Origin of the sequence: Hymenobacter sp. 5317J-9, from assembly GCF_022921075.1 — a bacterium.
Taxonomy (GTDB): Bacteria; Bacteroidota; Bacteroidia; order Cytophagales; family Hymenobacteraceae; genus Hymenobacter.
On the sequence record NZ_CP095050.1, the window covers coordinates 4,232,778 to 4,290,448 of the forward strand.

Sequence of the window (57,671 nt, forward strand, 5' to 3'; positions counted from 1 at the left end):
GAATCAGCAAGGGCAGGCCAATCATCCACACCACTTCCTGCTGGGTCAGCCAGCGCTTAAAGTTGTCGGCCACGTCATCGTAGAGGATGGCCGTATCCAGCTTTTCCAAGTGAATCAGACCGGTATTGCCCGTAAGCACGTCTACCTCCGGATTTGCCAGCATGAACGCCTTGGCTTCCCGAATGGCCGGGTAGGAAAAGGCGTCGTCGTCGGTGATGAGCTTCAGCAGGGTGCCCCGGGCCCGCAGCATGGCTTTGTTGAAGCCGTGGGCCTCGCCCTTGTCCCGCTCGGAGACGTATTGCTGAATCAGCCCCGCGTCGAACAAGCCCTGCAGGTACTCGGGCGTGCCGTCCTTGCTGCCGCCATCCGCAACCACAATTTCCTCGTCGGGCTGCCGGGCCGCCACCAGGCGTTCCACTACCTGTTTCAGGTACGGAAGCTTGTTGTAGGTGGTCAGAACGTAAGAGAGCGAGTAATCGGGCATTGGTTGAAGAAGTAGCAGTAATCGTTGGGGTCGCCGCGCCGCGGCTTAGTAGCCGAGGCGCTTGGCGTATTCCAGCATTTTTTCGCGCGGGCGCACTTTCACGGGGCGGGCAGGCACGCCCACGTACACCGTCCAGGGCTCCGTGTCTTTGGTCACCAGCGAGCAGGCGCCTATCACGCTTCCCTCCCCTATCGTCACGTTGGGCATCACCACCACGTTGGTGCCGAGGCCGGAAAAGCGCGAACACCGGATGGTGCCAAAATCCACGGTATCGCGGAACTCCTCCGGCGCGGTCACGCTGGTGAAGCCGTCGCCCATGAAACGGTCGGAGCCGCAGATAAGCCGGCTGCCGGCGGCAATGGTCACGAAATCTTCCACAATCAGCGTGCTCTGCGCCCCGCCGATGATGGTGAGGTAGGGCGACAGGTGCACGTAATCGCCAATCTCGGCGGCCGTGGTGAGGTACACGCCCGAATCGATGGCCACGTGGCTGCCCACGCGCACCAGGTGCGGCCGGCGGATTTCCACGTTGGCACTGATGAACACGTCGTCGCCGCAGCTCAGGAGCTGAGCGGTGTCGTATTGTGCCGATTGCAGCGGGGCGGAAGAGGCCATGCGGGTTGCGTGCTTGCGGTTAGTAAGGGAAAACGGACTCGTAGTATTTCACCGTTTCGGCAATGCCTTCCTCGAAGGGCGTGAAGCGGAATTCGGGAAATACCTGGCGGAATTTGGCGTCGTCCATCACCTTTTTGGGTGCGCCGTCGGGCCGGGAAGCATCCCAGGCCAAATGCCCGCCGTACTCAAAGCGGCTTTGAATAATGGCCACCAGCTCTTTCACGCTCAAACCGTCGTTTTGGGCAAGGTTGGTGGGCTGCTCCAGGCCCGGGCGGTCGGGGTTTTGCAGCACTTCGCACACCAGGCGGCCGAAGTCGGGGGCATACAGCCACTCACGAATGGCCACCCCGGTTCCCCAGATGGGCAGTTCGGGCTGGTTGGTGCGCACGGCCTTCACAAACTTGGAAATCAGCGCATTCAGCGCATGGGCTTTGTTGGGGTCGGTCGAGTCGAAGGGGCCGTACATGTTGGGCGTGAGCAAATGAATGCTGCGCACGCCGTATTGCAGCTCAAAGCACTCGCCCACCGCCCACAGCAGCCGGCGGCTGGTGCCGTAGCTCAGCACCGAGCGGTGCACCTCCCCGTGCTGCCACTCTTCTTCGCGGAAGATGTCGGCCGTGGCCGGGTAAGCGCAGTTGGCAATCGGGTTGATGACCAACGCCTGGGGGCACTCCTGCGCCACGGCTTCGTAGAGACCCAAAATCATGCGCGAGTTATCGGCTACCACGGTGGCGGCCTTCTCGGTCACGTAATTGAGGCTGCCCACGTGCGCGGCGCAGTTCACGATGTGCGTCGGCTGGTGCTCGCGCATAAACGCCGCCGCTGCGGCCGCATCCCGCAAATCGAGCCCGTGGTGCAACGAGGCCCCAACAAATGGGATGTTGTTCTCGCGCAGCGCATTGGCCACGTTACGGCCCGCGAAGCCACTGGCTCCGAGCAAAATTACTTTCATGGGCATTACCATCCCTGTCGAATTACGTCCACGATGTACGCAGCTTGCTCGCTGGTGAGGGCGTCGTGCAGAGGAATGTGGATTTGGGTGTCATCGAAGCGACGCTGCTGCGTCAGCTCCGGGCGTTTGCCGCCAAAAAGTGTGTTGTTGTCGATGCCGTCGTGCACCACCGAGGCCGCCACGCCTTTGCTTTTTAAAGCGCGAATGAACTCCAGGCGATTCTCGACGTGGAAGCCGAACAGCCAATGGGCGCTTTCGCGGTCGGCGGCGTGCACAAAATGCGTCAGGCCCGGTACGGCCTGCAAGCCGGTGCGGTACTGCTCCACCAGAGCGCGGCGGGCCGCCATGCGCTCGGCAAAGCCGTCGAGGTTGGCCAGCCCCAGGGCCGCGGCGTAATCCGACAGGTGGTATTTGAAGCCGACGTCGGTGAGGTCGTATTCACGCTCCCCCACTTCGTTCACCGGCGAGTTGGCGCGGTCGATACCAAACCAGCGGCGCCGGAAAACCTCGCGGGCTTTTTCCGGGTCGCGGGCGCACAGGGCGCCGCCGTCGCCGGTGGTCAGGTGTTTGATGGCCTGAAACGAGAAGCAGGTATAATCCGAAATGCTGCCAATGGCCTGACCCCGATAGGTAGCGCCGGGCGCGTGGGCCGCGTCTTCAATCACGACCAAGCCGTGCTCTTTGGCAATGGCGTGAATCTCGGCCATGTCGCAGGGGTAGCCGCCCCAGTGCACGGCCATAATGGCTTTGGTGCGCGGCGTGATGCGGTGGGCAATATCGGCCGGGTCGATGTTGCCGTTTTCGTAGTGAATGTCGGCAAAAACCGGCTTGGCGCCCACCTGCACAACCGTAATCGCCGAGGCAATGAACGTTTGCGGAGACAGTATTACCTCGTCGCCGGGGCCCACGCCCGCCACTTCCAGGGCGAGGTGCAGGGCGCTGGTGCCCGAGTTGAGGGCCGCCGGATGCAGCATGCCCAGCTCAGCGCTGAGACGGGCCTCAAACTCTTTCACCAGCTTGCCTTCGCTGAGGAAGGTGCTGGCTAAAACCGCCCCCACCCGCTGCGAAGCCGATGGATGCACAAAGGTGGTAAACAACGGAATGAAGCCGCCAGGAGGAAGTGCTACGCCCGTGCCAACGGGAGCTGCTGAAATATCGGCCATACTGTTAAGCGCAGGGAATACAAAGGCAAAGTTAATCCCTCACGTCCGAATGCTAAGCTTTAGATTGAGGAAGGCCCTCTACGCAGGGAGGGCGGCGCAGGGTTGGGCGCCATTGCCAACGGCACCCCATGTATTTCACCAGCAGCACGTTATTCGAGACACCACCCCGTCGCTGGAGCGTTGGCTCAGGCGGCGTGCAAGCCGGGAAATAGCTGTTCGATGCCCAGGCGCATTCCCTTCAGCAGGGCCAGGGTGATGCCCAGCAGCAGAATGGTGCGCAGCGCAATGCGCACCACGGGCAAGCCCAGCAGGTGCAGAATGTGCATGTCGATGAGAAAGATGCACACCAGGCTGCCTACCCCAAACAGCAGCAGCGCCAGGTCCACGTTGTGTAGGTACACGCCCACGGCCAGGCCGGCGGCGCGCGTGAGCAGCAGCAGCAGGTTGGTCAGCAGCAGGTAGCGCTGCTTGCTCAGCACCGTGTAGAGGTTGCCGGTGGCCTGCGAGGTGAGCTTGAAGATGTAATAGTAGCCCAGGTAGCCGGTGAACACCCCGGCCATTTCCCAGCGGGCGCCAAACGCGAATTTGAAAATCCAGTCCCCAAACACCGTGATGAGGCCCAGCGGCACGATGCCGACGTAGAGCAGCTTGTTGTAAATATTGAGCGTAAGCTCCCGCAAGCGGGGCAGGTCGGTGTGAAACAGCTCGGACGCTTTCTGGTAGAATACCGGGGCAATGGCCGAGCCCGTGAGCCCCACCGGAATTTCGAGCAGCGTCACCGAAAACGAGTACAGCCCCACCACCGTAGCCCCAAACCCACTGGTGAGAAAGAAAATGGGCAGCTGCGCCGACAGCGTGTTGACGTAGGTTCCCGGAAGGGTGTACAGCGGGAACTCCCGGAAATCATAAGCGGCCTTCCGGACGCGCGCCCAGGAAAACGTGCGCCGCAGCTCATCCCACTCGCGGTACACGCCGCTGCGCAACAGCGCCACGAACGTGGTGAGTTTGCTGAACAAGTCGCCCACCACCAGGCCACTGGGGTGGCCATGTGTAAACACGCCAAATCCGATGGTAAAGCCTCTCCCGACTACCGAAGTCACGACATCAACCCCGGCGCGCGTGCGAAACTCCTTCGTGCGTGTGTACCAGGAACTGAGCAGCAGCGACAGATTATAGAACAATAACAGAAACGGCAGCACGTAAAACCACCGCCCCAAAGCCTGCACGTCGAGCCACACCGTAATCAAAGGCCCAAACAGCAGCAGCACCAAGCTAACCAGCACAAACGAACCCACAGCCAACACGCCCGAAAGCTGCATTAGCGACATGGCTTCGTCTTTCGTTTTGGGCAATGGCACCGCGCTTTGGTAGGTGAGCGTGGTGAGCAGCGTCAGGTTGCTGACGGCGGCATTGAGCACCGCCATTTGTCCATACGACGCCGGCGGATAGATGCGCGTCATGATAGGCGTAAGCAAAAAGCCCAACGCCGTGACAGCTGCCGACCCGGAAAGGGCCACAACAAAGTTTTGCGCAAATGAGCCTTTCTGACGCAGCGGCTGCGTCAGTAAAGCAATTTTTTTCAACATTTCAATAGCTTATAATTTACTCTACCACGCAGCCAAGGGCTTGGTATTGAGCTTTGCGGCGTTCGGCCCAGCGCAACCATTCGATATAGGTAGCACGCTCATCGGCCGCGGCGTCCAGCAGGGGCTTGAAGTGAGCGGGTGCGAAATCAGCCGGGAAGTTATTATATGAATCTAAGTCGCCGCGAAGCCACGCTTCGTTCAAAATATAGCTGAGGACCAAAGGGTCCAGATTAATATCCGGATAGGTGTTCGTCGCTGAGCTGGTGTGCGAGTCGCGGGTGTATTCTTCCACCGTCTTCCCTACCCGGCTGCCCCGCGTGCGGTGGTACTTCACAGCGGCCCGCAATGGGTTGGCTTCGTTGAGCTTGGTTTGGTCACGAGTCCAGAGCGCCAGCCAATAGTCGCGACGGAAGAACGCCGACGCCATGGTCTGAAAGGTGTACAGAGGCAGCCACAACTCGAAATCGTTGTAAAACTTAAAAAAGCCCAGCCGATACAATACCGACCGCACCTTGAAATCATTCAGAAAAATAGTACGTGTAGCAAGCGGAATTTTAGGTATAATCTCCTCCACGCCAGCTCCCAAAGGGACGGGGCGGCCCGAGTTCAAGCGGGGGTTGCTGTACCAGAAAAGCTTTACCAATTCGAGTTGATGGGTTACCATCACCTCATCAATAGCCACCATGTCCAGCTCTTTGGTCAACCAGATGTCATCTTCCAACAGGAGAAAACGCTCTGTGGCATCGGCAATGCCGTCCATCCAAAAGCCAATGGGAATAATTTTCTGGTCGAAGGGGCGAGTGCCAGCTACGTGAGCCGCTAAGGCCTTCACCTTTGCCTCGTAGTGGGGAGAGCGAATAATCAGTACTTCCGGATACCGTTCTTTTATGCGGGCCAAGTACTCTGGCGGGGTGCCATCGTCCAGAATCCGTATTTGAAAATCGCCTCGCACGTACTGATAAATGCTGCGTAGGCAACGGTCAAGATAAAATGCCCGATTAAACGACTTAACGACGATATCCATTGGTCAAGGAAATCTGATTAAAGCTAAACAGGCTGTTTCGGTAGGTTTGAGCGCGTGATTTTATTCTCAAAAACTCTATGCAACGAGCTCCACGCATCCAACACCCGCCTTTGCTGAATAACCTACATTATATAACAGCCTACTAAAACGCCCTTTCAATAAGGCGACGCAAACGAAGTATTTGGAAAGACCCCCGACCCTCATTGGTCTGTGATGATTCCTACATTATCGAATGACGGCTGCCTCCGGGCGCGCGGCATACTCTTCATACACCGCCCGCAGGCCTTCGGCCAGCCCAATGTGGTACCGCCAGCCCAGGCCAGCCAACTTGCTCACGTCCATGAGCTTGCGCGGCGTGCCGTCGGGCATGGAAGCGTCGAAGCGCAGGGCGCCAGTGTATCCCACGGTTTGGGCCACCATTTCGGCCAGCTCCCGGATGCTGAGGTCTTCGCCGGTGCCCACATTCACCAGCTCGGCACCGCTGTAGTTGTGCATCAGGTGGAGGCAGGCATCGGCCAGGTCGTCGACGTGCAGAAACTCGCGGCGCGGGTTGCCCGAGCCCCACACCTGCACCTCCGGCGCGTTGGCTTCCTTGGCCTCGTGAAACTTGCGGATGAGCGCCGGCAGCACGTGCGAGTTGTTCAGGTCGTAGTTGTCGTTGGGGCCGTACAGGTTGGTGGGCATCACCGAGATGAAATCGCAGCCGTACTGCGCGCGGTAGGCTTCGCAGAGCTTGATGCCCGTGATTTTAGCCACGGCGTAGGGCTCGTTGGTGTACTCCAGCGGGCCCGTGAGCAGGGCGTCTTCGCGCAGGGGCTGGGGTGCCAGCTTGGGGTACACGCACGACGAGCCCAGCATCAGCAGCTTCTTCACGCCGTGCAGGTGGCTCTGATGCACCACGTTGGCCTCAATCATAAGGTTGTCGTAGATAAATTCGGCGCGGTATAAGTTGTTGGCGTTGATGCCGCCCACCTTGGCCGCGGCCAGCACCACAAAGTCCGGCTTCTCTGCTTCAAAAAAACGCGCCACCTCGGCCTGATTGCGCAGGTCGAGCTCGCTCGAAGCGCGGGTAACGATGTTCTGGTAGCCGGCTTTGGTCAGGCGACGCACCATGGCCGAGCCCACCATGCCGCGGTGGCCAGCCACGTAGATTTTTGCGTTCTTTTCCATTATGGTCATAGCGTTGTCCGCCCGTGTCACAGGCTCGGTCAGGTAAGGGAGGAAGTGGCAGGTCGGGCATCGGCGGCGGGTTCTTTCCACCAGTCCAGGTTCACGGAAGCATTGGGCGACGTGGCCAGGCTGGGCCGCATGGCCTTGAGCAACCCAGTAGGAACCACCTTCCTCACCAACGGGTTCACGCTGGCGCCCAGAATCATGCGGCGGGTGCGCGGGCTGTAGCTCAGCAGGCCGGGCAGCTTGCGGAAGGCAATGGGCCGGGCGGCGCGCATGTCGCGCTTGCCGGTCCAGTTGATTTCCCAGTAGGTGTAGAGGTTGCGGCGCTCCTCGTCGCTGAGGCGGAATTTCTGGCCGTAGCGGGGCTCCTGCTCGCACAGCTCCACCATTTTCACCAGGTTGGGGTACCACTTGTCGCTGGTGGTGGTGCGCTGGTCGGGGTGCAGTTGGTACACGGCCAGCATGTCGGATATGTAGCGGCCCGGCGCCAGGTGGGCCACGCGGTACCACTGGTCAATATCGGCGCACATATCCACTTCGCGCCGCATGCCGCCGGTTTCCTCAAAAAAGGTGCGCTTGACAAAGGTGGCGTGCTGCGGCGGCACGTTTCCGAACAAAATGGAATGCGGCGTGATGTCGCCCACCGGGCTGCTGCTACTCACGATGTTGCCCTGCAGGTCGATGGCGTACTCGCCGCCCGAAATGAAGCTAGCCTCGGGGTAGTGCTGAAACGCGGCGGCCATGGCCCGGAACGCGCCCGGCAGGTAGTAGTCGTCGGAGCTCTGAATGGCCAGAATCTCGCCCGTGGCCCGGGCCACGCCCTTGGTCACGGCGTCGACGAAGCCCTTGTCGCGCGCCGACCACCAGATGAGGCGGTCGCCGTACTTTTTGAGCACGTCCACGGTTTCGTCGGTCGAGCCGCCGTCCGATACAATGACTTCGACCGTGCCGGGGTAGTCCTGCTTGAAAATGCTGAGCAGGGTGCGGTCGATGAACCGGCCCTGGTTCCAGGACGGGATGACGATGGAAATGGAAGGAAACGCCTGCATGAGCGGAATTACTTGGTCAATGCCGCCACGTCGGCCAGCCACAGCTCCAGCAACTTAATCTCCTGAGCCGTCACGATGTTTTCGGTGGCCAGCTCGGCGTAGGCGCGGCGCAGGTTTTCGGCCACGGTGTTGGCCGGGTCGATGGCGCGCTTCACGGCCGCAATCACGCGGTTGGGGTGCAGGTAGCAGGGAATTTCCGACTCGAAATCCTTCACGTAGTCGTGCGGGTTGCGCTCCTGCAGCACCGTGGCCTCGGTGAAGCCCAGGCGGTAGCCGTGCGCCCACATGATGGGCTGGGCCACGAGGCCACGCAGGATGTCGGTGAAGCGGAAAGTGACGTAAGCCGGCAGGTAGAGCAGCGGAAACAGCTCCTGGCGCACGGCCGTGTTCTGCGAGTTGAAAGGGCAGAGCGTGCCTTCGGGCAGCACAATGGGCGCGCGCTTATCGAAGAAAATCTCGGTATTGTCGACCAGGCGGTAAATGGCGTCCACGTCCGGGTCGGAGTCGGCCAGGCCCTGCCAGAAACCGATTTTGGCGGTTTCGGCCGTCAGCTCGCTTTCCTTCAGGTTGTGGTCGGTGTTCAGAATCAGGTCCAGCGGGTAGCCGCGGGGCCAGATGTGGTGGCTGGTGAAGTTCTTGTAGATATTCACGAAGCCCTTGTCGGCCGGGGCCGTGTCGAACTGGCCCTCAAACGCCGGAAACACCCAGCCGTCGTAGGGAATGTTGTCGTCGTCGGTATCCACGATGACCGTGGCGCCCGCCTGGATGGCGTGTAGGTAGCCAATCATTTTGCGGCCGTAGTGGTTGAACGGCAGCTTTTCGCTCATGCGGAAGCCCTGGGCTTCCTGGTCGGCCACGGACAAGTAGTGCACGCCGTCGGCCTGCCAGTCGGCGGGCGATTTCTTGTCGCCGGCCACCACAAGCTGGTATTCGGGCATGGCCGCAATTTTGGTCACGGCCTTGGTGGGCGCGAAAATGGAAGTAATGACTACGTGGGTTTTCGACATAAAAAAGCAGCAAAAAGAGGCACCGAAACGCCCGCCCGCTGGGCCGGATGCGGGGATGCGGGTCCGGCAAAGGTACGTCAACCTGAGCCGTTGGCCGTTGCTCGGTACTATAAAGCCATACGGTCGAGCAGTGCAGCGAAGCTGGCCGCGTAGGCAGGACGGGTGTGGTGAGCAGCTGCAAAAGCCTGGGCCTCAGCCGAACGGCGAGCCAGCTCAGCATCGGGCCATGCCAGCATGGTGCGCACGTGTTCACGGATGGCCTCGATGATGGCATCGGGCTCTTGGCTAGTGATTTCGAAGCCTAGATGGGCCGCCCGCACCGTGGCGGTTTGCGTCGCGATGGGAATCAGGCCGAAGTGCAGCAATTGGGCCACGGCCCCCCCCCACCCTCGGAAGCGCTGGGATATACAGCGCCAATGCAATTGTTGGCTAGTTTGGCAAAAGCCGGTTTGCCCACGTCGACCCACCCCAGGTAATGCAAATTGGGATGCGCGTCGAGCAACGGTTTGAGCCACTGCCACAGGCGCGGCTCTCGCTCGATGCCGCCGGCAATGTAAAGATGCGCCTCGGGTAAGGCGCAAAACGCCTCTACGGCCAAATCTAGGCCCTTAAGCACGGCACCACCGCTGCCCAGCCACAGAAAGTTGGCCCGGGCGGCCGGCACGTCTTTGGGCTCGTGGGCAGGCACGGCGGCCACCGAAATGTCCAGTTGGTGGCGTTCGGGGCGGGTACTGTATAGCAGGCCCTGGAACGGCGTACCCAACAGCGTGATGTAATCGGCGTACTCGTCGGAGAAGCTGACACGCGTTTGGCGCTCGGGTCGCACCCAGATGCCGGTGCGGTCGCGAAAGGCTTTGATACGCGTCATCTCGGCCAGGTTCTGGAAAGCCCAGTGGTTTTCGGTGCAGTAAAACACCTTCTTGACAGGCAATTCCGGCGGGCATTCGGCTAGTCGGTCGCTTTGCACAAACGCGGCCGCATAACGAGACCAGTCGATGGGCTCCGGGCAAAACACGTCGTAGAAATCGACCACATAGCCGCGTTCGTTCAATTGCCGCACCATCTCAGCAATCTCCCAATACATGGAATGCTCGTTGAGCATGGGCGCGCTCTGCAGCTTCCCCGCCACGTAGTAGGGCATGGCATGAATGACGTAGACCACCAGCGCGCGCGGTGCTTCCGGCCCCAGCTGGCCCAAACCAATGTCGCGGATGGAACCGCCGCCGGGGGCACAAAAAGCCGGTCGGCCGTTTGGCGAAGTGCCTGGGCGAGGCGGAAGCGAATTCCCCGAATGGTTGGCATAATCTGAACTAGGAGCTACTTAAAACTTTAGTGGCTTGCGGATGGGCCCTTACCCGCTAGCCGCTTGATGATACCAAAAGTACTTGTCACAGCGCTGGCTGGCACACCTAGCTGCGCGGCCAGCAACAGCGCCAAACCCCGAAGATGACGGTGTTGCTGCCAGCTTCGGCGCAGCCATGTCACGCTGTGGGGGCTGCCCAGCAGGTACAGCTGCTCGGATAGTTCGCGCAGGTGGCGGGCAATAATGGCGTCGCCCTCAACACTTACGCCCACGTGCTTTTGCAGCAGGCGCAGGCTGCTGTCGATGATGACTGCCTTGCGGCGGTGCAGCACCGAATTGCCATGTACGCGGTATTGGCATGTCACCTCCGGCAGGTATTGAAACTCAAATTCGCGGGAGAGACGAAGCCACATGTCCCAGTCTTCGTAGGCCAGGTTTTCATCAAACGGACCGACGCGGTCGATGCACTCGCGGCGGATTAGTACCGTCATAGCGCCCAAAAAATTGGTTTTGAGCATTTCCAGCCACACGTTGCCGGAAAACGGCCGGATTTCGCCCGTGGCATAGACCGACGGCACAATGACTTTGCCCTCCGCATTAATTTTGCACACGTCGCTGAACACCACGCCAACGGAGGCCGGAGCTTCTTCCAGCAAAGCAACTTGGGCAGTCAGCTTGTTGGGAAGAAACAGGTCGTCGGACCCGATGATGGATATATAGGCACCCGATGCTTCAGCCAGAAACCTGTTGAAGGTAAAGCAAATGCCCCGATTGGGATTATTCACTAACAGGCGACCTTTTACTTCGGGATGCGCGCGCAACCAATCGGTAATTAGCGCGGCCGAGTTGTCGGTCGACGCATCGTCTACCACTATCAACTCCCAGTGCGGGTAGGTCTGCTTGCGGATGCTGTCGAGCGTTTCGATTACGTAAGCGGCATTGTTAAATGATGCCACGCCGATGCTAACCAGCGGCAAGCTTTTTTCCTTCATAGGTATCATTGAAAATGGCAGGAAGAACCGCCAAGGCCGCTAAGCTTGCGCTAGCGAAAGGTTAATTTCTTGCGGATGAACTCATTGATGGGTTCTTCCATGAATTTGTAGAGCAGAATGGCTACCCCATTGAGTGCCAGAAACTGCCCGATATAAGAGGGCGGCAATACATGCTCAAGCCACAAACTGATGGCTCCTACGTGAATCAGGTAGAAAACGTAGGAGCTTTTGCCCAACAACTGCATGGGTGCCGATGCCAGCCCACGACGCATGGCACCCTGCTCCGTCAGTAGCCCATAAAAGAACAGCAAGATGGCCACTGCCAAGAACACGTTGTTGATTACAACACGAGGAAAGGTTTCCTGAAAAGACACGAGTAGCGCAACGCCCACAAGAATTAGAATGGCCCCTATGCCAGTAAATACTCCACGTTTGCGGATGGGCAATGGCGCAGCCTTCAGCAGTAGCGCCAGGAATATTCCGCCCAGGAATTCGAAGCACCGTCCGAAAAAGGTGTAAGACCACATGAATTTATAAGTACCCATTACCCCCAGCATGGGCCGGTACTCAAAAACTTTCACAAACAACAAACCCATAATGGCGAAAACGGGCAGCAATAGCCACAGCCGCTTTTTGTCTACCGCGGCCCACCATAAAATGAAAGGAGCCAAGAAATAGAAGGTTTCCTCAACGGTCAGGGACCACCCCTGTGCGACTCCCGAAAACTTAATAACATCGGAGAATCCCCGCAAAAACGTCACGTTGAGCCCCAATATCAGCAACGCCTCTTTTGTGCTGGTGAAAGCATTGAAGGGACCGACGTACGGCGAATGGTGGTCGTAGAACCACAGCCCGAACACCAAAACGGTGAGCAGGAAATACATGGGATAGATACGCGCAAATCGATTACGGAAGTAGGTGAAAAACCACCGACTGCTGAATTCGATGCGGTTGAGGTAACGATAAGCAATGAGAAAGCCGCTGAGGCAAAAGAACACGGTTACGCCAATGTGCAACTCCCGGCATTTCGCAAAAGCGTAATAACCTAACGTGTTTTTTTCGAGGCTAAAACTGGTAAACGGATTAAAATGGTGCAGATACACCATATAGGCCGCAATGGCACGTATCCCAGTTAGTGCCGGAAAATAGCCAGCCGACTGGCCCGTGGCCGCAAGGGACGGCGCCATTTGAACAGAGGATTGAGTAAGAGAATTGGCCACAGAGCCCGATTTATAATTAACTAAGTAAGAGTTTTAAGCAGATATCGTCTCGCTTTTGGCTAGCATGTAAAAGGACATGTCCAACTACTGACCACCATTTGCAGACGCGCTACATATTTGACCCAATAGTGTCTTACGTTCCGTGGCAGGCCAGAACGTGGGTGGTGCTGCCCAGCCGAAAGCCTAGTTTCTCACAAGTGCGGAAAACGGCTTTGTTCGTCGCCTGTGTGGTCATCAGCACATACGGGAACCCCAGCGTGGCAGCACGGCGCACGGTTTCGCTCACCAGCTTTAGGTGCCAGCCTCGGTTGAGCGGCCCCACGGCGGTAAGCAACACCCGTGAGGCGCTACTGCCCGGCAAATCGGCCGGAGCCGGCGCGTCGCCAATGGCCAGAAAGGAATCGACGAGCAGGCCTGGCTCGTCAGGCACCAGCACCGCATCCGCGTAGGTACCGGCTACGGCCGCCGCCGCGTACCGGGCCAGAAAGGCATCGGCCCGCGCGTCGCCAAACCACGGGTCGGCGTGAAATCGGTCGTAGGGGTTGCGGGCCGACGCCGAAATCTGCCCAACAAAATCGGCCTCGTCTGGCCGGGCCAAGCGCACGGGAAATGGCGCCGGCAATGTGGCCTCGGCCACCGGACAGTAAAAATTGAGCCGGGTCTCTATCAACTGCCAGCCGCCGCTAGTGAGAGCTTGCAATAGGCGCGTGTCTTCGGCAGGCACCACGCTAAAGGCGTAATAAGACCCGCGCTGGGCTAGCTGGTGGCGAAACGCCTGCGCGGCCTGCGCAAGCCGATGAACAGGCTGCGCGGCATCGAAGAGGCCCGTGGCCAGCCGGTAGGTGGTTGTGCCAAAGTACTCGCTGTCCCACTCAAGGCGCTGCAGCAGCCACTGACCCATATCATCGGGCATGGCTATTACTTCTTCACCGGGCTGATAACCAAACTTTAAGGCGTTACCAGTTCCAAAGCGCGCCTGCTGGGCATCAGCTGATAGCTCGCGCATGAAAACATAGGGCGACTGCAGCAAAAGCATATCGGCCCGCGCCGCCACCCACTCCGGTCGCGTCAGCTCAGGATTTTCCAAGCCAGTTGCTTCTGCCGTTAGCGCCCCTGCCATATTCGCTTGAAGTCGTCGTAGTTGCGAATATAATCTGCTTCGCTATAGGGTGCGGAAGCGAAAGCCAACTGCACGGCCGAGTGTGAATATTGCATGGTATGCCATGCATTCGGCGGCACATAAAGGCCAACGAAAGGGTCTTCGAGCCGGAAGGTTTGGATGGTGCCATCGGCCAGTTCCGTTGTGACGATGATGCGGCCGGCTACCGCCACCAGTACCTGCTCGGTGGCGTGGTGGGCGTGGCGGCCGCGCACGATGCTTTCGGGCGTGTAGTACGTCCAGAAAATGCGGGCTACTTCAAACGGCAGCAGCTTTTGCTGCTCGGTTACGGAGATGTAGCCGATTTCGGGCGCACCTAGCTTGGGAAACTCTATGAGATGGGGAACCGACATGGGAAGAATCTGACGTGAGGAGAGCAGCCCGCGCTAGCGGCCGAAGAAGCCGCGCACGGCGGCAGCCACGGCAAGCACGTGCTCTTCCGTCATGCCGGGCCACATGGGCAGGCTCAGGCTGGTAGCAGCCAGCTCTTCGGCCACCGGGTAGGTGCCGGCCGGGATGTTGAGGTGGGCATACGCCTGCTGCCGGTGCGGCGGCACGGGGTAATGAATGAGCGTGCCAATGCCGGCCGCCGTGAGGTGCGCCTGCAGGGCGTCGCGCTGGCCGGTGCGCACCACGTAGAGGTGGTACACGTGGGTGGCTCCCTCGGCCACCGTGGGAAGAAGCAGCCCTTCGATGCCAGCAAGATGCTGATTGTAGAGCGTCGCTACAGCCTGGCGCTGGGCCGTCCACTCAGCTAGGTGCGGCAGCTTCACGCGCAACACGGCCGCTTGCAGTTCATCGAGGCGGGAATTGTGGCCCACTACTTCGTTGTAGTATTTCTGCTGCGAGCCATAGTTGCGCAACGTGCGGATTTTGGTGGCCAGGGTGTCGTCATTCGTCGTCACGCCACCGGCGTCGCCAAGGGCGCCCAGGTTTTTGCCGGGGTAAAAACTGGTGCCGTTCACCTGCCCAAAGCTGCCCGTGACGCCGCCTTGCCACGTGGCGCCCTGCGATTGGGCATTGTCTTCGACCACCCACAGGCCATGGCGCTGGGCCACGTCCATGATGGGCCCCATCTCACAGGCCTGGCCGTAGAGGTGCACCGGCATAATGCCTTTGGTGCGTGGGGTAATAGCAGCCTCCAGGCGGGCGGGGTCGAGGTTGTACGTGTACGGGTTGGGCTCGACCGGAACAGGGACGCCGCCAACGAAGGAAATGGCCAGCCAAGTAGCGATATACGTGTTGCTAGGCACGATTACTTCATCGCCCGGCTGCACCCCCAGCGCCTCCAGGGCCAGATGAAGCGCGTCGAGGCCATTGGCCACGCCTACGGTGTGCGCCACACGATTGAAAGCGCTGTATTCTGATTCAAACGCTTTTACCTGCTCACCCAGCACGTACCACTGCTTATCATAAACGTCAGCAATGGCAGCCAGCATGGCTGGACGGATGGGGTCATGCTGCGGGGCAAAGGAGAGGAAGGGGACGTTCATGAATAAAACGGGGATAGCAGATACAAGTGCCGCAAAGATAACAGGGCCGTACCGGCCCTTGGCATTTGCGCCGACAGCACCGCACAGTGCTTCTCTGTCCAAAGCGTGCTCACCCTTCTCATACCCCTTTATCGGATTGACATTCCCGGGCTTACTTTTGTGGTTCTTTATTAAGCAGCAGCTATTCTAAAGCCGTCTTATGCATCCACCCCATACTGCACCTGCGCCGGCTTCCGAGGTGCAACCAGCTGTTTTGAAACCCACCAAAACATTCGACTTTAAGCTGGAGGGGTTGCGTGGGCTGGCGGCGCTTACGGTGGTTCTGGGCCACACCGTTGTCATCAGACAAACGCTCGACCCGCATTACCAGCCTAGCGGCGTTTTCGCTTTCCAGGCCCCGGGGCACTTGAGCGTCCTTATTTTCTTCATTCTATCGGGCTACGTCATCGGCCTCACCAACCAGCGCCCACTGCAAAACGCTACCATTGGCCCGTACCTGAAAAAGCGACTGGTTCGCATATACCCCATCTACTTGGTGAGCATGCTGCTGGCACTGGCCATCAGCCGGGCGGTACCAGCGTCCGTAGCTGCGGCTAATCTCACGTTTACTCAAGTGCTACTGGCACCCGTGCTTTCGGCCAATGCGCCCAGTTGGTCGTTGCACTACGAAATTCTATTTTACCTGCTGTTCATTCCGGTTTCCTACTTCCGAATTCCGCCTTTACTGGTTTGCGTTGGCAGCTTTCTGGCCGGGCTCGCCGTGCTGCTGTTCGTGGCTTGGCCTGGGGCGCCGCTGCTCACTTCCTATTTGTTTGGGTTCAGCTTCTGGTCGCTGGGCCTGGTGCTGGTACACGTTTCGCGGCACGGCGCGGCGCACTACACTAGCACGCAACTACTCAGTGCTTTCCTCCTATTTTTCAGTCTGGAAGAAACGAATCAATTGCAAACTGTTTACCTGAAAGTAACCCAGGCATTACCCGGCTTCCGCTGGACTTTTTCGGAAACTGTGCCCTGGGTAGAACGCGCTATTGCATTGGTTGACTTTTCGTATGTGCCTTACTGCGTGCTCGTGTTGCTGATTTTTACGAACAGGGCCTTTCCGTATCAAAAATGGCTCACGTATTTGCTGTACTTATTGCCCGCTTACACGCTTGTTTACTTGTATCATAACCGTGCCGAGGCAATGCAATTGCAACATTACCTCATCCCGGTATGCGCGTATTTGCTCAGTCTAGTATTACTGGCACTTAGTCATTTTGCTACTTTAGATGGTCCGGCAGACTGGCTGCTTGCGCAAACTATTAAGCTCGGGGCTATATCATATGGCTTGTACATTATTCACTACCCAATTCTGCAAATTTTTGGTTTAGTCGAGTCCTTCTCTGGCCACTGGTATACTTTCCTGGTGCGCTTCGTGGCATTTCTTGGATTAAGCATGGGTGCTGCGTGGCTATTGGAAAAGAAGTTTCAGCCATGGGCTAAACAATTTTTCTCGTAGCCAAGGGCAACACAACGGCCTTTATCCTTTGTAATTTTTTTCTACCATTAAGACGAGAGTGTAAAGCCATGAAAGAACTCAACGGCTTAACAGGACTGCGTTTTTTAGCGGCTCTGTACGTTTTTCTGTTTCACATTCATCTGGCAATGCCTATGAAGTTTCTGCCGGCTCCCGTATGGACGCTTATTGGGCTAGGGGCACTGGGCGTGAATTTGTTTTTTGTGTTGTCGGGCTTCATTCTCACATACGCTCATTTGAAGGATTACCCTGCAGCCGAAATGCCCACGGCTGACTACTACAAATCCTTCATGCTGAAGCGTGTGGCGCGCATTTATCCGGCTTACATCATCGGCCTGCTTATCTATTGGGTGGTTAATAGCTACGTAGAACCCCGCCAGCCCACCTGGCCTGTTGTGGCACTCGACAGCACCATGTTACAATCCTATTTTCCTGCCTTGTCCATGCAATGGTTCGGGAAAAGTGGTTGGTCGGTATCAACAGAATTCTTTTTCTATTTACTCTTCCCCTTCCTGCTGCCGCTGCTACTCCGCATTCGCACCAAGTGCGCACTGATGGCGTGGCTGGTCGCTACTGTACTGGTTGGCAGTATTCCGGGGCTCTACACTGCCTTGCAGCCGCATGTGCTTTTAGCAGAAACTGTTTATTCTTTTGCTCCCAGCCGCCTGCCCGAGTTTGTTAGTGGCATTTTATTAGGTCTGCTGATTTTGCGCCACGGCTTCCGTGTGCCTGAGTGGGTGCCAATTGTCATGACGGCTGTTTCGGCTCTTTATTTGGCGAAATGGGGTTCGGCCTTAAAAGGCTATACCGCCCACAATATTGTCGCCATTCCTACTGTCATCGCATTAATTACGGTGGTTGTTCGGGCCGAAAGCACGCACTTTTTTAGTTGGCTCGGTTCGGGTTTCATGCAATATCTTGGCCGTATTAGCTATAGCTTCTACATCATGCAGCTACCTGTAAGGGCAGTGCAGTTGGGCCTACTTAACCGTGGCATCATAAAAATCACAGATTATTATGTCATTGCTCCCTTGTTTCTGCTCAATGTAGTACTCGCCATTGCGATGTATGAGGTAGTAGAGAAGCCTGCTCACCGCTACCTGTTGAAACGTTATTACAGGCCTGTGCCCGCGCTGGCTTTGTAGTAAAATGCCACTGGCATGCACTATTCTGAAGTTCACATGAAAAGCCCTGGCAGTATCTCGCTGCCAGGGCTTTTCATGTGTAGCGCGAAAGTGGAAATACGACAACGCGCATTCCCATTCTAATTGATTTAGCCCGGTGAATACTGCTAATGCTGCAATCCGTTACTCTCCTTTTTCAATCGTGCTTTCTTGCCCAAGAAAAACAGACGATTTTAGGACGTATAGTGACTCGCCAGAAAGCGCATCGTGGTAGCTAGCTCGCACCAGCGCGCGCAACGACGCAGGCAACATAGCTTTGCGCGAAGTGCAAATAAACGCCAACCGTGCACGGCGTACCAGCGCGATGGGCAAGTTAGTGGCAGGAATAGGGTGGCCGGCTAAATGCTGTAATTGCGCAAGGTGGTAGATAGTTGTATTTCGCTGGGCCTGCGCTGCTTCCGTTGCCGCCCTCGCAAAACGAGAGTCGGTGGCAAGGCTATCGGGAACCAGAGCCGACAGCGACAACAGCAAATAGTCGTTTTTGAAATTGGAGACGTAGGTGCCCGCGGTATAGGAATCGGCCCACAGCATGTAAGGGTTTTCATAGTCGGCATCAGCCAATAGGTAACCGCCCCGATTTGGAAGCTTCTGGAGCACTGGCCCCACTTGGTGAAGGAACTGACTGGAGAAGCGGCCGTTGCCGGTAGTATCGGTGCGGGTATTCACCAAAGCCAGCGCGGCTATTCCCGCCAGAGCCAGCAAGGGGCGCACCACGAGGGAGCCTTGCACGCCACGCCCAACTCCTACCGCTATGACAGCCGCCGAAAGCGGCAGAATGGGATTGGAAAAAAATTGAAATGCATCAAGAAAATGGTGGCCAATGGCGCGCATTATGGCGGCCCCCAGCACGGTAGCTGCGGCCCACACTATCAGGGGCAAGTCGGCAAGCAAGGTCGCTCGCGTGACTTTGCGCCACCCCAGTCCCGCTACCAACACCGCATAGCCAAAGTAGTAGAGACCGTAGATAAGCAGGGCGCCAACGGCAATGTTGAACACCAGCCGTGCTTCGCCAATAGGAGGAATAATGGTGGCCAGCGCCTCCTTCTGCCCCGGGCCCGGCAACTGGACGGTGGATGAGCTAACCAGATAAAAAACTCCCAGATAAATTCCTACCCCTGCCGTGGGCGCTACCATGGATAAAGCATCGACTATGGAGGCTTTGCGGACTGCCCACAAATAAGCAGCCAATGCCGCCACACCAATGCCAATGGCAGGGGCCGTAGATATAAAAGCCAGCGGCACGGCTGCTAAGGCCAACCCCGCAGCCCGGTACCGCCGCCGCAACAACAGCAATACCGCCAGAATTTCGAACAAGTAAATAGACCCCAACTTGGGATGCAGCACAAGCGGTAAATGCGCTACTAGCGAGCCGTCGGCAATGACCTTGTACTGCAACAGGTAAGGCCAGCAAGTACCCGTCACCGTGAGTGTGGCAAGGCCAAGTACCACGGCCCAGCCAGGCCGCAGTCCACAGTGCGTGTAAATGGCAGCAAATCCCACACCGCACGTCGTAAGCATTACCGTGGCCACGCTCACAAAATACACCCATACAGAGAGCAGGCCCGTGAGGCGCACGGTCAGCGCGTTGAGCCAAATGCCGAAGTAGTGGTAAGGCTGTGCCGTCTGAAACTGCGGGTAAAGCATTTCCAACGAATTGGTTTCGATGCCCAGGTGGTTGAGTGGCAGCGTAAGGCGGCTGTAGTACACGTAGTCCTGAAAGGGAGTTTGCAAAAACGGCGAGCCCGGCTCGTACACCAGCAAAAACTGGCCGGCAAATACTACCCCGGCCATGGCCAGCACCCAGGCCAGCTGGCGCCCGGTGCTAAATGCGGGGCCGGGTGCGGTGCCCCCCGGTGCACGCAGGGCGCAGAGCATCCCCAGCACCAGCAGCAACACTGGCAGCAGGGTCGTGGCGCCCCGCGTCTGCCAGATGGCATAGGAAGCCGTGAGCAACACTGCTCCGCTGAGCAGCCGCAGAAAGCAGTTCCAGAAAAACTCTTCGGCGACGGGCCGCAGCCAGCGCAGCAACCCCGAACCCGCGCCGTAGCACAGGCACAGGCTTGCCAACGCCACCACGAGCAGTTGCAGGCCTAGTTTCATAGCCACTGTGCGCTAGTGGCCGCCCAGCTCCGTGCCGGGCAGCTCGTACACGTCGCGCACCACATAGAGCGGGCGCTGCCGGGCGGCATCGAGGCCGCGCCACACGTATTCACCTATCACCCCGAGGGCCACCATCTGGAAGGCCGACACCACCAGCAGCACCACCATGAGCGTGGTCCAGCCGGCCGGCTCGTTGGGGTGCAGAAACTTAAGGGCAATGACGTAGAGCCCGTAAATAAGAGCAATCAACCCCAGCCCGAGCCCTAACACCGAGATGGCGCGGATGGGTACGAAAGAAAAGGCCATCAGGGAATCGATGAGCAGCTTTATCTTTTTGGAAAGCGTCCAGCGCGACTTGCCAATCTGGCGCTTGCGGCGCGTGTACGGGATGTTGACGTAGGCAAAGCCCAGCCACACCATCAGGTAAAACACGTTGGAGTTGCGCTCGTGCAGCTTCAGCACCTCGGTGGCCACCTGGCGGTCGAAAAACACGAAGTCGAAGCCGCCGTCGGGGATGTTGCGCAGGGCCAGTTTCTTCATCAGCCAATGAAAGGTCTTGGCCAGGGTTTGCGACAAGCCGGTTTCTTCGCGGTCTTGCCGGTTGCCGATTACCAGCTTGAAGCCCTGCCGCCAGTGTTCGTACATGCGAGCCATCAGTTCGGGCGGGTCCTGCAAATCGGCGGTAATGACGGCCAAGCAGTCGCCGGTGGCGTGCGCCATACCGGCCACAATGGCGTTGTAAGAGCCCACATTGCCGGCCAGGTCCACCACACGAATGCGGCCAGGGAACTCGGCTTGGGCCCGGCGCAGCGCCCCAAGGGTGTCGTCGCCGGAGCCGTCGTTCACAAAAACGTATTCGAATGTGACTTCGGGCGGGAAATTGACCTCGTTGGCTACCAGCTCGCGCGACGTAACCGGGATATTCTCCTCGTTGAAATAGCAGGGAATAATGACGGAAAGTTTGGGCATAGCGGGGCTCAGGGCGCGAAGGCAGGCAGGTCAATCAAAAATGGCTGCGGACAACGCAGCCAGGACCAAAGTTAATGGCTATTGTTTGCCAACCTACGAGAGAGAAGAAGGTGAGCCTATCACGTTTTCGCCCTTGAAGTACTACCAATACCAGGGTCGCCGAGCTTTGGGAAATAGATAAGATGCGGAGCAGGATAATCGGCCATAAAAACAAAAGTGGGGGATGAAAACGAAAAAAGAGCAGCCGGCCGTGCCAACTGCTCTTTTTTGCCTGAGCGCGAAAGTCTTACTTCACGTGCTCCTTGAAATACTCCAGGGTGCGACGCAGGCCTTCGGCGCGGTCCACCTTGGGCTCCCAGCCCAGGATTTCCTTGGCCTTGGTGATGTCCGGACGGCGCTTCATCGGGTCGTTCTCGGGCAGGGCCTGGTAGGTCGGCTTGAATTCGACGCCGGTGAGGCGGGCAATTTCTTCGCCGAACTCCTTGATGGTGATTTCCGAGGGGTTGCCAATGTTCACGGGCAGGTGGTAGTCGCTCAGCAGCAGGCGGTAAATGCCTTCCACGAGGTCGTCCACGTAGCAGAACGAACGGGTCTGCGAGCCGTCGCCGAACACGGTCAGGTTCTCGCCGCGCAGGGCCTGCGAGAGGAATGCCGGCAACACGCGGCCGTCGTCGAGGCGCATGCGCGGGCCGTAGGTGTTGAAGATGCGGATGATGCGCGTCTCCAGGCCGTGGTGGTTGTGGTAGGCCATGGTGATAGCCTCCTGGAAACGCTTAGCCTCGTCGTAGCAGCCGCGCGGGCCCACAGGGTTCACGTTGCCGAAGTACTCCTCCACCTGGGGGTGAATTTCCGGGTCGCCGTACACCTCCGAAGTGCTGGCAATCAGCATGCGGGCGCCCTTCACGCGGGCTAGGCCCAGCAGGTTGTGCGTGCCGAGCGAGCCCACTTTCAGGGTCTGAATCGGAATCTTGAGGTAGTCAATGGGCGAGGCCGGCGAGGCGAAGTGCAGGATGTAATCCAGCTTGCCGGGCACAAACACAAACTTGCTCACGTCGGCCTGGTGGAACTCAAAATCGGGCCGGCCAAACAGGTGCTCGATGTTCTGGAGCGAGCCCGTCACCAGGTTGTCCATGGCGATGACGTGGTAGCCTTCTTTCAGGAACCGGTCGCACAGGTGGGAGCCCAGAAAACCGGCTCCGCCGGTAATGAGGACGCGTTTTTTTTCGTTGGTATCAGTCATAGTATGTGGTTAGGGCGTCATGCTGAGCGAAGTCGAAGCATTTCCACTGCGCGAGTGAATGATTACTCCTGCGGTAGAGATGCTTCGACTGCGCTCAGCATGACGTTCTATTTTATTGCAATGAAAACCTATGCCTTCACCGGCTCCTGGTGGTCGGTTTTCACGCCGATGCAGTGGTAGGCAAAGCCCAGGGCTTTCAGCTCGCTGGCTTCGTAGATGTTGCGGCCGTCGAAAATGACTTTCTGCTTCATCAGGCGGGACACCACGTCGAAATTGGGCGAGCGGAAATCGGGCCACTCGGTTACCACCAGCAGGGCGTCAGCGTCGATGAGGGCGGCGAATTCGTCCTTGGCGTAGGTGATGCTGTCGCCAATCATGTGCTGGGCCTCGGGCATGGCCACGGGGTCGTAGGCCGTCACGGTGCAGCCAGCAGCCAGCAGCTTCTCGATGATAACCAGCGAGGGAGCCTCGCGCATGTCATCGGTTTTGGGCTTGAAGGACAGGCCCCACAGAGCAATCTTTAGGCCCTTGAGGTTGCCGCCAAAATGCTTGCTTACTTTGTTGAAGAGCACCGATTTCTGGTCCTCGTTCACGCTTTCCACGGCCTTGAGCACCTGCATCTTGTAGCCGTTTTCCTCGGCCGTTTTGATGAGGGCTTTCACGTCTTTGGGGAAGCAGGAGCCGCCGTAGCCGATGCCGGGGTAAATGAACTTGGTGCCGATGCGGGCGTCGGAGCCGATGCCCTGGCGCACCTTGTTCACGTCGGCGCCCATGATTTCGCACAGGTTGGCCACGTCGTTCATGAAGCTGATTTTGGTAGCCAGCATCGAGTTGGCGGCATACTTCGTCATCTCCGCCGACGGAATGTCCATGAAGATGATGGGGTGGCCGTTCAGCAGAAAGGGCTTGTAGAGGCGACGCATCACCTCTTCGGCGCGCTCCGAAGCCACGCCCACCACGATGCGGTCGGGCTTGAGGAAGTCGTCGATGGCGGCGCCTTCTTTCAGGAACTCGGGGTTGGAAGCCACGTCGAACTCGATGGCAGCGCTGCGCTTTTCGAGGGCTTTCTCGATTTCGGCGCGCACCTTGGCGGCCGTGCCCACGGGCACCGTGCTCTTGGTCACGATGACGCCGTAGCTGTTCATGTTCTCGCCGATGCTGCGGGCCACGGCCAGCACGTATTTCAGGTCAGCCGAGCCGTCTTCGCCGGGAGGCGTGCCCACCGCGATGAAGGCCACGTCGCAATCCTTGATGGCTTCGCCGATGTTGGTGGAAAAGTGCAGACGGCCTTTTTCCACGTTGCGGCTCACCATTTCTTCGAGGCCGGGCTCGTAAATCGGCAAGATGCCTTTGTGCAGGTTGTCAATTTTTTTCTGGTCGATGTCGATGCACGTTACATCAATGCCGACTTCAGCAAAGCACGTACCGGTCACCAGACCTACATAGCCAGTGCCTACAATTGCGATTTTCATATAAAAAGGGTTGTGAGAAATTTCATTTTGGCCGCGCAAAGTTAGGGCCGGGGGCCGATGGTTAGGTACGCCAGGCTGCTAATTAGCTGGCCATGTACTGCTTCCACCACGTCTGAAACACGATGAGGCCCCAGATACGCGCGTGAACGTCACCGGGGTTGCGCGAAAAAAGCTGCGCCTTCAGGTCGCGGATGGCCTGCACGTCGAAGATGCCCTGGGCTTCGATGAATTCGTCGCGCAGCAGGTCGTTCTCGATGAGGCTGCGCAGCTCGCCGCGCATCCATTTCAGCAAGGGCACCTCGAAGCCGTGTTTGGGCCGGTCGTAGAGCTCGGCGGGCAGCTCGGAGCGGAAGGCGTCCTGCACGATTTTCTTTTTCATCGTGGCGTCCACCTTGCTGCTCACGGGCAGCGAGAAGGCGAAGTTCACGACCTTATAATCGAGGAAAGGGGTGCGCACTTCCAGCGAGTTGGCCATGCTCATCAGGTCCACTTTCGTGAGCATGTCGTAGGGCAGCACCAGCTTCATGTCGGTGAGCAGCACCTCGTTGAGGTCGCCGTCAGAATGTAGGTCTTCCAGAATGTCCTTGCGGCGCTTGGCGGCGGCCTTTTTGCCCACCTTGCGGCGGCTGTCGGCGCTGAGCAGGCGGCGGGCATCGTCGGCCGAGGCGAAGCTGGCCCAGTCCCAGTACCGGTCTTTCACGCCGGCCGTCATGCCGCGCGAGAAGCGCTGGAGCTGGCGGATGCGGTTGCCCAGGAAGCTGTTGCGCGACTTGGGCAGTGCGTCCCACACAAAGCCCAAGGCCGTCACGGCTTCGGCCTTCACGCCGCCCTGCCGCACCTTGAACTCGCCCATGTGCTTGTTGTAGCCGCCGAACATCTCGTCGGCGCCGTCGCCGCTCAGGGCCACGGTCACTTTCTGGCGGGTGCGCTGGCTGAGGATGTACACGGCCAGGGCCGAGGAGTCGGCAAACGGCTCATCGAGGTACGACAGCATGTCGTGGATGTGCTCGTAGAGGTCGTTGTTGGTGAGCGAGAACACCGTGTGGTTGGTGTTGTGCCGGGCCGCCACGAGGTTGGCATACTTGGTTTCGTCGAAGAAGGGCTCGTCTTTGAAACCGATGCTAAAGGTGTTGAGGTGGGGCGTGTGGCGGGCGGCCAAGGCCGTAATTACGCTGGAGTCGATGCCACCGCTGAGGAAGGCGCCCAAGGGCACGTCGGCCACGAGGCGGCGCTGCACGGCACCGTCCATCAGCTCGACCAGCTTCTTCTGCTGCTGCTCGTAGCTGAGCTTGTTTTTGGCGACTTTCTTGGGGTCGTAGGGGATTTTATACCAGGCCTTGCCCACCACTTTCCCGTCCTTGATGTAGAGGTAGTGGCCGGGCAGCAGCTTCTTCACGCCCTTGAAAATGCTGGCCGGGCCGGGAATGTAGTTGAGCTGCAGGTACTGGCTCAAGGCCACGTAGTCGAGCTTGCGGGGCACGCCCAGCGCCATCATCGACTTCATTTCCGAGGCGAAGAACAGCTTGTCCTCGTCGCGGTAAATCAACAGCGGCTTCACGCCAAACCGGTCGCGGGCAATGAACAGGGAGTTTTCTTCCTTGTCGAAAATGGCCAGGCCGAAAAAGCCGTTCAGCTTTTTAATAAAGCCGCGCCCTTCGGTGATGTAGAGCTGAAGAATAACCTCCGTATCGGTTTGCGAATGAAAGACGCAGCCCCGTTTGATGAGCTTTTCGCGCAGCTCGCGGAAGTTGAAAATCTCGCCGTTGAACACGATGGTGTAGCGGTTGGCGGCGTCGCTCATGGGCTGGTTGCCGTCGGCCGAAAGGTCGAGGATGGCCAGCCGCCGAAAGCCCAGTCCGCACTGGTCGTACACGAAATGGCCCTCCGAATCAGGACCGCGGCGAATGATGGCGTCGGTCGACGCCTGCAGGTTGGCCAAAGACTGGCGACCCGTTTCGGTAAAGGCAAATACTCCGGTTATTCCGCACATAGTAGCGCGCAAAAGTACGACCCGGCAACCTAAAGGTTGGTGCCGGGGTATTACGAATAACGGGAACGGCCCCAATTATCCCTGACCGGCGCCGGCTTAGGCGGCGCTGTGGTCAAGCTTCCTGGTTGCATTTCATCCCGGCCCGACCCTTCGCCCGACCGTTTCACCTCCCCATCTTTTCTTTCCCATGAACCTCAACGAGCAATTCCAAGCCGCCGCCCAGCAAGTCAACAACCTGCCCGACAGCGTGGCCGCCCAGCACATGACCGAGCTCTACGGCCTCTACAAACAAGCCACCGAAGGCGACGTGAACATGAAGCCCGACGAAGTAGACCCCAACGCCGCCGACCAGGCCAGTGGCCCCGCCGGCCTCTCGCAGGCCCAGTGGGACTCCTGGAACCAGTTTAAGGGCGTGCCCCAGGACGAAGCCAAGCAGCGCTACGTGGCCCGCGCCACCGAAATTGCGGGCAGCACCTCCGACACGCCCACCAACGCCGTGCCGACGGACGGCACTACTAATGCCCCCGCTGGCCGCACCAACGCCGACACCGAAAACACCACCGTCTCGCGCCAGCCCGACCACGGCCCCGGCCAAAGCGCCCAGGGTGGCCTGCGAGGCGACATCACGGCCGGCGCCCCCTACGGCGGCGAAGACAAGCTGAAAGGCGAGCAATAAGCCGGAAGCGCTGATTTGATACGATTGGGTAGGGTGCGGGGCTTGCCCCCGCACCCTACCCTTTTTTACGCATATTATTGCTGTTCGGAGCAGCGTCGCTCCTACCCTTCCAGCCTCTAGCCTAGTATGGACCGTCGCCTGTTCCTGAATCAAAGCACGCGCGTGGCCCTCACGGCCGCCCTGCTGCCTGCCGTGGCCTGCCAAACCAACACCGATAAAAAAATGGCCGACGAGGCCGCCGAAACTGCTGGCCCGCCCTCGGCCGCCGCTGCCGATGCCGAGCCTTTCGCCCTGCACGAATCCACCGTGGCCGACCTGCAGGAACGCATGGCCAAGGGTAACGAAACTGCCCGCAGCCTGAGCGAAAAATATCTGGGGCGCATCAAGGCCCTGAATGAAGCCGGGCCCATGCTGCGGGCCGTCATCGAAACCAACCCCGACGCCCTTAAAATTGCCGATGAGCTGGACCAGGAGCGTAAGGCCGGTAAGCTGCGCGGGCCGCTGCACGGCATTCCGGTGCTGATTAAGGACAATATTGACAGCGGCGACCAGATGATGACCACCGCCGGCGCATCGGCCCTGACGGGCCACAAGGCCAAACAGGATGCCTTTATCACTAAAAGGCTGCGCGCGGCCGGCGCCGTGCTGCTCGGCAAAACCAACCTGAGCGAGTGGGCCAACTTCCGCTCTTCCCATTCGGTAAGCGGCTGGAGCAGCCGGGGCCACCAGAGCCGCAACCCTTACGTGCTCGACCGCAGCACCAGCGGCAGCAGTTCGGGCTCGGGGGCGGCGGTGGCGGCCAACTTATGCGCCATTGCTGTAGGAACCGAAACCGACGGCTCGGTGGTGTCGCCGTCGTCGTGCAACGGGCTGGTGGGGCTCAAGCCCACGGTGGGCCTGCTCAGCCGCAGCGGCATCATTCCCATTTCGAGCACGCAGGACACGGCCGGGCCCATGGCGCGCACCGTGCGCGACGCGGCCCTGCTGCTGGCGGCCCTGCAAGGCCCCGACCCCGCCGACCCGGCCCGGCTGCCCATCCCAACTGCCACTCCGGTCGATTACACGACCTTCCTTGAAGCTGATGCGCTGAAAGGCCAGCGGCTGGGCGTAGAAAAGTCGCACCTGAACGGCCCGCCCAAGGTGGCCGCGCTGCTGAAGGAAGCCGTGGCCGCACTCAAGGCCCAGGGCGCTACTGTGGTCGAAATCGAGCTAAATAAGCTGGTAAATCCGCTGGGCGAGGCCGAATTCGACGTCCTGCTCTACGAGTTCAAGGATGGGGTGAACAAGTACCTGGCCGGCGCCGGCGCGCCGGTAAAGAACCTGGCCGACGTCATCGCCTACAACAACGCACACGCCGCCGAGGCCATGCCCATTTTCGGGCAGGAAACCCTTATTCGGGCCGAAGCCACCGACGGGCTGGGCAATGCCAGGTACAAAGCTGCTGTGCAAAAAAGCGTGAGCGGTGCCTGCCAGGCCATCGACTCGCTGCTGAAAGCCAACCAGCTCACGGCCATTGTGGGCGTGACCACCGGCCCGGCCTGGTGCATCGACTGGGTGAACGGCGACTATTCCACGGGGGTAGATTTTTCGTCGCCGGCGGCCATGGCCGGCTACCCGCACCTCACTGTGCCCATGGGGCAGGTGCTGGGGCTGCCGGTGGGCCTGTCGTTTGTGGGCTCGGCCTATCAGGAAGGAAAGTTATTAGGCCTTGGCTATGCTTACGAGCAGGCCACGCACCACCGCGCGGCGCCGAAATTTTTGCCGACAGTACAGGCGTGACCTCACCCCCTGACCCCCTCTTTTTTGGAGAGGGGGTCAGGGGGTGAGGTCTCCGTTAGAAAATCTTGCCCGGGTTCAGAATGCCGTTCGGGTCAAACACTTTTTTGATGCCGCGCATCAGCTCCAGATTGGCTTCCTTGAGGGCGATGCCGATGTAGCCTTTCTGCACCAAGCCGATGCCGTGCTCGCCGCTGATGGTGCCGCCCAGCTTCACGCACAGCTCAAAAATCTCGGAGATGGGCTGGCGCAGGCCCACGTTCCACATCTCGTCGTCGAGGTCGCCACGAATGATGTTGACGTGCAGGTTGCCGTCGCCGGCGTGGCCGTAGCACACGCTCTTGAAGCCGTAGCGGGCGCCGATTTCCTTCACGCCCTTGAGCAGCGTGGGCAGCTCGGCGCGGGGCACCACGGTGTCCTCTTCCTTGTACACCGAGTTGTAGCGCACCGAATTGCCAATGTTGCGGCGGATTTTCCAGAGCTCATCTTTTTGCGTGGCGTTGTCGGCCAGCAGGATTTCGCCCACGTCGTACTTCTCGAGCACGCCGTACACCTGCTCGGCCTCCTTGTAGAGTTGGTCGAGGTCCTGGCCATCGAGCTCGATGAGCAAGTGAGCCTTGATGTCTTCGGGCAGGGTGAGCGGAATTTTTAAATAGTCCGACGACCAGGCAATGGCCTCGCGCTCCATAAATTCCATGCCCGAGGGGATGATGCCGGCCCGAAACACGGCCGAAACCGCATCGGCGGCCTCTTCCTCCTTGCGGAAGGGCACCAGCATGAGGATGTTTTGCTGCGGAAAAGGCAGCAGGCGGAACACCACTTTGGTGATGATGCCCAGCGTGCCCTCTGAGCCCACCATGAGCTGGGTGAGGTTATAGCCGGTGGAGTTTTTGAGGGTGTTGGCGGCCGTCCAGATGATGTCGCCGGTGGGCAGCACCACCTGCAGGTTCAGCACGTAGTCTTTGGTGGTGCCGTATTTCACGGCTTTGGGGCCGCCGCTGCTGTGGGCCAGGTTGCCGCCCAGCGAGCAGCTGCCCTTGCTGGCCGGGTCGGGCGGGTAGAAAAGGCCCACTTCCTTCACCGCGTTCTGAAAGGCCTCGTTCACCACGCCGGGCTCCACGGTGGCCTGCAGGTTGCGCTCGTCAATTTCAAGGATTTTGTTGAGCCGCTCGGTGCTCAGCACCACGCCGTGGTGGATGGGCAGCGCCCCGCCGCTCAGGCCCGTGCCGGCGCCGCGGGGCGTCACGGGCAAGCGGTTTTCGTGGCACAGGCGCATAATCTGGACGATTTCTTCGGCCGTGCCGGGGCGCAGCACCACGTCGGGCGCGAAGTGAAAGTCTTCGGTGTGGTCGCGGCCGTAGTCGGCGTAGGCGTCGGCGGTGGCCGCGGCTTCGGCGCGCTGGGCGGTGAGCACGTGCGCGGGACCAACAATGGCCTCGAAGGCGACCAATAATTCGGGGGTAAGGGCGTTGAAAGGCATGAGCGGTTAACGGGAAAGGCCGCGCAAACTATCTTTGCGGCCAATGAGGAGGGCAACAACGAAGATACTACCGGTGCTGCTGCTGACTTTGCTCGGGCTGGCCAGCTGCCACCGCAAACTCAACTACCGCGACGGCCAGTACCGCTCGGCCCGCGAAATGGTCCGGCTGAAAAAAGGCAGCCGCGCCGCGCCCACCCGCCCCGGCGGTAAGGTGAAAGTGGTGGGCGCCACGCCCAGCGGCGGCAAAAACAAAGTAGTGGTGAAGCGCGCCGCCCGCATGGGCAGCGCCACCGGCACGCTGGCCTCGGTGATTGAGGCGGCCCGTTCCTACCAGGGCACCCCCTACCTCTACGGCGGCACCACGCGCCTGGGCCTCGACTGCTCGGGGCTGCTGCAGCTGTCGTTTGGCGCGGCGGGCGTCAGCATCCCGCGCTCGTCCAACGAGCAGGCCGTGTGGGGCGACCCCATCAAGAGCACCGACCTGCAGCCCGGTGACCTGGTCTTTTTTGGGGCCTCGCCCGGCAGCCGCACCATCACCCACGTGGGGCTGGTGACCGTGGCCGACGACGAAGGCGTGGATTTCATTCACGCCTCCACCTCGCTGGGGTGGTGGAGAACAGTTTGGAGTCCGATTACTACCTCAGCCGGTTTATTCGGGCGGTGCGGCCTCGTTTGTAATATTCCGCCGCTACCTTTGTGCCGCTAATGCTTCGATGGGCCCTGACGGGTTATTGGTAAAACTACCGTAATCTTGGCTCCTTCGCCCCGGTGTTACCTTTGCACTGCTTTCTGCCCTTACCTGAAATTTACTTATCCCACTGTTTCACCAACCCTTTTTTGTATGAATAATTCACGTTTACGCCATTTATTTCTGGTGGCGTTGATGCTCCTCACGGCCCACCTGGGCTGGAGTCAGGGGGCTACTACTGCCGCCATGAGCGGGGTGGTGTCCGACAAAGACGGCTCGGGCCTGCCCGGGGCCACGGTTATCGCCGTGCACACCCCCACCAACACGCAGTATGTAGCGCCCACCAACTCGGACGGCCGCTTCAACATTCAGGGCATGCGCGTGGGTGGCCCCTACACGGTGAAAATTACGTTCGTGGGCTATCAGGACGTGAACCGCAGCGACATTTTCCTGGCCCTGGGCCAGAACCTTCGCCTCGACGTGGCCCTCACCACCTCGACTACTGAGCTGACCGAGGTGACCGTAAGCGGCCGCCGCGACCCGGTTATCAACGCCGGCCGCACCGGTGCCGAAACCAACATCAGCCGCGAGCAAATCACGCGTCTGCCCACCCTGAGCCGCTCGCTCACCGACTTCACCCGCCTCACCCCGCAGTCGGGCGGTGCCGGCAGCTCGTCGTTTGGCGGCGCCAACAACCGCTACAACAACATCACCATCGACGGCGCCGTGAACAACGACGTGTTCGGTTTGGCGGGTTCGGGCACGCCCGGCGGCCAGGCCAACACCAATCCCATCGCCCTCGACGCCATCGACCAGATTCAGGTAGTGCTGGCTCCTTACGACGTGACCCTCGGCAACTTCACCGGCGCCGGCGTGAACGCCATCACCCGCTCGGGCACCAACGACCTGTCGGCCTCCATCTATGGCTTCGGCCGCAACCAGAACACCATTGGCAAGAGCGTGACCGAACCCCGCGTGAAAGCCGACCAGTTCTCGAACTACACGACCGGTTTCCGCGTGGGCGGCGCCGTGGTGAAAGACAAGGTGTTCTTCTTCCTGAACGGCGAAATTGCCCGCGTAAACACGCCCCTGGCCTTCGTGCCCGGCACCGGCGACTCGCGCGTGACCACGGCCGACCTCGACCGCATCCGCACGGCGTCGCTTGGCGCCCGCTACACTTCGGGCCCGCGCGTTGGCGAGCTCATCTACGGCGGCTACGACCCCGGCACCTACGGCAGCGAATTGACGCGCCGCACCGAGAGCAACAAGATTTTTGCTCGTCTGGACTTCAACCTGTCGGAAAACACCACCCTGACGCTGCGCCACAACTTCGTATCGGCGTTCGACGACAACATCACCCGCGCTGCCAACCTGGTGCGCTTCAGCAACAACGCTTATAAGTTCAACAACACCACCAACAGCACGGTGGCGGAACTGAACTCGCGCTTCTCGGGCGGCTTCTCCAACAAGCTCATCCTGACCTACACGGCCATTCGCGACTCGCGCGACGTGCTGGGCAACCCCGGCCCTTCGTACCAAATCAGCGACAACGGCAACACCTACGTGTTGGGCCAGGAGCGCAGCTCGGTGGCCAACCAATTGGACCAGGACATCGTGGAAGTTACCGACAACCTGACCAAAGCCTTCGGCAAGCACACCATCACCATTGGCACGCACAACGAGGGCTTCAAGTTCCGCAACCTGTTCCTCAACAACGGCGCCGGCTACTACCTCTTCGGCGCCACGGCGGCCGTGCCTGCTTCGGGCACCAACCCCGCCATTCCGGCTTACACCGGCATCCAGAACTTTGAACTGGGCCGCTCCACCCGCGTGCAGGCCTCCTACCCCACCGCCGACAACGGCGAAGCCAAGTTCAAAGCCGCTCAGCTGGGCTTCTACGTGCAGGACGAGTACACCCCCATCGAAAGCCTGCGCCTGACCTACGGCCTGCGCGTGGACGTGCCCCTGTTCCTCGACAAGCCCGGCAACAACACGGCTTTCAACACGGCAGTGGGCACCAACCCCGGCTTCGGCAGCGACTACAAGACCACCAACACCCCCAACGGCCAGCTGTTGTTCTCGCCCCGCTTGGGCTTCAACTGGGACGTGGATAACAACGCCAAAGTGCAGGTGCGCGGCGGTACGGGCATCTTCTCGGGCCGTGTGCCCTTCGTGTGGATTTCGAACAGCTACACCAACAGCGGCGTGATTCAGGGCTCGGTGGACCAGACCGGCACCGCGGCCAACACCGCAACCGGTACGCCGGCTTCGGCCGTGCTGCCCACCATCTACCTGTTGCAGTCCGACATTGCTACCAAATACAACCCGGTGGCTACTTCGCAGATTAACCTGACCCGCAACGACTTCAAGCTGCCGCAGGTGTGGCGCTCGAACCTGGCCGTGGACTTCCGCCTGCCCGGCGACGTGGTGGCTACCCTGGAGGGCATCTACTCCAAAACGCTTAACGACATCTACTACAAAGACATCAACCTGACCGACCCGGTGGGTCGCCTGGCCGGCCCCGACCAGCGCCCCGTGTACGGTGCCTCGACCGCTGCCCGTCGCATCGACGCTCGCTACACCAACGTGTACCTGCTCGATAACACCAGCAAAGGCTACCGCTACAACGCCACCTTCCAGCTGCAGAAGCGTTTCGACAATGGCCTGAACGCCACCGCCGCTTACACCTACGGCGAGTCGAAAGAAGTGAACAGCGGCTCGAGCAGCACGGCTTCGTCGAACTTTGCCTTCAACCAGATTCAGTACGACCCGAACAACCCCGAGCTGGGCTACTCGCGCAACGACCAGCGCCACCGCATCATCGGCAGCGCCGGCTACACCTTCCGCTACGCCAACGACAAGCTGGCCACCGGCATCACCCTGTTCTACGAAGGCATGTCGGGCCAGCCCCTGACCTACATCTACGGCCAGAACTCGGACCTGAACCGCGACGGCAACACCGGCAACGACCTGCTCTACATCCCCCGCGATGTGCGCGACATCAACGAAATCGACCTGCGCCCCAGCGGCACCAGCGACACCCGCACCATCACCGAGATTCAGAACCAGCTCGACGCCTTCATCGAGAACGACCCCTACCTGCGCACGCACCGCGGCCAGGTGGCCGAGCGCTTTGCCGCCCGCCTGCCCTGGACGCACCAGATTGACCTGCGCGTGGCCCAGGACTTCAACTTCATGGCCGGTGGCAAGAAGAACTCGGTGCAAATCACCTTCGACATTCAGAACGTGGGCAACCTGCTCAACAACGACTGGGGCCGTCAGTACACCGTGGCCAACCAGGCCACCGAGCTGCTGCAGGTGCTCACGACGGGTCCCGGCGTGAAGCCCACCTTCGCCTTCCCGGCGTCGTTTGCTACCACCAACCGTCCTTACGACTTCGCCCCGTTCTTCTCGCGGTGGCAGGGCCAGCTGGGCGTACGCTACAGCTTCAACTAGTCAACTGGCTATGTAAGCAACACCGAAAAAGAGGCAGGGAGTTATCCCTGCCTCTTTTTTTTGTCCTGTTATGCAATTGTTAAGCGACTCATTTCTGCTTCATCTGCATGGGCTTTCTTTTTCTTAAATTGGAAGAACGCACCGGCCACGTCGCCCCTGCTTCTGCGCCTGGTTTCACCAAACTCTTCTGCACCATGAAATTATCCTTACGCTTCCTGCTTGTGGTACTCGTGCTGCTCCTCACCACCCGACAGGGCTGGAGCCAGGGCGCTACCACCGCCGCCATGAGCGGCCTCATCACTGACACCAAGGGCCAGGGCCTGCCCGGCGCCACGGTGATTGCCACGCACACGCCCACCAACACGCAGTACGTGGCACCCACCAACGCCGACGGCCGCTTCAACATCCAGAACATGCGCGTGGGCGGCCCCTACACGGTGCGGGTCACGTTTGTGGGCTACAAGGACCTGGTGCGCGACGGCCTGTACCTGACGCTGGGCCAGAACCTGCGCTTCGACCAGCAACTGAGCGACGGCAACACCGAGCTGAGCGAGGTGACCGTGAGCGGCCGCCGCGACCCCATCATGAACGCCGACCACACCGGCGCCCAAACCACGGTGCAGCGCGAGCAGATTGAGCGCCTGCCCACCATCAGCCGCTCGTTCGACGACTTTACGCGCCTCACGCCCCAGGCCAACGGCCAGAGCTTCGGCGGGCGCAACTCGGGCTACAACAACATCACCATCGACGGGGCCATTTTCAACAACTCGTTTGGCCTGTCTTCCACGGTGGGCGGGCAGGCCAACGCCCAGCCCATCTCGCTCGATGCTATCGACCAGATTCAGGTGAGCATTGCGCCCTACGACGTGCGCCAGGGCTCCTTCACCGGGGCCGGCATCAACGCCGTGACCCGCAGCGGCACCAACAAGTTCAGCGGCTCGCTCTACGGCTTCTACCGCAACCAGAACCTGGTGGGCAGCAAAGTGGGCGACTTCAAGCAGGACTACCCCAACTTTAACCTGAAGAACTTCGGCTTCCGCCTGGGCGGCCCCATCCTCAAAGACAAGCTGTTCTTCTTCATCAACGGCGAGCAGGAAACGCGCGTCGACCCGCCCACGGGCAACTACATCGCCAACCGCGACGGCGTGGCCGCCCCCGGCGCTAACTCGACCACCTCGGCTGCCACGGCGCGCGACCTCTCCATCCTGCGCAATTTCCTGGTGACCAATTACGGCTACAACCCCGGCGATTTTGAGAACTATAACCTGCGCACATTCAGCCGCAAGGCCACGGCCAAGCTCGATTGGAACATCAGCGCCAATCACCGCCTGAGCGTGAAGTATAACTACCTCAACTCGTACCGCGACGTGCCGCCGAGCGGCTCGGGCGCGCTGGGGCCGTCGAACATCGGCCGCTCGCAGTCGCAGTTCGGCCTGCCGTTCTTCTCGTCCTACTACACCATCAACAACAACCTCAACTCGGTGATTGCCGAATTGAACAGCACCTTCACCAGCCGCTTCGCCAACAACCTGACGGCGGGCTATTCGGCCTTCCGCGACTTCCGCGAAAGCCCCGGCGGGGGTTCGTTTCCGCTCGTCGACATCGGCACGGCCACGACGCGCACGGCGGCCAACGGCAGCATCAACGCTGCCAACAGCTACACCTCGTTTGGGTACGAGCCCTTTTCGGCCTTCAACGTGCTGAACTCGGACGTGTACCAGATTGGCGACAACTTCACCGTCTTCATGGGCAAGCACAACGTGACGGTGGGCACCTACAACGAGTTCTACAAGTTCACCAACGGCTTCTCGCCCAACTACTACGGCGCCTACGCCTTCAACGGGCTGGATGACTTCTACGCCGCCGCCCGTACGGCCTCGGCCCCGCTCGGCTACACCCGCGACGCCTCCGGCAACCCCGTGGCCAACACCACCGGCACGCTGGCTTACCCGCAGCGCTATCAGCTCTCCTACTCGGCGCTGCCCGACGGCTCGTTCCCCTTCGCCGTGACCAAGGCGGCCCAATTCGGCCTCTACGCCCAGGACGAGTGGAGCCCCCGCAGCAACTTGAAAGTGACCTTTGGCCTGCGCGGCGACCTGCCGGTGATTTACTCCGACATTGCCCGCAACCAAAACGCCGCCAACCTCACTTTCCGCGACGGCGTGAAGGTGGAAACCGACAAGCTGCCCACCCGCAGCATCCTGCTCTCGCCCCGCGCGGGCTTCAATTGGGACGTGAACGACGACCGCAAAACTCAGCTGCGCGGCGGCACGGGCATTTTCACGGGCCGCATTCCCTTCGTGTGGCTGTCGAACCAGGCCGGCAACAACGGCGTGCAGTTTGGCTCGTTCTCGCGCTCGGGCGTCGACGTGTCGAACGCCGGCAACTACTTCTCGCCCGACGTGAACGCCTACCGTCCCAACGGCGCCGCGGCCAACACCCAGTACAACCTGGCCGTGACGGCCCGCGACTTCAAATTCCCGCAGGTGTGGCGCACCAACCTGGCCCTCGACCAGGACCTCGGCGGCGGCATCATTGCCACGCTCGAAGCGCTGTACACCAAGGACCTGAATGCGGTGTACTTCCAGAACGTGAACCTGCCGCAGCCCGTGGGCCAGGCCAATGGCCCGGATAACCGCCCCATCTTCTACCGCTTCGGCGCCATCAATACCACCGGGCCTAATGCCGGCCTCTACACCACGGCTTCCGTGGGCGCTGGCGCCAGCGCCCAGCCCAGCCTGATAGCCAACAACCGCGTCTACAACGGCCAGGGCGGCGTGTCGGCGGCCAACCCCGTCATCACGGACGCCATTCTGATGAAGAATACCAACAAAGGGTATTCCTACTCCGTGACCGGGCAGTTGCAGAAGTCGTTCAACAACGGCCTCTACGCCAGCGTGGCCTACACCTACACCGACGCCCGCTCGGTGAACGACGGCGGCACCATTGCCCAAACCAACTGGCGCGACCGCCCCGTGTCGGGCGACCCCAACGCCGACGTGCTGAGCTACTCCAACTTCCTGCAGCAACACCGCGTCATTGCCTCGGTGTCGTACAAGCGCGAGTACCTCAAACACCTGGGCACCACGCTGTCGCTGTTCTACGAGGCCGCACCCGCCGGCCGTTTCTCCTACACCTACGCCGGCGACATGAACGGCGACGGCTCGGGCGGCTCGGGCAACGACCTGATGTACATCCCGCGCAACCAGTCCGAAATCGCTCTACGCGACATCACCCTCAACGCGGCACAGGGCGGCGGCATCTACTCGGCCGCCGACCAGTGGAACGACCTGAACAACTACATCAGCCAGGACGCCTACCTGAGCAAGCACCGCGGCGAATACGCCGAGCGCAACGGTGCCGTGCGCCCCTGGCAAAACCGCCTCGACGTGCGCCTGCTGCAAGACATCTTCACCAACATCGGCGAAAACCGCAACACCCTGCAGCTGAGCATCGACGTGTTTAACATCGGCAACCTGCTCAACAGCAGCTGGGGCACTTTCCGCACGCCCAACGTGACCAACCCGCTCACCTTTGTGGGCTACGACGTGCAGGGCCGCCCCAACTTCACCTTCCCCTACCTCACCAACCCGGTGAAGAATGCCGACAACACGGTGACGCCCGGCGTGAAGCTCACCGACACGTTCCGCAGCGACACCGGCGGCCTGGGCTCGCGCTGGCAGGCGCAGGTGGGCATCCGCTACATCTTCAACTAGGCCATTAGGCCCGGTTCGACCCGGAAAGCGGGCAGGAAGCTTTTCCTGCCCGCTTTTTTTGTGGCTGATTGTTTGAGGCTTGCGGTTTTTGGCAGAAAAAAGTAAGCCTTGGCCTTGCCAAACCGGCGGCGGGCCGTACTTTTGTCGAACCAAAGCGCAATAGGCACCGCGGTAACAACCAATTCTGGGGGATTAGCTCAGCTGGCTAGAGCGCTTGCATGGCATGCAAGAGGTCATCGGTTCGACTCCGATATTCTCCACAGAAGTGAATAAAAAAGCCCGACCAGGAAACTGGCCGGGCTTTTTGTTGATGCATAGTACCCCGAAGCAGAACTCCGGGGCACTCTCTTTTTTATACAAACAGGCCTTCCACCGACAGGTACCGCTCGCCGGTGTCGTAGCAGAAGGTGAGCACGCGGCTGCCCTCGGGCATGTCGGGCAGCTTCTTGGCAATGGCCGCCAGCGACGCCCCCGACGACACGCCCACGAACAAGCCTTCCTCGCGGGCGGCACGGCGCGTCATCTCATAGGCTTCCTGTTGCCCCACCTGTATGGCCCCGTCGAGCACGTTCACGTGCAGGTTGTCGGGGATAAAGCCGGCACCGATGCCCTGAATGGGGTGCGGCCCCGGGGCGCCCCCGCTGATGACGGGCGAGGCCTCCGGCTCCACGGCAAAGGTTTTCATGCTGGGGAAATGGGGCTTGAGCACTTCGGTCACGGCCGAGATGTGGCCGCCGGTGCCCACGCCTGTGATATGAAAGTCAAAGCCCTCGGGGCATCGCGCAGAATTTCCTGGGCCGTGGTTTCGGCGTGAATTTTGGGGTTGGCGGGGTTGGAGAATTGCATGGGCAGCCAGGCGCCCGGCGTGTTGGCCACAATTTCCTGGGCTTTTTCGATGGCGCCCTTCATGCCTTTTTCGCGGGGCGTGAGCTCCAGGTTGGCGCCGTAGGCGGCCATGAGGCGGCGCCGCTCGATGCTCATGCTCTCGGGCATGACGAGGGTAAGCTTGTAGCCTTTCACGGCGGCCACCAGGGCCAGACCCACGCCGGTGTTGCCGGAAGTGGGCTCCACAATCAGGCTGTCTTTGGTAAGCAGGCCGTCGCGCTCGGCCTGCTCAATCATGCTCAGGGCAATGCGGTCCTTAATGGAGCCGCCGGGATTGGCCCGCTCCAGCTTCACCCACACCTCCACGTCGGGGCGAACCTGGGCAAACAGACGGTTGAGACGCACCAGCGGCGTGTTGCCAATGGTGTCGAGAATGGTATTGGCTTTCATGTGAGAGAACTTAGGGCTTAGAGTGTTGGGTAAATGCCTCGGCCATCCTGAACAGAGCAACGGATGGCCGATAAAATCAAATGGAGAAAACCAACTCCGCGGCGGGGTCCACGGAGCGCGAAATGTTGATGTGGGCGCGGTGGTACACGCGCGAGTGCGAGGGTACGCTTTCGGTCAGCCACACGTTGCCGCCGATGACGCTGTGCGCGCCCACTACCGTGCTGCCGCCCAAGATGGTAGCCCCGGCATAAATCACCACATGGTCTTCGATGGTGGGGTGGCGCTTTTGGCCCTGCAGGCCCTTGGTCACGCTCATAGCGCCCAGGGTCACGCCCTGGTATATCTGCACGTTGGCCCCAATGACGGCCGTTTCGCCAATGACGAGGCCCGTGCCGTGGTCGATGCAGAACGCCGGGCCGATGTGCGCGCCGGGGTGGATGTCGACGCCCGTGCGCTGGTGGGCGTGCTCGCTGAGCAGGCGGGGCAGGCGCGGCAGCCCGCGCTGGTGCAGGGCGTGGGCAATGCGGTAGAGCGCCGTGGCGTAGAAGCCAGGATAGGAACCAATGATTTCGGCCAGGCCCTGGGCGGCGGGGTCGCTGGCCAGAATGGCGCTGGCGTCGCGCAGCAAGGCTGCGCGCAAGGCCGGCAGCTGGGCCGTAAACTCATCGGCCAGGGCGGCGGCCGGGGCCGGCAGGTTGGGCACCTTGGCCAGCAGCACGGCCAGCTCGGAGCGGAAATGGTAGAGCTCGGCGGCCACTACGTCGGCGTTGGGCAGGGGGCGTTCGGCGCGCTGCGGGAAAAGCAGGGCCAGCAGGCCGTCGGCCAGGGCGCAGAAGGCGGCGCCGGGCAGGGCGTCGGGCACGGAAGCGTGGGCCATGGCCAGCTCGGCGGCAAAAGAATCGGGAAGCACGGACACAGAAAAAGGAAGGTGAGAACCGGGGGGATTAACCGCGCGGCCCAACGAAGGTTTGTGGCAGACCGCAGCAACGGCGCGGGGGCTTCGGCCGTTAGCACACGGGCAGCGGCCCCGAGGGGCCGCCGGCCAAAAGATACCTCCTCCCTTTCTTAATCCAACACCTTATGGCTGATACCACCATCATCAAAGTCGATTCCAAGCACTCGCCCAAAGGCGCTGATGGCGAAAAATACCTCGCCTCGGGCAAGCAAGTGGCCATGCGCATGTGGGAAAACGAGCAGCCCGGCGAGCCCAAAGCCTCGGCCTCGCGCCCCTACGAAACCGTGGGCTACGTACTCAGCGGCCGCGCCGAATTTCACCTGGCTGGCCAAATGGTGCTGCTCGAACCCGGCAACTCCTGGGTAGTGCCCAAAGACGCCGAGCACACCTACAAGATTCTGGAAGCCTTCACGGCCGTGGAAGCGACCTCGCCCCCGGCGCAGGTGCACGGCCGCGAAGAGAAGTAGAAATTTGCATGCGAAAGCACGTTGTGTCGCGGCGGCGTCCGGCACAATGTGCTTTTAACATGGCCGTCTTGCCAATACCCGAACGCCCTCCCCTACCCTATTGACTACCATGCAAACACGCGAACTCGGCCGCACCGGCCAGCAGGTTTCGGCCCTGGGCCTGGGCTGCATGTCGATGGCATCTGACTACGCTTATGGCCCCAGCGACGAGCGCGAGGCCGTGGCCACGCTGCACCGCGCGCTGGAGCTGGGCGTTACGTTCTGGGACACAGCCGACGTGTACGGCTTCGGCGCTAATGAAGAGTTGCTGGGCAAGGTGCTGGCCACCCGGCGCCCGGAAGTGTTTCTGGCCACCAAGTTTGGCTTCGTGGCCGATGGCGCGGGCGGCGCCAAAGTCGACGTGCGCCCCGAGCGCATAGCCGCCGCCTGCGACGCCAGCCTCCGGCGCCTGGGCGTCGACACTATCGACCTGTATTATGCCCACCGCATCGACCCGGCGGTGCCCGTGGAGGACATGGTGGGGGCCATGGCCGCGCTGGTGCAGGCCGGAAAAGTGCGGTTTCTGGGCTTGTCGGAGGCCTCGGCGGCGTCGCTGCGGCGGGCGGTGGCCACGCACCCCGTTGCGGCGCTGCAGTCGGAATATTCCATTTTTACCCGCGATGTGGAAGCGGAAATCCTGCCCACCTGCCGCGAGCTGGGCATTGGCCTGGTGCCGTTTTCGCCGTTGGGCCGCGGCCTGCTCACCGACCCCGGCCCGCAACTAGCCGAGAAGGACATGCGCCGCGCCCTGCCCCGCTTCGGCGCGGAAGTGGGCGACGCCAACGCGCCGCTGGTGGCGGGCCTACGCCAGCTGGCGGCCGAAAAAAGCATCAGCACGGCGCAGCTGGCGTTGGCCTGGCTGCTGGCGCAGGATGAGCACATCGTGCCCATTCCGGGCACCAAGCAGCGCAAGTATCTGGAAGACAATGCCGCGGCTGCTTCCGTCACGCTTTCGCCAGACGAGCAGCAGCGGCTGGCAGCCCTGCTGGCGGCGCACCCGGTGGTAGGTGCCCGCTACGGAGAAGGCGCCCTGCGGCTGGTGAACAATTAGCGCAGCCGGCGAACCCGCACCATCAGGCGCCGCCACGCGCGGCCCGAGGGTCTTCGGGCTCGCTGCTCGTCGCAAAGGGCCCGGACACCCAGTCGTATACCATTTTCACCAGCTCGGCCTCCTGAAAGGGTTTGGTGAGGTAGTCGCTCATGCCGGCGGCCAGGCATTTGCTGCGTTCGCCCTGGATGGCATTGGCCGTGAGGGCGATGATAGGCGTATGCAGACCCAACTCCTGCCGAATAATGGCCGTGGCCTCGTAGCCGTTCATGACGGGCATCTGCACGTCCATGAGTATGAGGTCGAAGGGCTGCTGGCGGGCCAGGTCCACGGCCACCTGGCCGTTGCTGGCCTCGGTCACGTCCAGCTCGGCATTGGTGAGGAAAATACCGGCCAGCATCCGGTTAAAGGCGTTGTCTTCGACCAGCAGCACGCGCTTGCCGCGCAGGTCCTGGGGCGGGCCCACCGCGTCGGCGGCCGGCTTGCTGGGCACGTCGTGCTCGTTGCCCACGGGCAGGCGCAGCGTGAAACGGCTCACGGTGCCGTGGTCTTTCCGGCTGTCGATGCGCAGCTCGCCGCCCAGCAGCTCCACCAGCTTTTGGCTGATGCCCAGTCCCAGGCCGGTGCCCCCAAACCGGCGCGATACCGACGAGTCCTCCTGGCTGAAGTCGTTGAACACCTGGGCCAGGTAGTCTGCGTCGATGCCGATGCCCGTGTCCTGCACCGTAAACTCAACCACGGCTTCGCCCGCGGCCGTGGTTTCGAGCAGGGCGCACGATACGTGCACGGCCCCGCGCTCGGTAAATTTCACGGAGTTGCCGGCCAGGTTGAGCAGCACCTGGGTGATGCGGTAGGGGTCGCCGAGCAGCACGTCGGGCATGGCAGGGTCGCAGCTGGTCACGAAGCTCAGGCCTTTTTCTTCGGCCTTGTATTGCAGCGTTTTCTCTACCTGCGCGCACACGCGGCACACGCTGAAGCCGATGTGCTCGACCGCCATGCGCCCGGCCTCGATTTTGGACAGGTCCAGAATGTCGTTGATGATGACCAGCAGGTTTTCGGCCGAGGCCGTGATGGCGTGCAGGTAGCTGGCCTGCGGGGCGTTGAGGGTGGTTTTGGCCAGCAGCTGGCTCATGCCCAGGATGGCATTCATGGGCGTGCGGATTTCGTGGCTCATGTTGGCCAGGAAATCCTGCTTGGCCCGCGAGCTGATTTCGGCCGCCGCTTTGGCCTCACGCAGGCTGGCCTCGAGCTGCTTCTGCGGCGTCACGTCGAGGTAGATGCCGATGGAGCCCACCAGCCGCTGGTCGTCGTCGTAGAGCGGGGCGCCGCTCACCAGCAGCCATTTCAGTTCGCCGCTCTTGGTGGTCACGGCGATTTCGTAGGAGTCGGCAATGCCGCGCTGGCGCACTTCGAGCTTGCTTTCCACCAGCTCCAGGTCGTCGCCGGTGAGGAGCAGCGGCGAGAGCTTGCGGCCCTCCAGCTCGTCGGTGCAGAAGCCGGTCATCTCGCAAAAGCTCTGGTTGGCGTAGAGCAGGTGGTCGTCCAAGTCGGCCTCCACCAAGCCCAGCGACATGTTCTCGATGATGCCGCGGTACTTTTCTTCGCGGCGCTTGAGGTCGGCCTCGGCACGGGTGCGGGTCGTGATGTCCTCAAATTTCCAGAGGTGGCCGATGTAGCGGTTCTGGTCGAAAATGGGCGCGAAGTCGCGCTGCAGGATGCGGCCGTCGCGCAGGGCCAGCACGTCGCCCACCGCGGGCTTGCGGCGCAGCAGCAGGGCCGTGATGCGGGCCACGTAGCGGTTGGGGTGCTGCTGGGCGCCCCGCAACCCCTCGGCCAGCAAGACTCCCTCCTGCCCCACCAGCTGCTCCGGCGTGAGGGGCACGTCGAGCAGGCGGCAGAGGGCTTCGTTGGTGAACACGATGCGGCGCTGCTCGTCTTCGAGCACCACGCCCTCGGGAAAGTTGGCGATGACGGTGGTCAGGCGACGGTTGGAGGCGTCGAGGGCTTCGCGGGCCTGCTTCAGCTCCGTGATGTCGGTGTGCATGCCCGTGAACATGAGCGGTTTTCCATCGGGGGCGCGCGTCGTGACCAGGCCGCGGCTCAGCACCCATTTGTAGCGGCCGTCTTTGCAGCGCATCCGCAGCTCGGCGCTCATCAGGGGCGAGTCGCCGCGCAAGTGGGTGGCGATGCTGCGCAGCACGTCTTCCAGGTCGGCGGGGTGCACAAGCGAGTGCCAGCTGCTGTAGTGGTTGGGCAAGTCGGCTTCGCCGTAGCCCAGCATGGCGCGGTAGTCGGCCGAAAAAAAGACAGCGCCCGTGCGCAGGTCGTGTTCCCAGTAGCCGTCGCCGAAGCCTTCCACGGCCAGGCGCCAGCGCAGGTCGCTTTCGCGCAGGGCGGTCTGGGCCTGTTTCAGGGCCGTGATGTCCTGCAAAATGCCGCTGTACGTGATGCCGTTTGCATCGCGCCCGGTGGCTACTGAGCTGCCCCGGAACCAGCGCAGCGGCTGCCCCGGCGCCACCACGCGCCCCTCAAAAAACCACGGCGTGCCGTCGCGGTTGGCCCGCCGAATGGAGACCAGCAGCGCCTCTAGGTCTTCGGGGTGCACGTAGTGCAGCACCCGGCCCACGTCGTGGATGGGCACGCCAAACAGCTCGTGCAGCTTGGGGCTCACGTAGCGAAAATGGCCCGCGCCACGGGCCTCCTCGCGCCACTCATACAGCACGCCGGGCACGTTTTCGGCCAGTGCCCGAAAACGCACCTCGCTCTCGGCCAGGCTGGACTGCGCATTTTTCCACTCCGTGATGTCTTCGAGCAGGCCGGCCATCACCACCTCGCCCCGCTCGTTGCGCAGGGGCTGCGCCCGCACCCGAATCCAGCGGTCGGGGAAGCCGGGGTTGCGCACTTCGTATTGAAACTGCACCTGCTGCGAAAGGCCGTCCTCAATGTATTTCAGCGCTTGCGCATCTGTGAGGCCGGGCCGCAGAAAAGTACGCGGGTGCAGCCCCAGCACTTCGTGCGGCGACAGGCCGCAAAGGGCCGTGAAGCCCTTGTTTACCCACGTTACCAAGCCGTTGGTATCGGTGAGCACCACGGCCGTGTAGAGCTCCTGCATCAGCAGCAATTGCTCCTGGCTGGGCTGGCCCGGGGGCGGGCCGGGGGCCGGCTGCTGGGCCATCGCCGCGCGCAGAATGGCGTTTTCGGCTTGCTGCTGCGCCAGGGCGTGTTCTAGCTCCACTCGGGTCATGGGCCTATAGCTTTGCTCGTAACCGAATTATGGGCGTGGGTGGTGGGTGCCGACCGGCGCTACCCTGGCTGTGTAGTACTGCGCAGGGCCCCACAAAGTTGTGCTTACGCACCCGCGGCGCGGGTTAGTCGGGCAGTGTGCGCACGTAGCTGTGCTGCACTGGCACCGGGCTGCTAACGCCCTGCTGGGCCAGGGCCCGCTGAATCTGCTCGATGAGGCGGCCCTGGGCGCCGCCGTTGTGCCCGGCGGCGGTGTAGGCCCGAAACGCCACCGTCATGCCGCCGGGCTTGAGGGCCGTGACCACCACCTGCGGCGCGGGCGTGGCCAGCACCTGTTCGTCGGCCTGCATCAGCGGAATGGCCCAGCCGCGCAGGTCGTCGAGGTTGGTGGCATTGTCGACTTCGGCCACAATTTCCACCATGGCCTTATTCTGGGCCGTTTTGTTGATGATGACGTTGTTGGACGTGGCGCCGTTGGGCAGGATGATGGTGTCGCCCTGCCCCGTGACGAGGATGGTGTTGAAAATCTGGATTTCGCGCACCTCGCCCGATTTGCCCTGCGACTCGATGGTGTCGCCCACCACGTAGGGCTTGAAAATGAGGATGAGCACCCCGCCCGCGAAGTTGGCCAGCGTGCCCTGCAGGGCCAGGCCCACCGCCAGCCCGGCGGCGCCCAGTATGGCCACAAACGACGTGGTTTCGAAGCCCACCATACCGGCCACCGAAATCAGCAGCAGCACCTTGAGCACAATGTTGACGAGGCTGCGCAGAAATGAGCTCAGCGACACGTCGAGCCGCGTGGTGGCCGTCGCAATCAGCCGCGTGGCCCAGCCAACGAGCCACCAGCCCACCACCAGCGCCACCCCGGCCATGAGCACGCGGGGCAGGTAGAGCCACACCAGGGCCTGGAGCTGCTGAGCGTATGTAGAAACCTGATTCATAGCCAAAAGAAGCGGTAGGGAAAAGGAATAGAAGGCGGTGCTACTCATGCGCCTGATGGGCATCAATTTCGCGAATAATCTTGCGCGTGTGCTGTAGCACGCCGTGGTAGCGGCCGATGATGTCGTGAATAGCCGGGTCCTTATTGAGGTAATTGTACATCATGTCGGCCTGCATCACGGCGAGGAAGTTGTCGCCCGAGCGTTGCAAATGGCTATCTAGGTATTGCAGGATGGTGCGGGCCTTGTAGTCGGAAAACGCGCGCGTTTCGTTCACCAAGCTGGGTATTTTTTCCTGGTAATTGTCGAGGATGTCGTTCAGCAATTCGTCGTTTTCAATAATACCGAGCTTGCCGGCCGATTTCAGCCCCTCGAAACGGGAGGAGTTGGGCAGCAGGCTGGTGGTGTTGAACAGTACCCATTGGTACTTGTGCACGCTGTCCACGTTCAGGGTGCGCGCGTTCAGGTTTCGGAAATACTCGTAGCCATGCAGCACGCGTGCATACGTGAGCGAGTCGTTGCGCAGCTCGGTCAGGTCGCTGGCCAGGTCGGCGCGCAAGCCGGTCAGGAACTTGCGCTCCTCGGCCCGCTCCACCGAGTGCTCGTGCCAGGCGTGCAGCTGAATAGACAGCGTGATGGCAAACACAATGATGCCGATTTCGAGCAGAATTTCGGGCAGCCGGTGGCGCCAGCCTTTTGCTTTGTCGTGGGACTCTTCCATTCCCAGGGCCTTTTTTCCGTGTTTGGTAACGAGGTCTATTTCAATCATGACAATAACGCTTTGGGCCGCTCGCAGCGCCTGCGCCGGGCTTTGCGCCGCTCGTAAAAGTAAAAGCCAATTGACTTGGGCCAGCTGTTACTTCACCGTCACCAACTCCACACCCAGAATCTGGTCGCCGATGTCGAGCTTGTGCACCACGTCCATCCCGCCCACCACTTGGGCAAAAATGGGGTAGCGGCCATCGAGGTGCGGCGTAGGCGTGTGGGTGATGAAGAACTGGCAGCTCTCGGTGTCTTTGCCCGCCGACGCCAGGCCCACGCTGCCCTCCTGGTAGTGCAGGTCGCCAAACTCGGAGCGCAGGTTGTAGGGCGCGCTGCCGTTGCCGTCGCCGCGCGGGTCGCCGCCCTGAGCCACGAAATTGGGCACCACGCGGTGGAAATACAGGTTGTCGTAGAAATGCTGGCCGATGAGCGTCACGAAGCTGGCCACCGCGCCGGGCGCTTCGTTGGGTTTCAGTTCGAGCAGAATAATGCCCTTGTTGGTGCGCAGCCGCACCTGCTGGCCCAGCGGTACGTCCTGCACCACGGCCCAGTCGATGGGGTGCTGGGCGGCCGTGGCAATGGGCGACGGCGTGGGCGTGGCCTTTTTTTCCAGCTTATCCAGGGTCTGCTGCAAGCCCTGCCAGGCCTCAAGCTCGCGCGGTAATTGCAGCTTGGCTTGGGCCGTGCGCAGGGCAGCCAGGTCGGCAGCTTGTGGCTCGGGGTAAAGCTTGGCATCGGCCAGCGCCTCGGCGGCGGTGCCGAGCTGGGCCACGTCGCCGCCAGCCAGGGCCTGACGCATGGCGGCGCCAAAGTCGGCCTGTTTCGCGGCTGGAAAGTCGGCACTACGGCGCATGGCTAGTAGCGCGGAAGTGGCGTAGCCGGCCACCACCGGCGACTGTCCCGGCGCAAACGCCTCGGTGCGCACGAAGTCGAACGCCGCAGGGTCTTCACCCAGCGCCTGCAACAGAAATGCCCCCTCGTACACATTGGGCGCAGCCCGGAAGCGCTTCTCAATGGTTTCTACTAAACTTGGCTTTGCAGCCGGGCTGGCGTGGCGCACGGCCGCCTGCAGCAAGGCCGCGCGCACCCGCGGCGAGGACTGCTTGTTGCCATCGGCCAGCGCGGCCAGGGCGGCGCCCGACTCGCCCTTGGCGTGGGCCAGCAGCCACTCGGCCGCTGTGAGGGCCACGGCGGGCTGGTCACGGTTCAGGGCCGTGAAGACGGCTTTGCGGCTCGCCGGATAGTTTTCTTGGTCGAACGGCAAGGCACGAATGGCGCTCAGCCGCACGCGGTAATCCGCGTCTTTGGTGGCGAGGCGAGTTAGTATGGCGGCCGGACGACTGACGGGGGCAGCGGAACTGACGGGCGCCGTTTCGGCTGGGGCCTGCGTGGGTTTTGCGGTCAGCTTGCCAAGCGTGGTGGCTACCGCGGCGCGTACCGCATAGGCGCGGTCTTTCTGCGCCAGTCGCACCAAGGTGGCTCCAGCCAGTCGGTTCAAATCGGCATCGAGCCCGCGCGTGCGCGAAAGGCCCACCGCCGCCAGTACCCGCGCCCGCATTGGCACCTTGGGCGCATTCAGCACGGCCACCGTGCGCCGAATGCTTTCCGGCGAAACCATGCCCCGCAGGGCGGCGCGGCTCAGGCCATACGCCTGCGCTGTGATGCGGGCGGTGTCGTTTCGGGTTTCTACCCGCCACAGCTCGGGCAGGCTGCGGCGCGTGACAGTGCGGCCCAAGGCTTCGTGCACGTAGCGGCGCACCACCGGGTCGTCCTCTTCCTGCACGCGCACGCGCAGGGGCTCCACGGCGGTGCTGTCGCCGATTTGGCCCAGGGCGTAGGCAGCGGCACGGCGCACGCTGGGGTCGGCGTCGCGCAGCAGCGGCAGCAAGCCGGGCACAGCAGCCGGCGCCTGCACCGAGGCAAACGCCAGCGCGGCCTCGCGGCGGTACGTAGGGTTGGCGTTGCTCAGGAAAGGCAGCAGCGCGGCGGTGTTGCGCTCGTCCTGGGCCGTGCCAATCTGGCGGATGGTGGCGTCGTGGTACTTGTTGGCGAGGCCGGCGCTGGGCCGGGGCGTGCGGGCACAAGCGGCCAGCAACAACAGCAGCGGCCAGCAGCGAAAAGAGCGGTAGGGCATGCGGTAAATGTAGGGCCTGCTTCGGGGAGAAGCAGGTTGCATGAACGAGGTAGAGACGCAATATTTTGCGTCTCGTCGTTGCTGAGGTTGTTTAGCCTGCGCAATCAAATATGGCAGGTGGCGCGGCCTTGGTCGTTCAACGACGAGACGCAAAATATTGCGTCTCTACCCTGTTCTCGTTCCTTCTACTCGCCGCCCCAGGAGGCTTCCTGCGCGGCGGGCTCGGCCGGCAGGTGCCGGCTGCCGATTTCCTTCAACTCCTCGTCGAGGCGCGCAAACAGTACTTCATTGCCTTCCTGCCGGTAGCCGGACAAGGCTTTTTCAAAATCGGCCAGGCCGTAAAGGAAGGCGCGCAGGTTGTCAGCCGTGATGGCCTCGAAATGGCGGCCGTAGCCCATTTTTTCTACTTCGGCCGCGTTCAGCCACTGCTCAAACTGCGCCGGAATGGGAATGGCGCAAATGGGCTTGTGCAGAAACACCGCCTCCGAAATCAGCGAGAAGCCGCCGTTGGTGACCACGGCGCGGGCGCTGGCCAGGTCGGCAATGAAACCGGCCTCCGAGAAGGCGCAGAGCTGCACGTTGCCGTGGCTTTCCTGCTTGTTGAAGCCGTAGACGCGAAACTCCTGGTCGGGCAGCTGCTGCAGCAGGGGCACCAGGTTTTGCTGCGTGGTGGCGGATTGGTACACCAGCACGTGCTGGCCTTTCGAGGACTTGGCCGCCAGAATTTCGGGCCGGATGATGGGCGGCACCAGCGTGGTGCGCTCCTTTTGCAGGGGCAGGTCGAAGAAGGTGGTGACGAAGTAGTGACGGCTGTGCGGCAGCTTGGCCCGCACAATGCTTTTGGCCAGGTTGAAATTGCCGCGCTCGGCCTTGGGCACCGTCACGTTCAGCCTGGCCCGGCTGATAATCTGCATGTTGTCGATGCTGACCACGGGCAGCCGGTGCATCTTGGCAAAGAGGTAGGTGAAAGATTCAAAATCCGACACCACCACCTCGGGCTCGAAATCACAGAGCAGCTCGCGATACTTGGCGAAGTTGATGCGCAGGTCCTCCGGCGCGGTGCGCAGCGTGAGGGCGGCCGTGCGCAGCTTACTCACGGCTAGCCCATTGTAAGCCAAGTGAAAACCCCGGATTTCGTGCACCCGGCCCGGAAAAGCGGCGGCCAGCATGTTGTAGGCGCGGCTACTGCTCACCACGCACACCTGATGGCCTTTAGCCAGCAAATGGCCGATAACGACTTTGCTGCGGGTGGCGTGGCCCAGGCCCTCGCCGGGCACTCCGTATAAGATGTTCATTCGTGGAATGAGGGAATTTGAAGCAGAAATGAAAAGTAAAAGAACGTCATGCGGAGCGAAGTCGAAGCATCTCTACCGCGCAAGTAATTCATTTACTATGGCACGCGAGATGCTTCGACTTCGCTCCGCATGACGTTCTGATTTTTCCACCAGGCGCCTCCCCTACTTCACCACCAGCTTCTCATTCCGCGTCCCTTCGTTCGACTCCAGCTTTACAAAGTAGATGCCGGCGGCCACGCCATCGAGCGGCAAGGGCAGCTGCTGCGGGCCGGCCGGAAATACCTTCTCGCGGGCCAGCGTGCGCACCACGCGGCCAGTGGCATCTACCAGCGCCACGCTCACGGGCCCGGGCTTGGCCAATTGGAAGCTGATGGCCGCCCCGCCGCTGCTGGCGGGGTTCGGAAACACGGCCATTTGCACGGTGCCGGGGGTGGTGGCCACGCCGGGCAGGGTGCTGAGCACGATGCTTTCGTCGCCGGCTTGGTAGGGCAGCAGCTCGAAGTAGGTGAGCAGCATTTCGGCGGTGGTGCTTTCGCCCCAGCTCACCTGCTGAGGCGGGTTGTTGGGGTTGCGCGGGTTATTGGCCGTGTTGTCGTAAGTAGCGTCGGCCATCAGGCGCGAGCCGGCCGGGATGCGCTGCAGGCTGGTGAAGCGGTAGGTGCCCTGCCAGCGGAAGTCCCAGTCGTTGATTTTCACCAGCCGAATGGTGTCGCCGTTGGGCTTCACGGCCCACACCTTCCAGCTTTTGCTGAGCAGGTGGGCGTGCGGCGACACGCTGAGCACCGTGGCATCGACAGGCACCGTGAGCTGGGCGCGGAAGGTCTTGGTCTGGTTGGCCGGAATCACAAACGGCCCGTTGGTGAGCACGGAGGGCGAGATGGCCGGCAGCGTCTGCACAAAGCGCGTAACGGGCTGGCGGGCAAAGAAAATGTTGACCACCGACGAGTCGGTCTGCGTCACGAAGTTGGGGCCGTAGTGAATCTGGAGCAGCAGCGAAGCGCGGCGGTACAGCTTCTTGCCCATGCTCGTGGGATAGAAGCGCGCTTGCATGCCCGGCACCCAAGCCCCAAACACTTCCTCAAGCGGACTGAAGCCGAAGCCCCCGAAGCGGGTGTAGCCGTAGCCGGGGTCGGCCGCATCCAGCGCCTGCGCCTGCTGAGTGGTGTCCATGCCGATGATGACGTGGTGCACAATGCGCTTGTTGCCGGCCCGGAATTCGATGGCGGCAATGTTGCGGTCGGCGGGCAGGTTCACGGGCAGCACGAAAATGCGGTACATGTCCTGGCCGTTGCCCTGGTGGGTGAACTTCTGGCGCATGGGCACCACCAAATCGGGCGTGCCTAGTTGCGAGCCGCTCGGGAACGTGGGCACGGGCGGCGTCTGGGCGGCGTTGCCCTGCGGCATGCCGTTATCCACCCAATCCCGAATCTGCTGAATTTCGGTGGAGCTGAGCGTGTTTTCGTCGAGGTAGTGGCGGTAGTTGGCGTCGGGTTTCCACGGCGGCATGTACTTGGTGCCCGTCACGTACTTAATGGTCTGGGCGTGGCTGGCCACCTCGGCGTAGGTGGTGAGCGGAAACGGCGCCACTTCGCCCGTGCGGTGGCAGGGCGTGCAATGCTGATACACCAGCGGCGCAATGTGCTGGCTGAAGGTGACCTGAGCACCGGTTTGGGCCTGGACGCGGGGAACGGCCAGCAGGGCAAGGAGCAGGCCTAGAGAGAAGAATTGCTTCATGAACTAAGAAAAGACGGTCATGCTAAGCGCAGCCGAAGCATTTCTACCGCAATTGTAATCAGTTACTCCTGCGGTAGAGATGCTTCGGCTGCGCTCAGCATGACGTTCAATAGTAATTAATTAAACCAGTTTCAAATTTACTCAATAAAACAGCCCACCGGCTCGGTGCGCGGCACGGCCACGGGCCGGCCGGCCACCACATCGGCCAGGGCATCGGCCAGCTCGTGGCGACGCGTCACGGGGCGGTGCTGGCCCAGGGCGGCGTAGGCGTCGTTCAGGCGGCCGCGGTAGAGGGCGGTGCGGCCATCAGAGCCCAGCACTACTGCTTCGGGTGTGACGCGGGCCTGCAGTTGCTTGGTGAGCCGGTGGCCGGGGTCGGCCTGCAGCGGGAAAGGCAGCTGGTAGGTCTTGGCGAAGGCGGCCAGGGCGGCCGGCGTGGCATCGGCCGCCGGAAACACGCCCACAAACCGCACGCCCTGCCCCGCGTATTGGGCGTGCAGCTCGCGCAAGGGCAGCGTGGCCGCTTGGCTAATGGGGCAGGTATCGGCCAGAAAAACGTAGACCGTGGCCCGAGGCACCGGCCCCGAAACCAACAACGTTAAATAATTGAGCAGCAAGTACAGCAGCGGCATACGCGAAGATACTACACCCGACGTTGGGCCGGAGCGCTGAAAAGACACCACCGGCCCGCGCCAGGTTCCGGCGTTTTCGGCCTGATTTTCGTTTTTGCCCCGTTCTCCTTATTCTTCCTCTATGAAAATCTCTTTCTCTTTCGCTACTGCCTGGCGCCCGGCCGGCTTGTTTGCTGCTTCGGCCCTGCTGCTGGCTACTTCCTGCACTGCCCCGCGCGCCATTGTGGCCACTGGCAAAGTCACGCCCCAGGGCGAGTTCCGGGTGGGTTATAACCAGGGCTTCAACGTGGCCACGGCCTCCCTCAGCAAGGCGGGCGCTGCTGTGAAGGAAGCCGCCAGCCAGGCCCTCACCCAGCAAAAAGTCGATTACACCGACGCCACCACCCAGCTGCAGGCCGCCGCCCTGGCCTACGTGCTCGACCCGGTGCAGCCCACCGCCGACCTGAACATCCGCTACGGCATCGTGCCGCGCCTCGACGCGGGCTACAAATATGCCTTCGGCTCGCACGTGCTCGATACCCAATACCAGTTTCTGGGCCCCACCGGCACGCCCGAAGACCCCGGCGCCGGGGCCACCACCGGCACCACCTACGGCAGCATCGGCCTGCAGTTTGCCACCCAGCGTGCCAAGCTGCCGGGGCTGTCCTTCCTGTCCGACATCAATTCGCTGCTGAATTTCCGGGCCACGCGCAACGACCTGCTGGTGCCGCTCACGTTCAGCAACTCGTTCGGGCCGGAAGAGGAAATCGGGGCCATCAGCTACGGCCTGGTGTATGCCCACAGCTGGGTGAGCTACGGCTTTGCGCCCACCAAGCTGTTCAACGGCTCGGTGCAGGTGCCCGAGCTCACGCTGCAGAAGCGCGACTTCTCGTCGTTCGGCGGGTTCGTGAACCTGAAACTGGGCTACCGCTACTTCTACGTCATCCCGGCCGTGTCGCTGTTCTACCAGAACTACGGCGACTACGCCCTGCTGAACGGCCAAAGCACTTCCCTGAGCGGCGTGACAGTAGTGCCCTCGCTGGGCTTTCAGCTCCGACTGCCCAACCTGTTCAAGCAGTAAGCTTCGACACCTGAGGGGCTTGCTTGCCTTGCGGGGCTGTGGCAGCCGGTTACGCAACGGGCAGCAAAGAATGTCGCGCGCAGTGGCGTTCTTTGTTGCCCGTTTTTCGGAATCGTTTCCGGAAAATGCTTTTCCACTTCTCTCCGCTCTATGGAAGCTCCCAACCCCGAATTCATGCGCGAAGCCATTCGCCTCTCCATCGAAAAAATGCAAGCCGGTTTTGGCGGCCCTTTTGGTGCCGTAGTGGTAAAAGATGGCCAAATCATTGCCCGCGGCTTCAACCAGGTCACCACCACCCACGACCCCACCTGCCACGCCGAAGTCGACGCCATCCGCAAAGCGTGTAAGGAGCTCGGCACCTTCCAGCTCGACGGCTGCGACCTCTACACCAGCTGCGAGCCCTGCCCGATGTGCCTCGGCGCCATCTACTGGGCCCGCCCGCGCCGGGTGTTCTACGGCAACACTAAGGCCGACGCGGCCGCCATTGGTTTCGACGACCAGTTCATCTACGAAGAGCTGGACCGTCCCATGGAAAACCGGAAACTGCCCATGACGCAGCTGTTGCGCGATGAGGCCCTGGCCGGTTTCCGCGCCTGGACGGAACTGGAAGGCAAAACGGAGTATTAGGAAGTTAGCAGCTTTAAAAGCGTGCAAAAAGGCGGTCATGCTGAGCGCAGTCGAAGCATCTCTACCGCAGCAGTAATCCACTTGATTGAGTTAGTTACGCGGTAGAGATGCTTCGGCTTCGCTCAGCATGACGTTCTTATTGATTTCAAATTCATGATTGAATTCTATCTCAACGACCAGCCCGTTCGCACCAGCGAAGCCCCGGCCAGCGCCCTACTCGATTTCGTGCGCTACCATGAGCAGTTGAAGGGCACCAAAATCGGTTGCCGCGAGGGCGATTGCGGCGCCTGCACCGTGCTCGTGGGCGAGCTGAGCCCCGACGGCCAGACGGTGAACTACCAGAGCATGACCAGCTGCCTCACGCCGCTGGGCAACGCCCACGGCAAGCACATCGTGACGGTGGAGGGCATCAACGCGGCCGGCAGCCAGCTCACGCCCGTGCAGCAGGCCATCGTCGACGAGGGCGGCTCGCAGTGCGGCTTCTGCACGGTGGGCTTCGTGATGTCGCTGACCGGTCACAGCCTGAGCAGCGCGCCCGCCACCGAGCAAAGCACCATCGCAGCCATCGACGGCAACATCTGCCGCTGCACTGGCTACAAGAGCCTGGAGCGCGCCGCCGCCCGCCTCACCGCTGACCTGGCTGCCCGCCCCACTGAAAATGCGCTGGCCTGGCTGAGCGAGAAGCAGTTCGTGCCCGGCTACTTCGCCGACATGCCGGCCAAGCTCGCGAAGCTGCGCCCCGCCGCTACCCAAGCTGCTGAAGCTTCTGCCGCCGCATCTGCTACTGACGCGCCCCACGCAAAAGGTGGCAGCCAGGTGTCGACCTCGCCCAACGGCCACGCCCAAAACCAGAACGACCAGGGCCACGGCACGCCCGCGCCCTTCACGCACCCGCTCGTGGGCGGCGGCACTGATTTGCTGGTGCAGCGCCTCGAAGAGCTGCGCGAGCAGCCGGGCGTGCGCTTGGTGTTCGACCAGCCCGGCCGCCGCGGCATCCGCCGCGAAACCGGCGGGCGCGTGGTGCTGGGCGCCGCCACCACCGCCAGCCAGTTGCTCGAATCGGAGCTGATGCGCGGCCTGCTGCCCAACCTGCCGCAGTACCTGAAGCTGGTGAGCAGCACGCCCATCCGCAACATGGGCACGGTGGCCGGCAACTTCATCAACGGCTCGCCCATCGGCGACCTTACCATCATGTTCCTGGCCCTGGGCGCGTCCGTCACCCTGCTCGACGCGGCCGGCGCCACCCGCGAATTGGCCCTGCCCGACCTGTACCTGGGCTACAAAAAGCTGGCGAAAGCCGCCGACGAGCAGGTAACCGAAATCAGCTTCCCCACTCCCCTGCCCGGCGACTTCTTCCACTTCGAGAAAGTCTCCAAGCGCACCCACCTCGACATTGCCAGCGTGAACTCCGCCGCCTGGCTGCGCATGGAAAACGGCCTGATTTCGGCCGCCCGCGTCTCGGCCGGCGGCGTGGGCCCGGTGCCGCTGTACCTGGCCCGCACCAGCGAGTTCCTGGTGGGCCGCGAGTTGACGGCCGAAACCCTGACCGCCGCCAACGAGGTGATGCAGGCCGAAATCAGCCCGATTTCCGACGTGCGCGGCACCGCCGACTACAAGCGGCTTTTGCTGCGCCAGCTGCTGTGGGCGCACTTCCTGCAGTTTGCGCCGGAGCTGGCGGTGGATGAATTGATTTAACTGCTCGTACTAAGTATTTATCGTTTCCAGAGAATGTCTTCTGAACTTGGGTATTTGCACGATGCAACGCTCACCTCGCTAGCCATTCAATGGCAGGAAGGCACCCTAACGATAAAAATAAACCTGTATGAAGACGTCAAGAATATAATCATTAAAAACCTGTCTTCCTTAACACTAACCCGAGATTTTAGCTGGGGAGAAAGTTTTCAGATTAATGAGTTTTTGATTGACCATAACAGGATAAGAATTGAGCTGCAAAGTGGAGATGTAATCACCATAATTGGTGAGTTAGCAGAAACTGAAGTACCCAAATGAACCACCTCGACCCCAACCGCCACGTGCGCGGCGAATCGCAGTACCTCGACGACGTGCCTGTGCAGCAGGGCACGCTCTACGCGGCCGTGTTCGAAAGCCCGCTGGCCCATGGCGTGCTCCGCAGCCTCGATTTCAGCGCGGCGCTGACGGCGCCTGGTGTGGCGCGAGTGCTCACGGCGGCTGATATTCCCGGCGAAAACCAGATTGGCGGCATCGTGCCCGATGAGCCGCTGCTGGCCGAGGGCCATGTGCATTTCCGGGGGCAGCCGGTGGCGCTGGTGCTGGCCCGCACCGAGGCGCAGGCCCACGCCGCCCTCAAGCTCATCAAGGTCGAAATCGACCCGCTGCCCATCATCACCGACCCGCGGGTGGCGGCGGGCGAGGGCGAGTTCATCGTACCGCCGCGCACCTTCAAAATCGGTGATTCGGCAGCGGCCTGGGCGGCTTGCGCGCACGTATTTGAGGGCGTGGCCGAGAACGGCGGGCAGGAGCATTTGTACATCGAAACGCAGGGCGCCTACGCCTTCCCTACTGAAATGGGCGGCGTGCGGATGATTTCCTCCACGCAGGGGCCGACGGCCGTGCAGCGCCACACGGCCGTGGTGCTGGGCCTGGGCATGCACCAGGTGGAAGTGGACGTGACGCGCCTCGGCGGCGGGTTCGGCGGCAAGGAAGACCAGGCCACGCCCTGGGGCGCGCTGGCTGCCCTGGGTGCCTTCATCACCAAGAAACCGGTGAAGCTGGTGCTCGACCGCATGGCCGACATGCGCATGACCGGCAAGCGCCACCCCTACTCGTCCGATTTCAAAATCGGCTTCGACGCCGACCTGAAAATCGTGGCCTACGAAGTCACGTTCTTCCAGAATGCGGGGGCCGCCGCCGACCTCTCGCCGGCCGTGATGGAGCGCACGCTCTTCCACGCCACCAACGCCTATTTCGTGCCCAACGTGACGGCTACGGCCTTTTCGTGCCGTACCAACCTGCCGCCCAACACGGCTTTCCGGGGCTTCGGCGGGCCGCAGGGCATGTTCGTGATAGAATCGGCCCTGGCCAAGGCGGCCGAGGAGCTGGGCCTGCCCACCCACGAGCTACAGCGGCGCAACCTGCTGCGCGAGGGCGACCTGTTCTCGTACCGGCAGGCGGCCGAAATGTGTCACGCCGAGCAGGCCTGGGACACGGCCGCCCGCGAGTTCGACCTGCCCGGCATGCGGGCCGAAGTCGAGCAGTTCAACCAAACCAATAAGCTGAAAAAGAAGGGCTTCGCGGTGATGCCCATCTGCTTCGGCATCTCGTTCACCAAAACACCCATGAACCAGACGCGGGCGCTGGTGCACATCTACTCCGACGGCTCGGTGGGCATCAGCACGGGCGCGGTGGAAATGGGCCAGGGCGTGAACACGAAAATCGCGCAGGTGGCGGCCCGCACGCTGGGCATCTCGATTGCGCGCATCAAAATTGAAACCACCAACACCACCCGCGTGGCCAATACCTCGCCCAGCGCCGCCAGCGCCACCGCCGACCTCAACGGCAAGGCCACCGAAATGGCCTGCGCCGCCCTGCGCAAGCGCCTGCTGGAACACGCCAGCACCGAGTACACGCTCAACTACGAGGGCCTCGAAATCCACGACGAGCAGGTGCTGGCGGCAGGAGTGCCCGCCGATACCAACTGGGAGAAGCTGGTGTCGTCGGCCTTCTGGAAGCGCGTGGCCCTCACCGAAAACGCCCACTACGCCACCCCCGACCTGCATTTCGACGCCACCGTGAACCAAGGCCACCCCTTCGCCTACCACGTGTACGGCACGGCCCTCACCAGCGTGACGGTGGACTGCCTGCGCGGCACCTACACCGTGGATGCCCTGCGCATTGCCCACGACTTCGGCCAGAGCTTCAATGAAGTCATCGACCGGGGCCAGATTGAGGGCGGCGCGGTGCAGGGCATCGGCTGGATGACCATGGAAGAAGTGGCCTA

The 57,671-nt window shown here is 61.3% G+C and carries 44 protein-coding genes, 1 tRNA gene and 1 pseudogene (2 of these 46 cut by a window edge); 15 read left to right on the forward strand and 31 right to left on the reverse strand.

Features of this window, described 5'->3' with window-relative positions:
• The 16 genes from MUN81_RS17760 to MUN81_RS17835 form a co-directional block, all read right to left on the reverse strand.
• Window positions 1-484: the beginning of a glycosyltransferase family A protein gene (locus tag MUN81_RS17760; protein WP_245112879.1), read on the reverse strand. 521 nt of this gene lie to the left of the window's left edge; 484 of the gene's 1,005 nt are visible here — the first part of the coding sequence; its start codon is at window positions 482-484; its stop codon lies off the left edge, out of view.
• A 45-nt stretch (window positions 485-529) separates the two neighbouring features.
• Window positions 530-1,099 (reverse strand): hypothetical protein, encoded by a 570-nt coding sequence (locus MUN81_RS17765; RefSeq protein ID WP_245112881.1) that lies wholly within the window; start codon window positions 1,097-1,099, stop codon window positions 530-532.
• Window positions 1,100-1,118: 19 nt separating this feature from the next.
• A complete protein-coding gene (locus tag MUN81_RS17770; protein ID WP_245112883.1) occupies window positions 1,119-2,051 on the reverse strand; it encodes an NAD-dependent epimerase/dehydratase family protein in 933 nt (310 codons plus the stop codon).
• 5 nt (window positions 2,052-2,056) lie between these two features.
• On the reverse strand, window positions 2,057-3,214 hold the full coding sequence (locus MUN81_RS17775; protein WP_245112885.1) for a DegT/DnrJ/EryC1/StrS family aminotransferase: 1,158 nt from the start codon (window positions 3,212-3,214) through the stop codon (window positions 2,057-2,059).
• A gap of 185 nt (window positions 3,215-3,399) precedes the next feature.
• Window positions 3,400-4,800, reverse strand: a complete 1,401-nt coding sequence (locus MUN81_RS17780) for an oligosaccharide flippase family protein (RefSeq protein WP_245112886.1) — start codon at window positions 4,798-4,800, stop codon at window positions 3,400-3,402.
• 16 nt (window positions 4,801-4,816) lie between these two features.
• Window positions 4,817-5,824 (reverse strand): glycosyltransferase, encoded by a 1,008-nt coding sequence (locus MUN81_RS17785; RefSeq protein WP_245112888.1) that lies wholly within the window; start codon window positions 5,822-5,824, stop codon window positions 4,817-4,819.
• A 225-nt stretch (window positions 5,825-6,049) separates the two neighbouring features.
• On the reverse strand, window positions 6,050-6,994 hold the full coding sequence (locus tag MUN81_RS17790) for a GDP-L-fucose synthase (protein ID WP_245112890.1): 945 nt from the start codon (window positions 6,992-6,994) through the stop codon (window positions 6,050-6,052).
• Between the two features lie 38 nt (window positions 6,995-7,032).
• Complete coding sequence (locus tag MUN81_RS17795; protein WP_245112891.1) at window positions 7,033-8,046, reverse strand: glycosyltransferase family 2 protein; 1,014 nt, start codon at window positions 8,044-8,046, stop codon at window positions 7,033-7,035.
• Between the two features lie 8 nt (window positions 8,047-8,054).
• Complete coding sequence (locus MUN81_RS17800; RefSeq protein WP_245112893.1) at window positions 8,055-9,053, reverse strand: STELLO glycosyltransferase family protein; 999 nt, start codon at window positions 9,051-9,053, stop codon at window positions 8,055-8,057.
• Between the two features lie 107 nt (window positions 9,054-9,160).
• Complete coding sequence (locus tag MUN81_RS17805; protein ID WP_245112895.1) at window positions 9,161-9,427, reverse strand: hypothetical protein; 267 nt, start codon at window positions 9,425-9,427, stop codon at window positions 9,161-9,163.
• Entirely contained in the window at window positions 9,400-10,251 is an 852-nt protein-coding gene (locus MUN81_RS17810; RefSeq protein ID WP_245112897.1) for a hypothetical protein, read from the reverse strand. Before MUN81_RS17810 ends, MUN81_RS17805 begins: the two co-directional genes overlap by 28 nt.
• A 131-nt stretch (window positions 10,252-10,382) precedes the next feature.
• A complete protein-coding gene (locus MUN81_RS17815; RefSeq protein WP_245112899.1) occupies window positions 10,383-11,348 on the reverse strand; it encodes a glycosyltransferase in 966 nt (321 codons plus the stop codon).
• A gap of 50 nt (window positions 11,349-11,398) precedes the next feature.
• Entirely contained in the window at window positions 11,399-12,535 is a 1,137-nt protein-coding gene (locus tag MUN81_RS17820; RefSeq protein WP_245112906.1) for an acyltransferase, read from the reverse strand.
• Between the two features lie 166 nt (window positions 12,536-12,701).
• Window positions 12,702-13,481, reverse strand: a complete 780-nt coding sequence (locus MUN81_RS17825) for a hypothetical protein (protein WP_245112908.1) — start codon at window positions 13,479-13,481, stop codon at window positions 12,702-12,704.
• A gap of 191 nt (window positions 13,482-13,672) precedes the next feature.
• Entirely contained in the window at window positions 13,673-14,080 is a 408-nt protein-coding gene (locus MUN81_RS17830; protein WP_245112910.1) for an FdtA/QdtA family cupin domain-containing protein, read from the reverse strand.
• A 33-nt stretch (window positions 14,081-14,113) separates the two neighbouring features.
• Window positions 14,114-15,220 carry a DegT/DnrJ/EryC1/StrS family aminotransferase gene (locus tag MUN81_RS17835; protein ID WP_245112912.1) on the reverse strand — a complete coding sequence of 369 codons (1,107 nt, stop codon included), beginning with the start codon at window positions 15,218-15,220 and terminating at the stop codon, window positions 14,114-14,116.
• A gap of 253 nt (window positions 15,221-15,473) precedes the next feature.
• Here MUN81_RS17835 and MUN81_RS17840 point away from each other — a divergent pair, with 253 nt between their 5' ends.
• Window positions 15,474-16,718, forward strand: a complete 1,245-nt coding sequence (locus MUN81_RS17840) for an acyltransferase (RefSeq protein WP_245112914.1) — start codon at window positions 15,474-15,476, stop codon at window positions 16,716-16,718.
• 68 nt (window positions 16,719-16,786) lie between these two features.
• On the forward strand, window positions 16,787-17,881 hold the full coding sequence (locus MUN81_RS17845; protein WP_245112917.1) for an acyltransferase: 1,095 nt from the start codon (window positions 16,787-16,789) through the stop codon (window positions 17,879-17,881).
• Window positions 17,882-18,043: 162 nt separating this feature from the next.
• Here the strand turns inward: MUN81_RS17845 and MUN81_RS17850 are convergent, their stop codons facing one another.
• The 5 genes from MUN81_RS17850 to asnB all read right to left on the reverse strand — a co-directional run bounded on the left by MUN81_RS17850 (window position 18,044) and on the right by asnB (window position 25,691).
• Complete coding sequence (locus tag MUN81_RS17850; protein ID WP_245112919.1) at window positions 18,044-20,020, reverse strand: hypothetical protein; 1,977 nt, start codon at window positions 20,018-20,020, stop codon at window positions 18,044-18,046.
• A gap of 12 nt (window positions 20,021-20,032) precedes the next feature.
• Window positions 20,033-20,989: a glycosyltransferase family 2 protein gene (locus tag MUN81_RS17855; protein ID WP_245112920.1), complete on the reverse strand. Its 957-nt coding sequence runs from the start codon at window positions 20,987-20,989 to the stop codon at window positions 20,033-20,035.
• A gap of 286 nt (window positions 20,990-21,275) precedes the next feature.
• A complete protein-coding gene (locus MUN81_RS17860; protein ID WP_190923045.1) occupies window positions 21,276-22,229 on the reverse strand; it encodes a UDP-glucuronic acid decarboxylase family protein in 954 nt (317 codons plus the stop codon).
• A gap of 128 nt (window positions 22,230-22,357) precedes the next feature.
• Window positions 22,358-23,701 carry a UDP-glucose/GDP-mannose dehydrogenase family protein gene (locus MUN81_RS17865; protein ID WP_245112922.1) on the reverse strand — a complete coding sequence of 448 codons (1,344 nt, stop codon included), beginning with the start codon at window positions 23,699-23,701 and terminating at the stop codon, window positions 22,358-22,360.
• Between the two features lie 82 nt (window positions 23,702-23,783).
• Entirely contained in the window at window positions 23,784-25,691 is a 1,908-nt protein-coding gene (gene asnB, locus MUN81_RS17870) for an asparagine synthase (glutamine-hydrolyzing) (RefSeq protein WP_245112924.1), read from the reverse strand.
• Window positions 25,692-25,878: 187 nt separating this feature from the next.
• Between asnB and MUN81_RS17875 the strand changes: the two genes are divergently transcribed.
• Entirely contained in the window at window positions 25,879-26,367 is a 489-nt protein-coding gene (locus MUN81_RS17875) for an acyl-CoA-binding protein (protein ID WP_245112926.1), read from the forward strand.
• Window positions 26,368-26,493: 126 nt separating this feature from the next.
• Window positions 26,494-28,146 (forward strand): amidase, encoded by a 1,653-nt coding sequence (locus MUN81_RS17880; protein ID WP_245112928.1) that lies wholly within the window; start codon window positions 26,494-26,496, stop codon window positions 28,144-28,146.
• Between the two features lie 55 nt (window positions 28,147-28,201).
• On the opposite strand, the gene MUN81_RS17885 is transcribed toward MUN81_RS17880, so the two are convergent.
• On the reverse strand, window positions 28,202-29,623 hold the full coding sequence (locus tag MUN81_RS17885; RefSeq protein ID WP_245112929.1) for an FAD-linked oxidase C-terminal domain-containing protein: 1,422 nt from the start codon (window positions 29,621-29,623) through the stop codon (window positions 28,202-28,204).
• Between the two features lie 73 nt (window positions 29,624-29,696).
• Here MUN81_RS17885 and MUN81_RS17890 point away from each other — a divergent pair, with 73 nt between their 5' ends.
• The 4 genes from MUN81_RS17890 to MUN81_RS17905 all read left to right on the forward strand — a co-directional run bounded on the left by MUN81_RS17890 (window position 29,697) and on the right by MUN81_RS17905 (window position 37,743).
• Window positions 29,697-30,329, forward strand: coding sequence for a C40 family peptidase (locus MUN81_RS17890; protein ID WP_245112931.1), 633 nt, complete (start codon window positions 29,697-29,699; stop codon window positions 30,327-30,329).
• Window positions 30,330-30,464: 135 nt separating this feature from the next.
• Window positions 30,465-33,767 carry a TonB-dependent receptor gene (locus tag MUN81_RS17895; protein WP_245112933.1) on the forward strand — a complete coding sequence of 1,101 codons (3,303 nt, stop codon included), beginning with the start codon at window positions 30,465-30,467 and terminating at the stop codon, window positions 33,765-33,767.
• A gap of 194 nt (window positions 33,768-33,961) precedes the next feature.
• A complete protein-coding gene (locus MUN81_RS17900) occupies window positions 33,962-37,483 on the forward strand; it encodes a TonB-dependent receptor (RefSeq protein ID WP_245112934.1) in 3,522 nt (1,173 codons plus the stop codon).
• Between the two features lie 186 nt (window positions 37,484-37,669).
• Window positions 37,670-37,743: transfer RNA gene (locus MUN81_RS17905), tRNA-Ala, on the forward strand.
• A gap of 92 nt (window positions 37,744-37,835) precedes the next feature.
• Here MUN81_RS17905 and cysK read toward each other — a convergent pair.
• Window positions 37,836-38,758, reverse strand: a pseudogene (gene cysK / locus MUN81_RS22840) (cysteine synthase A).
• Between the two features lie 76 nt (window positions 38,759-38,834).
• The gene (locus tag MUN81_RS17915) at window positions 38,835-39,674 is read right to left on the reverse strand and encodes a serine O-acetyltransferase (RefSeq protein ID WP_245112936.1); all 840 of its coding nucleotides are present in this window, start codon (window positions 39,672-39,674) and stop codon (window positions 38,835-38,837) included.
• Between the two features lie 164 nt (window positions 39,675-39,838).
• On the opposite strand from MUN81_RS17915, the gene MUN81_RS17920 reads away from it, so the two are divergent.
• On the forward strand, window positions 39,839-40,180 hold the full coding sequence (locus MUN81_RS17920) for a cupin domain-containing protein (RefSeq protein ID WP_190923034.1): 342 nt from the start codon (window positions 39,839-39,841) through the stop codon (window positions 40,178-40,180).
• A gap of 109 nt (window positions 40,181-40,289) precedes the next feature.
• Entirely contained in the window at window positions 40,290-41,270 is a 981-nt protein-coding gene (locus MUN81_RS17925; RefSeq protein ID WP_245112938.1) for an aldo/keto reductase, read from the forward strand.
• Window positions 41,271-41,292: 22 nt separating this feature from the next.
• On the opposite strand, the gene MUN81_RS17930 is transcribed toward MUN81_RS17925, so the two are convergent.
• The 7 genes from MUN81_RS17930 to MUN81_RS17960 all read right to left on the reverse strand — a co-directional run bounded on the left by MUN81_RS17930 (window position 41,293) and on the right by MUN81_RS17960 (window position 52,005).
• Window positions 41,293-44,511 (reverse strand): PAS domain S-box protein, encoded by a 3,219-nt coding sequence (locus MUN81_RS17930; protein WP_245112939.1) that lies wholly within the window; start codon window positions 44,509-44,511, stop codon window positions 41,293-41,295.
• 124 nt (window positions 44,512-44,635) lie between these two features.
• Window positions 44,636-45,451: a mechanosensitive ion channel family protein gene (locus tag MUN81_RS17935; RefSeq protein ID WP_245112941.1), complete on the reverse strand. Its 816-nt coding sequence runs from the start codon at window positions 45,449-45,451 to the stop codon at window positions 44,636-44,638.
• Between the two features lie 40 nt (window positions 45,452-45,491).
• A complete protein-coding gene (locus MUN81_RS17940; RefSeq protein WP_245112943.1) occupies window positions 45,492-46,217 on the reverse strand; it encodes a hypothetical protein in 726 nt (241 codons plus the stop codon).
• 87 nt (window positions 46,218-46,304) lie between these two features.
• Window positions 46,305-48,344: a peptidylprolyl isomerase gene (locus MUN81_RS17945; protein ID WP_245112944.1), complete on the reverse strand. Its 2,040-nt coding sequence runs from the start codon at window positions 48,342-48,344 to the stop codon at window positions 46,305-46,307.
• 185 nt (window positions 48,345-48,529) lie between these two features.
• A complete protein-coding gene (locus MUN81_RS17950) occupies window positions 48,530-49,639 on the reverse strand; it encodes a glycosyltransferase family protein (protein WP_245112946.1) in 1,110 nt (369 codons plus the stop codon).
• 162 nt (window positions 49,640-49,801) lie between these two features.
• Window positions 49,802-51,373, reverse strand: coding sequence for a T9SS type A sorting domain-containing protein (locus MUN81_RS17955; RefSeq protein WP_245112948.1), 1,572 nt, complete (start codon window positions 51,371-51,373; stop codon window positions 49,802-49,804).
• Window positions 51,374-51,510: 137 nt separating this feature from the next.
• Window positions 51,511-52,005 (reverse strand): redoxin domain-containing protein, encoded by a 495-nt coding sequence (locus MUN81_RS17960; protein WP_245112950.1) that lies wholly within the window; start codon window positions 52,003-52,005, stop codon window positions 51,511-51,513.
• 121 nt (window positions 52,006-52,126) lie between these two features.
• Here MUN81_RS17960 and MUN81_RS17965 point away from each other — a divergent pair, with 121 nt between their 5' ends.
• The 5 genes from MUN81_RS17965 to MUN81_RS17985 form a co-directional block, all read left to right on the forward strand.
• The gene (locus MUN81_RS17965) at window positions 52,127-53,065 is read left to right on the forward strand and encodes a hypothetical protein (RefSeq protein ID WP_245112952.1); all 939 of its coding nucleotides are present in this window, start codon (window positions 52,127-52,129) and stop codon (window positions 53,063-53,065) included.
• A 150-nt stretch (window positions 53,066-53,215) separates the two neighbouring features.
• The gene (locus tag MUN81_RS17970) at window positions 53,216-53,692 is read left to right on the forward strand and encodes a nucleoside deaminase (protein WP_245112953.1); all 477 of its coding nucleotides are present in this window, start codon (window positions 53,216-53,218) and stop codon (window positions 53,690-53,692) included.
• A gap of 153 nt (window positions 53,693-53,845) precedes the next feature.
• Window positions 53,846-55,387, forward strand: a complete 1,542-nt coding sequence (locus MUN81_RS17975) for an FAD binding domain-containing protein (protein WP_245112955.1) — start codon at window positions 53,846-53,848, stop codon at window positions 55,385-55,387.
• A 33-nt stretch (window positions 55,388-55,420) separates the two neighbouring features.
• Entirely contained in the window at window positions 55,421-55,702 is a 282-nt protein-coding gene (locus MUN81_RS17980; RefSeq protein ID WP_245112957.1) for a hypothetical protein, read from the forward strand.
• Window positions 55,699-57,671 carry the 5' portion of a molybdopterin cofactor-binding domain-containing protein gene (locus MUN81_RS17985; protein ID WP_245112959.1) on the forward strand. 319 nt of this gene lie beyond the right edge of the window, so only the first 1,973 of its 2,292 coding nucleotides appear in the window; it begins with the start codon at window positions 55,699-55,701; its stop codon lies off the right edge, out of view. The genes MUN81_RS17980 and MUN81_RS17985 overlap by 4 nt, the downstream gene beginning before the upstream one ends.

What these genes read in the sequence shown, in the direction of transcription:
- MUN81_RS17765 (WP_245112881.1), bottom strand. Translation starts at nt 1,099, where the DNA reads ATGGCCTCTTCCGCCCCGCTGCAATCGGCACAATACGACACCGCTCAG.
- MUN81_RS17770 (WP_245112883.1), bottom strand. Translation starts at nt 2,051, where the DNA reads ATGAAAGTAATTTTGCTCGGAGCCAGTGGCTTCGCGGGCCGTAACGTG.
- MUN81_RS17775 (WP_245112885.1), bottom strand. Translation starts at nt 3,214, where the DNA reads ATGGCCGATATTTCAGCAGCTCCCGTTGGCACGGGCGTAGCACTTCCT.
- MUN81_RS17780 (WP_245112886.1), bottom strand. Translation starts at nt 4,800, where the DNA reads ATGTTGAAAAAAATTGCTTTACTGACGCAGCCGCTGCGTCAGAAAGGC.
- MUN81_RS17785 (WP_245112888.1), bottom strand. Translation starts at nt 5,824, where the DNA reads ATGGATATCGTCGTTAAGTCGTTTAATCGGGCATTTTATCTTGACCGT.
- MUN81_RS17790 (WP_245112890.1), bottom strand. Translation starts at nt 6,994, where the DNA reads ATGGAAAAGAACGCAAAAATCTACGTGGCTGGCCACCGCGGCATGGTG.
- MUN81_RS17795 (WP_245112891.1), bottom strand. Translation starts at nt 8,046, where the DNA reads ATGCAGGCGTTTCCTTCCATTTCCATCGTCATCCCGTCCTGGAACCAG.
- MUN81_RS17800 (WP_245112893.1), bottom strand. Translation starts at nt 9,053, where the DNA reads ATGTCGAAAACCCACGTAGTCATTACTTCCATTTTCGCGCCCACCAAG.
- MUN81_RS17815 (WP_245112899.1), bottom strand. Translation starts at nt 11,348, where the DNA reads ATGAAGGAAAAAAGCTTGCCGCTGGTTAGCATCGGCGTGGCATCATTT.
- MUN81_RS17820 (WP_245112906.1), bottom strand. Translation starts at nt 12,535, where the DNA reads ATGGCGCCGTCCCTTGCGGCCACGGGCCAGTCGGCTGGCTATTTTCCG.
- MUN81_RS17825 (WP_245112908.1), bottom strand. Translation starts at nt 13,481, where the DNA reads ATGCCCGATGATATGGGTCAGTGGCTGCTGCAGCGCCTTGAGTGGGAC.
- MUN81_RS17830 (WP_245112910.1), bottom strand. Translation starts at nt 14,080, where the DNA reads ATGTCGGTTCCCCATCTCATAGAGTTTCCCAAGCTAGGTGCGCCCGAA.
- MUN81_RS17835 (WP_245112912.1), bottom strand. Translation starts at nt 15,220, where the DNA reads ATGAACGTCCCCTTCCTCTCCTTTGCCCCGCAGCATGACCCCATCCGT.
- MUN81_RS17845 (WP_245112917.1), top strand. Translation starts at nt 16,787, where the DNA reads ATGAAAGAACTCAACGGCTTAACAGGACTGCGTTTTTTAGCGGCTCTG.
- MUN81_RS17850 (WP_245112919.1), bottom strand. Translation starts at nt 20,020, where the DNA reads ATGAAACTAGGCCTGCAACTGCTCGTGGTGGCGTTGGCAAGCCTGTGC.
- MUN81_RS17855 (WP_245112920.1), bottom strand. Translation starts at nt 20,989, where the DNA reads ATGCCCAAACTTTCCGTCATTATTCCCTGCTATTTCAACGAGGAGAAT.
- MUN81_RS17860 (WP_190923045.1), bottom strand. Translation starts at nt 22,229, where the DNA reads ATGACTGATACCAACGAAAAAAAACGCGTCCTCATTACCGGCGGAGCC.
- MUN81_RS17865 (WP_245112922.1), bottom strand. Translation starts at nt 23,701, where the DNA reads ATGAAAATCGCAATTGTAGGCACTGGCTATGTAGGTCTGGTGACCGGT.
- asnB (WP_245112924.1), bottom strand. Translation starts at nt 25,691, where the DNA reads ATGTGCGGAATAACCGGAGTATTTGCCTTTACCGAAACGGGTCGCCAG.
- MUN81_RS17875 (WP_245112926.1), top strand. Translation starts at nt 25,879, where the DNA reads ATGAACCTCAACGAGCAATTCCAAGCCGCCGCCCAGCAAGTCAACAAC.
- MUN81_RS17880 (WP_245112928.1), top strand. Translation starts at nt 26,494, where the DNA reads ATGGACCGTCGCCTGTTCCTGAATCAAAGCACGCGCGTGGCCCTCACG.
- MUN81_RS17885 (WP_245112929.1), bottom strand. Translation starts at nt 29,623, where the DNA reads ATGCCTTTCAACGCCCTTACCCCCGAATTATTGGTCGCCTTCGAGGCC.
- MUN81_RS17895 (WP_245112933.1), top strand. Translation starts at nt 30,465, where the DNA reads ATGAATAATTCACGTTTACGCCATTTATTTCTGGTGGCGTTGATGCTC.
- MUN81_RS17900 (WP_245112934.1), top strand. Translation starts at nt 33,962, where the DNA reads ATGAAATTATCCTTACGCTTCCTGCTTGTGGTACTCGTGCTGCTCCTC.
- MUN81_RS17920 (WP_190923034.1), top strand. Translation starts at nt 39,839, where the DNA reads ATGGCTGATACCACCATCATCAAAGTCGATTCCAAGCACTCGCCCAAA.
- MUN81_RS17925 (WP_245112938.1), top strand. Translation starts at nt 40,290, where the DNA reads ATGCAAACACGCGAACTCGGCCGCACCGGCCAGCAGGTTTCGGCCCTG.
- MUN81_RS17930 (WP_245112939.1), bottom strand. Translation starts at nt 44,511, where the DNA reads ATGACCCGAGTGGAGCTAGAACACGCCCTGGCGCAGCAGCAAGCCGAA.
- MUN81_RS17935 (WP_245112941.1), bottom strand. Translation starts at nt 45,451, where the DNA reads ATGAATCAGGTTTCTACATACGCTCAGCAGCTCCAGGCCCTGGTGTGG.
- MUN81_RS17940 (WP_245112943.1), bottom strand. Translation starts at nt 46,217, where the DNA reads ATGATTGAAATAGACCTCGTTACCAAACACGGAAAAAAGGCCCTGGGA.
- MUN81_RS17945 (WP_245112944.1), bottom strand. Translation starts at nt 48,344, where the DNA reads ATGCCCTACCGCTCTTTTCGCTGCTGGCCGCTGCTGTTGTTGCTGGCC.
- MUN81_RS17950 (WP_245112946.1), bottom strand. Translation starts at nt 49,639, where the DNA reads ATGAACATCTTATACGGAGTGCCCGGCGAGGGCCTGGGCCACGCCACC.
- MUN81_RS17955 (WP_245112948.1), bottom strand. Translation starts at nt 51,373, where the DNA reads ATGAAGCAATTCTTCTCTCTAGGCCTGCTCCTTGCCCTGCTGGCCGTT.
- MUN81_RS17960 (WP_245112950.1), bottom strand. Translation starts at nt 52,005, where the DNA reads ATGCCGCTGCTGTACTTGCTGCTCAATTATTTAACGTTGTTGGTTTCG.
- MUN81_RS17965 (WP_245112952.1), top strand. Translation starts at nt 52,127, where the DNA reads ATGAAAATCTCTTTCTCTTTCGCTACTGCCTGGCGCCCGGCCGGCTTG.
- MUN81_RS17970 (WP_245112953.1), top strand. Translation starts at nt 53,216, where the DNA reads ATGGAAGCTCCCAACCCCGAATTCATGCGCGAAGCCATTCGCCTCTCC.
- MUN81_RS17975 (WP_245112955.1), top strand. Translation starts at nt 53,846, where the DNA reads ATGATTGAATTCTATCTCAACGACCAGCCCGTTCGCACCAGCGAAGCC.
- MUN81_RS17980 (WP_245112957.1), top strand. Translation starts at nt 55,421, where the DNA reads ATGTCTTCTGAACTTGGGTATTTGCACGATGCAACGCTCACCTCGCTA.